We start from the raw sequence: 53,975 nt of genomic DNA, 5'->3' as shown, positions 1-53,975 counted from the left end.
CTGACACACTGGCCGCCCCGCGCCGCGCGATCTCGCTCACCCGCCACTTCGCGTCGCTGCCGCATCGCTTCCTGCACGGCCGTTACCTGCTGCCGTGCGACGTTCGCCTGCCCACGCACACGGTCGTGCAGGGCAACCTGATCGTCGAAGGCGCGCTCGTCCTCGGCGAGGGCTGCGTGCTGCGCGGCAGCGTCAAGGCGCATCGCGTCGAACTCGAACGTCATGCGTTGCTGCACGGCGCGGTATTCGCGCGCGACGACGTGTTGCTCGCCCACGCGAGCTGCATCGACGGCGTCGTGTCGGCCGGCGGCCTGCTGCGCCTGACGGGGGCGCGCATCGGCGTCGCCGGTCACCCGGTCAGTGCGTGCGCGCGCGACGTCTCGATCATCAATCATGCGTGCGTGCATGGCGATCTCGTGGCGTGGCGCAGCGGCTGGTTCCACACATCCCGTTAAGGAGCGCCTCATGTCCGATCGCCCCAGCCATCGCGGCCCGCGCGTGCCGGTTGCCACTCTCGCGATGCTGTGCGGCGTCGCCTTCGGCGCGCCCGCGGCGCTGGCGGAGCAGCCGGACGATGCCGCCGCCACGCCGGCCGTGCAGCCTCCGGAGCCCGCGACCGTCATCACGCCACGGATGCGCGACGAGTCGATGTTCGTGCGCGTGGACGCCGAAGGCCTGCCGGACGGCGTGCCGCTCGCCGAATTCACGCCCGAGGATACGAACCGGCCGCCGCTGCCCGATGCAGTCGTCACGCATGTGCAGGCGCCGCAGGAATCGCACACCGAATTGACGCTCGGCTATTCGAACGCACACCTGACGCACGGCTACGGCGACTGGTACGGCGTGCATCTGCGCGGCGTCTACCAGGATGGCGGCCGCACCGTGCTCGGCGAACTGGCGCAACTGCACCGCTTCGGCGAGAACACGCAGCTCGGCGCGCTGACCTACGTGCAGGACCTCGGCCCCGACTGGTTCGGCGGGATCGGTTTTTCCGGCACCACATCGGGCACGATCCTGCCGAGTGCGCGCGTCGACGTGTCGATCAACCGCAAGCTATTGTCCGATCGTTCGCTGGTCGTGTCGCTCGGCGCCGGCTACGCATGGAACCGCAGCGGCCACCGTGATCAGCTGTATCACGCGGGCGTGATCTGGTATGCGTTGCCGAAGTGGATTTTCGAGGCGGGCGCGAACTATACGGTCGATTCACCCGGATCGGTGAAGGCGCCGGCGTACTACGGCGCCGTCACCTACGGCGAGGTCGGCAAGAGCGTGATCGTGCTGCGCGGCGGCGTCGGCCGCGAGGCGTATCAGGTCACCGGGTCCGGCACGCAGATCGCGGATTTCCGCAGCCACGAGATCACCGCGAAATGGCGCTACTGGTTCACGCGCAAGTGGGGTACGCAGCTCGAATTCGACTATTACCACAACCCTTACTACTCACGAATCGGCGGCGAGCTCAGCGTCTTCTATCGCTGGTAGCCGGGCGGGCGCCATGCAGACGCATCCCGTCCGTCCTCCCGTCGATCGTTCGCTGCGCACCCACGCGCATCCGCAGCGCTGGCTGTCGTCGATCGCGCTGCTGACGCCCGCGCTGTATGCGTCGCTGTGGTTCGGCTTGCCGCTGGCGTGGCGCTACTGGCGCGCGGTCATGGCGTGGGGCGCGCACCAGCTCGATCCGGCGCTTCACGTGATCGTGATCGGTTACCCGCCCGACGCACCGCGCGTGCCGCTGCTGTCGATCGACGTCGCGGCCCGCATGCCGGGCGGCATGCTGCTGGCCGCCACCACCGCGCTCTGCGCGACCGGCTTCGCCGCATCGTTCATCCGGCGGGCGAACTGGTTGCCTGTTGCATATCTGTTACGTATCGCGAGCTTCACCCAGTTGCTGATCTGCGCGTACTTCTGGCTCGCGCCCGGCACGTTTCCGTATGTCCCGCAATTGCACCTGCGCGACATGTTCGTGCTGCACGGCGCGGCGATCGCAGTGATCCCGCTGGTGATGGCCGCGCTGTACTACCCGCTCGATTTCTCGCTGCTGCAAAAAGCCGTCGCGTCGCTGCTGGTGCTCGGCTACTTCGTGTTCGCGCTGCCGTTCGTGATGCTGCTGCACGCGACGATCATCCATCACGGCTCGCTGCTGTTCTTGCCGTTCTGCTATTTCCTGCTCGGCGGGCCGCTGCTGATCGGCCTGCTGGTCACGCTCTATACCTACTGCGCAAGCTGGCCCGGCGCACTGACGCGCGATCGCGATTCCGTCTGCTGATAGCGCGTTCAAACGCGCCGTATCAGCGATGAAACGAATCCGCCGCGTTTCCGGCCCTGCCGCCCGGCCCGCATCGCAGGAAGCCAGCAGGACCGGGCCTCCTGCGCCAATGGCACGTTGTTCGCTTCTTTCAATACGTCGCATCGAGTCCTCTCATCGGCGAAGGCAGCGCGGCGCCCCGGCGCCCTGGCGCGATCCGTCCGCCGTCGACATGCACCGCTCGATACCCGACGAACCGGACAGCCGCACACACCTACGGGGCTGGATTGGTCGACCTGGCGGCATGCGCGTTCCGGCTGCCGCACGCCCCCATTCCTTGAGCGAGGAGCACACCATGTTGGCAAAGTCAGGCAAGTTCTTGCGGATCCTGTTCGCGCTGTTCGCGCTCGCGTTCGCATTCAGTCCGGGCGGCGTTCAGGCGGCCACCAACCAGCTTCTCCTGTTGGTGCCCGATACGCTGACGCTGCCCGATTCGCGCGTGTCCGCATGGCTCGACAGTGCGCAGGAAGAAGGGCTGCAGATCACGGTGATGACCGACAGCCAGTTCATGGCGGCCGGCGCGTCGCTGTCGCAGTATCCGGGCCTGATCCTGCCCGACCAGGTGCATACGACAGCCGCCGATGCGCTCGTGACGGCGATCCAGAACTACGCACTGAACGGCGGCAAGGTGATGCTCGTCTACGATTTCGGCGTGCTGAATTCGGCCGGCTTCTACGTCAGCCCGAAATCGCGCTTCAGCAGCATGGTCGGTGTGGACTATGTGCTGTATGACCAATACGGCGGCAACATGATCGGCCTCGGCAACGTGACCGGCATGAGCAGCTGGCTGCGCACGCTCCAGGTGCCTCCCGGCAAGTCGATGGCATGGACCACGGCTTCGTCGAGCACCACGACCACGACCGCGACCGCACTCGCTTCGACGAGCACCTCGGGCACGTCGACGAACGCGTCGTCAGGCAGCGCGCAGTTCCTGGCCGCCAGCCCGTCGAACCCGGGCGGCCTCGCCAATTACAACCACGACGCATGGTTCAAGTACACGACGCCGCCCACGGGCAGCGGCGTGCTGAACCAGACAACTCCGAAGCTGACCGGCACCGTGACCGGCAAGCTGAAGAAGACCACGACGTATTCCGCCAATTCGCTCCTGAGCACGTCGACCGGCAAGACGGCCAACACGCTCGCGTCGACGCTGGCCACCACCAGCGACACGCTCGAAGGCATCTCCGGCTACGTGTACGGCTTCCTCACCTATCCGAGCTTCGTCACGCAGGGGACGTACACCGGCACGACGATCCTGACCTCGCCGACCTTCGGGCTGGTGTCCGGCTACAACACGTACGGCAACGGCGGCGTGCTGTTCGTCAACCTGCCGCTCGCCTACCTCGACGGCCAGACCGACGGCATGCTGATTCACGGCTACCTGCATTATTTCGGCACGCAGATGCTGAACCTGCCGTCACTGTCGCCGCTGCCGAAGGCGATGGCCGGGCTCGTGTTCAACTGGCACTTCTGCGCGGGCGACCAGATCCAGCCGGCGCTGCAACTGAAGAACCTCGGCGTATGGAACAACGGGCCGTTCTCGCTCGTGATCACGGCCGGGCCGGATGAAGCAACCTTCGGCGACGGCAACGGCATCAATCTCGCGAACAACCCGACCGCGCAGAGCCTCCTGAGGTATTTCGTGTCCAAGGGCCATCGCGTCGGCAGCCACGGCGGCTGGATTCACGATTACTGGGGAGCGAATGCGAGCGAAACGAACGCGAGCACGTTCACGCAGTACCTCGTGATGAACCATCAGGCCGTCCAGGCCACGACCGGCCAGCCGGACGTCGAGTACGCGGCGCCGGAAGGCAACACGCCGACCTGGTCGGTCAACTGGCTCGAAAGCAACGGCTTCAACGGCTACTACTTCACCGGCCACACCGGCTCGGCACCGACCCGCGCATACCGCAACGGCGCGTTGCTGAACCCCGGCCTGTGGGCGTACCCCGTGATGCCGTTCGGCAAGTACGCGACGTTCGAGGAGTTCCAGCAATACGCGGTGCCGACGGCCGACGTCAACAACTGGTACGCATCCCTGATGAACTTCGTCGTCGCGAACCGCACGAGCCGGCTGATCTATGCGCATCCGCTGGGCGCGTCGTCCTACACGTCGACGTTGTCCGCGATCTTCTCGCAAGCCAATACGCTGAAACTGACGGGTCAGTTCAAGTGGTACACGATGAGTGACATCACGACCTTCGATCGTGCACGCCTGAACGTCACGTGGTCGGCCACCGACACGGGCAGCGGCTGGACGTTCGCCGCCAGCCATCCGACCAGCCTCGCGAACATGACGTGGCTGCTGCCGAAGAAGGGCTTCGCGCTGCCGATCATCACGCAAGGCTTCGGCAGCGTCGTCATCACCGACTCGACGTACTGGCTCGTGACCGCGAACAGCGGCACCAGTCTCAAGTTCACCAGCGCCAAGGTACACTGAGCCGCGACATCGACACACCCGCCGGCGCGCGGCGCGGCCAACGCCGCGCGCGGCGGGATTTGCGCAGGACCATCGCGCAGGAGCCCCCCATCATGAACAGGCCCGCGCTTTTCCCGGCCGCACGCGCACGCGTGGCGGCCACCGCCCGGCTATGCCGCCTGTGGTGCGTCGCCTGCTGTGTCGCCGCGTGCGGCGTCGCGCTGCAGGCGAGTGCCGCCGAACTCCAGCTCAACGGACTCTACCAACGCCCCGACGGCGCGATCACCGTGCGCCTGAACGGCGCCGGCATCGATCCTTATTTCGCGGCGAAGGCGCTGCTCGGCGCCGCAGACGCCGGGCTCGACGCCCATCAGGCCGCGCTCGCCTGGATCGCGTGGCTGCTGCCGCGCCAGCGCCCGGACGGCGGGTTCGATCGCTACTGCGTGAAGAGCGGCCAGTACAGCTCATGCGCCGAAGCCGACGCCGACGATGCGATGATGGCGACCTGGATCGAACTGCTCGCCCGCTTCGCGCCGCCCGAGGGCCTGCCCGCCGCATGGGAACTCAGCCTCGATCGCGCGGCCGCGCATCTGGACGCGCTGCTCGGCAAGCCCGCGGGCGTCTATCAGATCTCGTCGACGCTGCACGTCGCGCTGCTGATGGACAACGTCGAGGTCCACAGCGCGTTCCAGGCGCTCGCCGCGTATTACGTCCGGCATGGCGACGCCACGCGCGCCGGCCCGTGGGGCCAGCGCGCCGACCGGCTCGCGTCCGCGATCCTGAAGGTGTTCTGGCGCGGCACGCAGTCCGGCTTTCGCGCGAGCACGCAGCGCATCAGCGACACGACGTTCTATCCGGCGAAAGTCGCGCAGGTCTTTCCGCTTCTTTCCGGTATTCAGGTTCCCCAGCAATCGAACGAGACGATCTACGCGCAGTGGATGCAGAAGTACGGCAAGACCTGGCTGCAACTCGCCAGCTCCGATTATCCGTGGGGCTTGATCGCACTGGTCGCATTCAAGATGAACGACATGAACACGGTCGCGTGCTGGCATGCACGATCGGGGCCGTACCGGCACGGCGCGCACTGGAACGTACTGGAGGAGGCGCTTTACCTGGCATTCGAAAGCCGGATGGCCGACCCGGTCGCACCCGCTCGATGCGGCTTCACGACGGCGGCGACAACGGAGACCGCGTCACGCTGATCCACGCGTGCGCACGGTCCGGGGAAATCTACAGGGAAGGAGACGTGTCATGTGTGGCATCGTCGGCGCGGTCGCGCAACGGGATATCGTCCCGATTCTGATCGAAGGTTTGCGCCGCCTCGAATATCGCGGCTACGATTCATGCGGGGTGGCGACCGTCGTCGACGGCCAGGCACGCCGCGAGCGCAGCATGTCGCGCGTCGCCGATCTCGACGCCCACGTGCGCAGCGCCGGCCTCGCCGGCAGCACCGGCATCGCGCACACGCGCTGGGCAACCCACGGCGCGCCCGCGACGTGCAACGCGCATCCGATCTTCTCGCGCGACGAAATCGCGCTGGTGCACAACGGCATCATCGAGAACCATGAAACGTTGCGCAAGCAACTGTCCGACGAGCACTACGAATTCGACGGCCAGACCGACACCGAGGTGGTCGCGCATCTGATCCACAGCAAGTATCGCGGCGACCTGCTCGCCGCCGTGCGCGATGCGACCTCGCAACTGCACGGCGCCTACGCGATCGCGGTGTTCAGCAAGCACGAGCCGCAGCGGCTGATCGGCGCGCGGGCCGGCTCGCCGCTCGTCGTCGGCGTGAAGGACGGCGAATGCTTTCTCGCGTCCGATGCGCTCGCGCTCGCCGGCATCACCGACCGCTTCATCTTTCTCGAGGAAGGCGACATCGTCGAACTGACGCCGGGCGGCGTGCGGGTACTCGATCGCACCGGCGCGCCGATCGAACGCGCGATACAAACCATTTCGTCCGTGCAGGGCGTGGTCGAGCTCGGCCCCTACCGGCACTTCATGCAGAAAGAAATTTTCGAGCAGCCGCAGGCCGTGGCCGCGACGATCCCCGATGCCGGGCTGTTCGATCCCGCCGTATTCGGCCCGGACGCCGCGCGCGCGTTCGAGCAGATCGACAACGTGCTGATCCTCGCGTGCGGCACGAGCCACTACTCCGGCCTGACCGCACGCCGCTGGCTCGAGACGATCGCACGCATCCCCGCGCAGGTCGAGATTGCGAGCGAATACCGTTACAGCGATGCGCTCGCGATGCCCAATACGCTGGTGGTCAGCGTGTCGCAATCCGGCGAGACCGCCGACACGCTCGCCGCCCTCAAGTACGCGCAGGCGCTCGGCCACATCGACACGCTGGCGATCTGCAACGTGCCGACCAGCGCGATGATGCGCCAGACCGGCCTGCGCTTCCTGACGCGGGCCGGCCCGGAAATCGGCGTCGCGTCGACCAAGGCGTTCACGACGCAGCTCGTCGCGCTGTTCATTCTCGCGGTGACGCTCGGGCGACTGCGCGGCTACGTCGACGATGCGCAACTCGCGCGCTATACGACGCAGTTGCGGCGCCTGCCCGGCGCGCTCGAAGACGTGCTGGGGCTGGAGTCGCAGATCGCGCGCTGGGCGGCGGAATTCTCGCAGCATGAAAACGCGCTGTTTCTCGGGCGCGGGCTGCACTACCCGATCGCGCTCGAAGGCGCGTTGAAGCTGAAGGAGATTTCGTATATCCACGCGGAAGCGTACCCGGCGGGCGAGCTGAAACACGGGCCGCTCGCGCTCGTCACGCACACGATGCCCGTTGCGACGATCGCGCCGAACGATGCGCTGCTCGAAAAGCTCAAGTCGAACATGCAGGAAGTGCGGGCGCGCGGCGGACAGCTTTACGTGTTCGCGGATGCCGATACGCGGATCGACAACGGCGAAGGCGTGTCGGTATTGCGGATGCCGGATTATTACGGGTTGCTGTCGCCGATTCTGCACGTCGTGCCGTTGCAGTTGCTCGCGTATCACGCGGCGTGCTTGCGCGGCGCGGATATCGACAAGCCGAGGAATCTCGCGAAATCGGTGACGGTGGAGTGATGCGCTCGCGTAATCCGGGGTGGCCCCGGGAAGATCGCCCAGTGATCAAACTGGCCCGCCCTACACGATTCGAACGTGTGACCTACGGCTTAGAAGGCCGTTGCTCTATCCAACTGAGCTAAGGGCGGTCGGGGGAGAAAAGACATGGCCTGACACGGACCGCATTCGGCATCGGGGTTTTGAGCAACAACAACTCAAAGCCCCGAAACAAAACGGGCCCGACACGAAGCCGAGCCCGAAATTATACCCGATCATCGCGCCAGATCACGCGAGATCGGCGCCGCCGCATCAAACCGGCTGCGGATGCAGCATGAACCAGCCGAGACAGAACACGCCGGCGATCACGCAATACACGCCGAACGACGCGAGCCGGCCGCGCCCTTCGAAATAGCGCATCAGGAACCGCACGCTCAGGTACGCGGCGATCGCCGTCAGCACGCCGCCGAGCAGTGCGTCCGCGAGCTGGTCGCGCGCATGGAACAGCTTCGGCAGTTCGAGCACGCCCGCGGCAAAGATGATCGGCGTGCCGAGCAGAAACGAGAATTCCGCCGCCTTTTCCGCCGTCAGCCCGGCCACATTGCCGGCAATCATCGTCAGCCCGCTGCGCGAGAAGCCCGGAATCAGCGCGCCGATCTGCGCGAGCCCCACGAAGAACGCCTGCTTGAACGTCATTTTCTCGGGCGCCTGATGCGCGCGGCTGCGCTGGATGCGATCGCCGAGCCACAGCAACACGCCGTTGACGATCAGCGCGATCGCGACGATCCGCAGATCGTGAAACACGCGCTCGATGCGCTTCTCGAGCAGCAGCCCGACGATGCCGGTCGGGATCGTGCCGATGATCAGCGCCCACATCAGGTGGCCGTCGTCGTTCTTGCGGCCGCCGAGCTGCGCGAAGAAACCGCCGATCAGCGCGATCCAGCGCGCGCGGAAATACCACAGCAGCGCCAGCGCGGTGCCGAGGTGGAGTGCGACGAGGAACGGCAGCAGTTGCGGCGCGTGCTTGTCGATGTGCATGCCGAACAGCGCCGGCACGAGCAGCGTATGGCCAAGGCTGCTGACGGGGAAGAGTTCGGTGACGCCCTGCAGGACGCTCAGGAATACCAGAAACCAGAGGCTCACGCGTCGGTCCTTTTAGTGAAGATTAAGCGGGAAGGAAGGCGGACGACGCGATGCGCGTCCTGGAAAACGCGCCCCGATTATGCCGAGCCCGGATTACTGCGCCAAGGCATTTGGCAGGATATTGCGGCGCTGCACACAAACGCTTGCAATTTGTAAGCGCCCAGAAAGCAAAAAGCCCGCCATTTGCATGGCGGGCCTGTCGACTTCGGCAGAAATTGCCGTCAGCGGCCGAGCTGATAGAAAAATAATACCGTGCTGCCGGTAAACATGCCGAACAGTGCGATTCCCATTGCCATTGCCAGATCCATGGCCCCCTCCACGAAGTGTCATGACCCGGCAACATCACCGGTTTAGAGGCATTATCGCGACCGTCGACAATGTTAAAAACTCGCAATTTCCCGAGAAGGGTTTTCCCCGACCGACTGCGGCCCGATAATGGAACGCCCGTTGCTCCCGTCACCCGCCCAACCCGATTCGCCATGCCGATCTTCCAGCAACACGACATTCACGAACTTCACGCCGGCCCGTCGCTCGTCCGGGTCGCCCCGCAATTCGGCGGCCGCCTGCTGTCCTGGCACGTCGATGGCGAACCGGTGATCTTCTGGCCGGAAACCGCCGACTGGAGCAACCTCGCCCGCGTGCGCGGCGGCAATCCGCTGCTGTTCCCGTTCCTCGGCCGCCACCGCGTCGACGGCGAGATCGGCCGCTGGCGCGACGCCGCCGGCGTGGTCCGCGACTTGCCGATGCACGGCTTCGCGCGCGATCTGCCGTTCGACGCGCAGCCGTCGGCCGACGGCGCCGCGCTGTCGATGACGCTCGACGCGAACGACGCGCTGCGCGCGAGCTACCCGTTCGATTTCCGGTTCGACACCACGTACCGGCTGGCCGACGCGCATACGCTCGACGTCGCGCTGACGACGACCAATCGCGGCGACACGCCGCTGCCCTACTACGCCGGCCACCATTTCTACTTCGCGCTGCCGCACGGCGAGCGGGCCGACACCCTCCTCGAGTTGCCGCCGACCCGCCGTTGCCAGCAGCGCGCGGACGGCTCGATCAGCCCGCTCGAACCAGGTGAAGCCCGCTACCGCCTCGACGATCCGGACATCCTCGACCGCTTCCACTGCCTCGACGGTACGCCGCCCACGCCAGTGCGCATCGTGATGCCGGGCCGCCGCCGCACGATCGAGATCGCGCTGGACGTGCCAGGCTCGATCCCGTGGTACGCGGTCACCACCTGGACCGAAAAGCCGGATTCGGACTTCTATTGCGTCGAGCCGTGGCTCGGCCTGCCCGATGCGATCCACAACGGCCTCGGGCTGCGCATGCTCGCGCCGGGTGCGACCGAAACGGCCACGCTGCGAATCCGCGTGACCCCGCTGGCCGGCTGATTCGACCCGCACCGATGCGGGCGCGACAGCAGCGCCAGCGCCCGAAACTGCGGTGCGCGGGTCGAACCCGTTAAAATCGGACGTTTTGTGTTGCCTGCCGCGTCACGCGCGGCAGGGTCTTGCGAGGTTCAATGTTCGGAACAACAACGAAGCGACTCTTCGCAGCCGCCTGCGCCGCGCTGCTCGTCGCGTGCGGCTCCGCGCCCGTCGGCCCCGGGTTCTATCGCGTCGAGCGTGGCGACACGCTCTACAAGATCGCGCGCGACAACCGCACGTCGGTACAGAGCATCGTGCGCTGGAACCAGATGACGAACCCCGATGCGATCGAAGTCGGCCAGGTGCTGCGCGTCGCGCCGCCGCCCGGCACGACCACCGCATCGACGCCGTCGACCACCGGCACCGGCAGCGCCGGCCGTGCGCGCCCGGCGCCTTCCGCACCGGTCGAATCGGCCGTGAAGCCGGCCACGAGCATTGCGCTGATCTGGCCGGCGGCCGGCAACGTCGTGCGCACGTTCGACGGCTCGAAATCGAAAGGCATCGACATCGCGAATTCGCCGGGCACGCCGGTGGTCGCGGCCGCGCCGGGTGTCGTGGTCTATGCCGGTAACGGGCTGCGCGGCTACGGCAACCTGATCATCCTGAAGCACAACGCCGATTACCTGACGGCCTACGCGCACAATCGCGCGCTGCTGGTGAAGGAAGGCCAGTCGGTCACGCAAGGGCAATCGATCGCCGAGATGGGCAACAGCGACAGCGATCGTGTCGCACTGCATTTCGAGCTGCGCTACGGCGGCCGCTCGATCGATCCGTCACGCTACCTGCCGGCGCGCTGAGCGCACGACAGACGACACGCGATGCCGGCGCGCATCGCGTGTCGTCGCGGCGAAAACGGAACACATCAAGTCAGCGCTTGCGCAGACGTCCGGTGAAACGGCCGGACAACGGATCGACGTGACGAGCAAACGCCACCAGCACCCCGATTCCGATCAGGCTGAACCCCGCAGCTATCAGAAGCAAATCCATGGTCACACCACTGTTTTGTCTTGATCTTATGCGTCATTGTGGAATCGTGCACTGAGCCTTGCCTATTGGACGAGTCCGAACATTCCCTATCAGCAAACACCATTGTGGATTCGTCTGCGTGAAATCCTGATGTAAGCCGTTCACCCGACGCCACGCTCGACACCAGGAGAGCACGCGATGCTGCCCGCCGCCGACCGCTACGATCACCTCCTCTCCCGCTTCCGCTGGGACATTCCGGCGCGCTACAACATCGGCGTGGACGTGTGCGACAAATGGGCCGACGGCAGCGGACGCGTCGCGCTGATCCACGAAACGGCGCAAGGCGACGTTTCCCGCCTCACGTTCGACGACCTGAAGCATGCTTCTAACCGGCTCGCGAACAGCTTTGCGCGTGCCGGCCTGCGGCGCGGCGACCGGATCGGCATCTTTCTCGCGCAAGGCCCCGAAACGGCCATCGCACACCTGGCCGCGTACAAGTTCGGCGCGATCGCGGTACCGCTCTTCACGCTGTTCGGCGTCGATGCGCTCGAGTACCGGCTCGCGAACAGCGAGGCGGCCGCGCTCGTCACCGACTCGGCCGGTTACGCGAAGATCGCGCCGCTGCGCGCGCAACTGCCGGCGCTGCATACCGTCTACTGCATCGGCGACGATGCGCCCGACGTGCCCGGCGTGCTGCGCTACGATGCGGCGCTCGCCGCCGAGGCGCCGGATTTCGTGCCGGTGGATACGGCCGCAGACGATCCGGCGCTGATCATCTACACGTCCGGCACGACGGGCAAACCGAAGGGCGCGCTGCACGCGCATCGCGTGCTGCTCGGCCATCTGCCGGGCGTCGAGATGTCGCAGCAGTGCTTCCCGCGCGACGCGCGCCTGTTCTGGACGCCCGCCGACTGGGCATGGATCGGCGGGTTGCTCGACGTGCTGCTGCCGTCATGGCATCACGGCGTGCCGGTGCTCGCGCACCGCTTCGAGAAATTCGACGGCGACGCGGCGTTCGCGCTGATGGCGCGGCACGGCGTCACCCACGCCTTTCTGCCGCCCACCGCGCTGAAGCTGATGCGCGCCGTCGTGGCGCCGCGCGAACGCCACACGCTGGCGCTGAAATCGGTCGCGAGCGGCGGCGAATCGCTCGGCACCGAACTGACGGCATGGGGCCGCGATGCGCTCGGCGTAACGATCAACGAGTTCTACGGGCAAACCGAATGCAACATGGTGCTGTCGTCGTGCGCGGCGCTGTTCGATGCGCGGCCCGGCGCGATCGGCAAGGCGGTGCCCGGTCATGCGGTCGCGATCGTCGATGCGCACGGCACGCCGCTGCCGCCCGGCGTCGAAGGCCGCATCGCGGTGCGCCGCCCCGACCCGGTGATGTTTCTCGAATACTGGCGCAACGCCGACGCGACGCGCGACAAGTTCGCGGGCGACTACCTGCTCACCGGCGATACGGGCACGATCGACGCCGACGGCTTCGTGCGCTTCGTCGGCCGCGACGACGACGTGATCACGAGCGCCGGTTACCGGATCGGCCCCGGCCCGATCGAGGACTGCCTGCTCACGCATCCGGCGGTGCGGATGGCCGCCGTCGTCGGCGTGCCCGACGCGACGCGCACCGAGATCGTCAAGGCGTTCGTCGTGCTGAACCCCGGCCACGTCGGCGACGCCGCGCTCGTCGGCGCGCTGCAGGCACATGTGCGCACGCGGCTCGCCGCCCACGAGTACCCGCGCGCGATCGCGTTCGTCGACGCCCTGCCGATGACCGCGACCGGCAAGATCGTCCGGCGCGCGCTGCGCGACGCGTGAGCGCCCCGCTGCCGCTCGGCCCGCCCGGCCGGATGGTTTATAGTGGCGCCACGCAGTCTTTCCAAGAAACCGATGTCCTCTGATCAACACGCCGCGGGCGCGTCGCACAGCCCGCTCTACGCCAAACTCCTCGGCGAAACCGCCAAGATCGACTGGTGCGATCTCGAACGCTTCTTCGCGCAGGGCAAGCTGCTGTCGATCGCGCGCGACCTCGATCTCGTCAGCGTCGCGGAAGCGGTTGCCAGCGACGATGCCGAACAGGTTACGCGCTGGCTGTCGTCCGGCCTCGTCGCGCGCATGCCGGCCGAAACCGCCGCCGACTACGCGGCGCGCAATCCGGAGCTGTGGGCGGTCGTCGTCTCGCCGTGGGTCTGCGTGCAGGAACGCGCCTGACGCATCCGTCATGTCCGGATCCGCCTTACCGCTCGGGGCCGGCAGCACGTCGGCCGCCGTCACGCATCGGCGCGTCCTCGCGCTCGCGTTCCCGATCGTCCTTGCGAACCTGACCCAGCCGATCCTCGGCGCCGTCGACACGGCCGTCGCCGGCCACCTCGACGGGACGCAATATCTCGGCGGCGTCGCGCTCGGCGGGCTGTTCTTCAATTTCGTGTTCTGGGGCTTCGGCTTCCTGCGGATGGGGACGACCGGCCTCGTCGCGCAGGCGCATGGCGCCGGCGACGCCGCCGGAATCCGCCTGAACCTGCTGCGCGCGCTGATCGTCGCGTTCGCGCTCGGCGCCGCGGTGCTGGCGCTGCAGGTGCCGCTGCTGTCGTTCGCGCTGTCCGCGCTCGGCGGCAGCGATGCCGTCCGCGCGACGGCGCTCGCATACAGCCACGCACGGATCTGGAGCGCACCGTTCGCGCTCGCGAACTACGTGGTGCTCGGCTACCTGCTGGGCGTACAGCGCGTCCGGCTCGCACTCGTCGCGCAGGTGTTCATCAACGCGGTGAACATCGGTGCCGTGCTGCTCTACGTGTACGGCTTCGGCTGGGGCATCGCCGGCATCGGTGCCGCCACCGCCACCGCGGACGCGTGCGGCTTCGCGCTCGGTGCGTGGATGCTGTGGCGGCTGCGGCCGCGCGGCCTTGCACCGCTCGCGGTACGCGCGCTTGCCGACCGCGTCGCGCTCAAGCGGCTGATCGTGCTCAATCGCGACATCTTCCTGCGCACGCTGTGCCTGCTCGGCGCGTTCGGCTGGTTCGCGCATCTCGGCGCGAAACAAGGCGACGCGACGCTCGCCGCGAATGCGCTACTGCTGAATTTCCAGACCTTCATGGCGTATGGCCTCGATGGCTTCGCGCATGCGGCCGAGGCGCTCGTCGGCGCGGCGGCCGGTGCGCGCGATCGCCGCGCCTTCCGGCAAGCCGTGCGCGTCACGCTGTTCTGGTCGGCACTCGGCGCGCTGCTGTTCGCGCTCGTTTACTGGGCGGCGGGCGGCTGGATCGTTGCGCGCCTGACCGACCAGGCCGAGATCCGCGCCGTCGCGCTGCGCTACCTGCCGTGGGCCGCGATCTCGCCGATCGTGTCGGTCTGGGGTTTCCTGCTCGACGGCGTGTTCATCGGCGCCACGCAGACGCAATCGCTGATGCGCGCGATGGTCGTGTCGTTGTCGATTTTCGTCGCGGCCACGCTCGCCACTGTCGGCACGTTCGGCAATCACGGCCTCTGGTTCGCGCTGCTGCTGTTCATGGCGGCGCGCGGCGCGACGCTCGCGCGTTACCTGCCGGCGCTGTTGCGGCGCGTTGGCGCCGAACCGCAGGCCGCGCCCGCGGCCCGCGCGTGACTACGGGCCCGGCCGACCGTTACTGCTACTGCACGGGTTTCGGCGGCGGCGCGTCGAGCATCGACGGCGGCGTCATGTCGGTCGGCACGCCGTGATAGTCGGCCGGATCTTCCGGCGGGTGACCGCGGCGGGCCTGACGAGGATCGCTGCTGCAGGCGGCAAGAAGGGATGCGGCCAGCACGGCCAGCACGAAACGGGTCATCAGGTAGGGCTCCGGAAAACGGCGCGCCCATCGCACGCCGGGACCGCGCCGAGTCTAGCGGAAATCCGGTTTCGGGGTTGCGCCGCGCATGTCCTACTATGTACGCATGGCGCTGTGCCGTTGAAAGGAGGCTGCCATGTCGTCTGAGGAAATTGCGGGCCTGATCGGCCTGTTCATCGGTCTGATGGTGCTGGTCGCGCTGTCGTACTTCGAGTCGCGCGAATACAAGCGCAGCCACGAAGGCGAAGGGATGATCCACCACTGGATGGCGGAACACCACCTGCTCGACTGGCGGCGCAAGCACTGAGCGCGCCGCTGTCGTCCGGCCCTCCCACGGGCCGTCCCAGCCGTGCCGCCCTGCGGCACGGTGGTCGTTGCGTGTCTCTGAAATTATCGGGGCCCGATACGCAGACACGGACCGGATACACGAACGCCGTCGTGCGGCAGCTACCGCGCGACGGCGTTTGCTTGCGTGCGCCCCGCCTCGGAGGTGCGGCGCGATTCGGATCGCTCAGCCCAGGAAGTGGCGGGCGTAGCGCGCGTTGATGTCCGACAGACGGAACAGCGTCAGGAAATCCGCGCAGTTGAAGTCGGGATCCCAGGCCGGGGCGCCGCAAATCTTCGCGCCGAGACGCAGGTAACCCTTGATCAGCGGCGGCGGTGCGACGACGGTGCCCGTCTGCAGTTCATCGACCGGCAGGGCCGTGTGCGGGAATGCGCGATACTCGGGCGCCGTCAGCGAGCTCGCCGACAGCGACTGGTACAGGTTCGCCGCGTAGTGGCCGCCGTCGGCCATCGACACGCTCGCGCAGCCGAGCATCGTCTCGTAGCCGTTCTGCATCATGTACGCGCCCAGACCGCCCCACAGCGCCATGATGACGGCGCCGCTGCGGTAGTCGCTGTGCACGCACGAGCGGCCGACCTCGACCATCTTGCCGCGCAGGTGCGTGAGGCGCGACAGGTCGAATTCGCCTTCGGCGTACAGGCGGCCGACACGCGCCGCCTGGTGCGGCGGCAGCACGCGGTACGTACCGACGACTTTCAGCGTGTCGAGATCGCGGACCAGCAGGTGGTCGCAATACACGTCGAACGGATCGACATCGAGACCGGACGGGCCGCTGACCTGCGCGCCCATCTCTTCGGCGAACACGCTGTAGCGCAGGCGCTGGGCTTCGCGCAATTCGTCTTCCGTACGCGCCCATGCGGCGCGCAGGCGATACTCCGATGTGACGGTTTCACTGGCGCGCGGCAGGTGGCGTCGCGACGTGTCGAGGGGCAGCGAGGCAAAAGGGAGCGTAGGCGTCGGCAGTTCTCGCATTAGGCTTTCCTGGTCGTAAGGAATAGGACGACATGCCCGCCAATGTAGTAACCGGCCGTGACCGTTATGTGGCACGACCGTGTCCTTTCAATGACGTGTCGCCGAATTGACTTTAGCAGAAAGCTTGCGAAACCGTACGATCAATCCCTTCAAACCAATTCAGGCGGGCTTTACACCAGTTCCGGCGTCAAAACCGCCCGCAATACGGCCTGCCGGCTGCCGTCGCGCGTGCGGCTCGCCAGCCACACGATTCCGCCCTTCTTGATGCTCCAGTTGTCGTCGCCGCCGGCGACCAGCTGCGCGGCCACGCTGCCGAGCGTCGGCTGATGGCCGACGATCACGACCGTCGGTGCGATACCGTCCGGCCAACCGGCCGCCGCCAGCACGTCGTCGACACTGCCGCCTGGCGCGAGGGCGTCGACGGTCCGGTACTGGTCGGTCAGCGCCTCGACGGTCTGCACGGTGCGCGCCGCCGGGCTCGCGAGAATCACGGTATTCGTCTCGAGCCGGCCGCGCAGCCATTTGGCCATCGCCTGCGCATCCTTGCGGCCGCGCACGGTCAATTGGCGCGCGAGATCGCTCGTCGCGTAGTCTTCGGCTTCGGCGTGGCGCCACAGGATCAGGTTCATCATGATGTTCTCCTTGCTTCGGCGAGCGCCCGCGCGCGCATGCGTGGGGGGCGGCCGATCATCCTGTGAATTGTCGCAAATCGCGGACCGCTCGCCGCCGCGGCATTTACCCGCATATCGTGATTGACCGATGCGGCCGTTCGACGTTATTATCTTTGGCTCGTCGGAGCGTAGCGCAGCCTGGTAGCGCATCTGATTTGGGATCAGAGGGTCGTAGGTTCGAATCCTATCGCTCCGACCAAGGAATCAAGGGGTTACGGTTGAACACCGTAGCCCCTTTTTCCGTTTACGGGTGTTTTTTACCGGCCCTTGAATCGTCCGCCGTTTTCCGGGCTCGCCGCGATGCGGGCCAAGCCCGGCTCAACCGCCGCGTCGACGCACCCACGCCTCCACCACGAGGCCCGCGCACGGAACTTGCTGGAACACGCGATAATACGTGTGAAACAACCCGCAACCGCGCATGAAAAACAACGTTCTCAAGCCAGCTCTCTGCGCGTCGCTGCTCGTACTCGCGACCACCGCCGGCGCCGCGTCGGCGAAAACGCTCGACGACGCGCTCGACTGTCATTCGACCGGCCACAAGTTCGTCGCGCCGCTGCTCGCCGCCGGCGACATCCAGTCCGAGCCGATGCACGTCGAATCGAATTCGGTCAACGCGTTCCGCACGAACCGCTCGCTGACGGCCTACGGCTTCGGCGTCTACGTCGTGCTCGGTTACCAGGCGAACGATCCGATCTTCCGGCCGGGCGACGGCACGCCGATCGGCGACTGGGCCTACGGCGTCGTCGTGCGCGGCACGAAGAGCGCGGTCGAGGAAGCCGTACGCAAGGCCGGCAGCGATGCAACCGTCAAGCAGGCGTTCCCGTTCCTGACCGCGATCGTCTGCTCGTCGGATTGAGCCGACCGTCGGCACCCGCGTTGCGCGACCCCCGACGATCGTCCTGCGCCGCGCCTGACGGGTGCCTCCCCGCTATCCACCCGGCGCCCGGAGCACCTCCCGGGCCCGCTATCGCCCGTCACGCGCCGGTATAAACCACGCGATACGGGATACCGACCTTCTCCCACTCCGCCGCCTCCTGGCTGAGGCTGTAGTCGGTCAACGGGTTCTGCTCGACCCAGGCACTCGGCAGACGCACCTCGTACCCGCCCTTCTTCATCTGCGAAACGGAAATGTCTGGCAGCCCCGCATCGGTCCGGCGCCGGCACAGCAGCGCCGCGAGCCGCAGGCAGAACAGCAGCGGCCATTCGACCTCCCGCGCCTGCGAGAGCTTGCCGAGCTTGCCCGCATGGCCGAGCACGAGCGCGGCAAGCCGCGCCTGGTCGGTACGCGAAAAACCCGGCATGTCCGCGTTGCTCGCGATATAGGCCGAATGCTTGTGATACGCGCTGTGCGAGATCGACAGGCCGATCTCGTGCAATGCGGCCGCCCAGCCGAGGAACATCCGCCCTTCCTCGCGCGCTTCCTCGTCGTCTTCCTCGAGCTCGTCGTAGAAACGCGCGGCGAGCGCCCCGATCCGCTCGGCCTGTGCGCGATCGACGCCGTAGCGGCGCGTGAAACCCTCGACGGTCACCGCGCGCATGTCCTCGTGCTGGGTCCGGCCGAGCAGGTCGTACAGCACGCCGAGGCGCAGCGCGCCGTCGGTCGTGTCGACGTAGTCGACGCCCAGCTCCTCGAACACCGCCAGCATGATCGCCAGGCCGCCGGCGAGTACCGGCACGCGGTCGGGTTTCAGCGCGATCAGCTTCAGCCGGTTGACGTTCTCCGACTTGATCAGCGCGCGCTTCAGCCGCTCCAGGCCGCCGCGCGAAATGCCGTGCGTGATGCCCGGATCGTTGAAGCCGTTCGCCTCGACGAGCTCGGCGAGCGCGCGTGCGGTGCCGGACGAGCCGATCGCCTGGTCCCAGCCAGCCTTCTTGTATTCGCTCGAAATGATCTGGATCTCGCGCTTGGCCGCGAGTTCGGCCTGCCGCATCGTGTATTCGTCGACGTTGCCGGCCGGAAAGAAGGTGCGGCTATGGCTCACGCAACCGATATAGAGGCTCTCCATCACGATCGGCGTGTAGTGCGAGCCGATGATGAATTCGGTCGAGCCGCCGCCGATGTCGACGACGAGCCGCTTGCCGGCGCTCGCCGGCACCGAGTGCGCGGCGCCCGCATAGATCAGGCGCGCCTCTTCGCGGCCCGCGATCACTTCGATCGGGAACCCGAGCGCCGCCTCGGCCTCGCCGAGGAATTCGGCGGCGTTCTTCGCGACGCGCAGCGTGTTGGTCGCCACCGCGCGCACATGATCGGGATGGAAATCGCGCAGGCGCTCGCCGAACCGCTTGAGCGCCTCCCAGCCACGCTCCTGCGACGCGCGATCGAGCATCTTGTCGCTCGACAGGCCCGCGGCGAGCCGAACCGGCTCGCGCAGCGCGTCGACGGGATAGATCTGGCTGCCCGCCGGCGTTTCCTCGACGCGCCCGACGATCAGCCGGAAGCTGTTCGAGCCGAGATCCACGGCAGCCAGCAAGTGGGGAGTTGTAACCATCAGAAGGGGGCTCCGTGCGCGTTCTTCCGCAGCAGCCGTTCCTCCGGCAACCGCGGGCGATCAATCAAAGGCGACATTTTAAGCGTGGAACGCTTGCCGTTGCCACGCTTCACGGGCATGCACACTGCTCGATTCCATATAGCCGAAACATTTATGCGACGAAAGGGTTACGGCGTAGAATTTCCCGATATAAAACCATTATTGTCATCAGCACGTCATCGTACCGTGAGAGTTTCCGAGCGTCCTTTCGAATCATCGCCTGAATTACCTCCTACTCTGCCGATGTCCGTCCGTTACCCGCTTCTCAACCGTGAACTCGGCATCCTCGGTTTCAACGAGCGCGTGCTGGCCCAGGCGGCCGATCCGCAAGTCCCGTTGCTCGAGCGCCTGCGCTTCATCTGCATCACCAGCAGCAACCTCGACGAATTCTTCGAAGTCCGGATGGCCGGCCTGCAGGAGCAGATCCGCGACAACCCCGGCGCGCTGACGCCCGACGGCATGTCGCTGCAGCACGCTTACGATCTCGTCGTCGAACGCGCGCAGCGGCTCGTGCATCGACAGTACACGATGCTGCACGAAACCGTGCTGCCGGCGCTCGAACAGGAAGGCATCTACTTCCACGCGAGCGACTCGTGGAACGACGAGCAACTCGAATGGGCGCGACGCTACTTCCTCGACGAACTGCTGCCGGTGCTGACGCCGATCGGCCTCGATCCGGCCCACCCGTTCCCGCGCGTGCTGAACAAGAGCCTGAACTTCGTCGTCGAGCTCGAAGGCCGCGACGCGTTCGGCCGCCAGGCCGTGATGGGCATCGTGCAGGCGCCGCGAGCACTGCCGCGCGTCGTGCGCATGCCGCATGCGCTGTCGGGTTTCGAGCACGGCTTCGTGCTGCTGAGCTCGTTCATGCAGCGCTTCGTCGGCGAACTCTTCCCGCAACTCGTCGTGAAAAGCTGCAACCAGTTCCGCATCACGCGCAACAGCGAGCTGTTCGTCGACGAAGACGAAATCACGAACCTGCGTGTCGCGCTGCAGGGCGAACTGCCCGCGCGCCACCTCGGCAACGCGGTGCGCCTCGAAGTGTCGGCCGACACGCCGCTGCACATCGTGCGGCGCCTGCTCGAGGAAAGCGAACTCGGCGACAAGGACTGCTACCGCGTGGCCGGGTCCGTGAACCTCGTGCGCCTGATGCAGATTCCCGACCTCGTCGACCGCCCGGACCTGAAGTTCACGCCGTTCACCGCATCGACCCCCGCGGTAATCGCCAACGCGCCGACGATGTTCGACGCGATCGACGCCGGCGACATCCTGCTGCACCACCCGTACGAGAGCTTCCAGCCCGTGCTCGAACTGCTGCAGCAGGCCGCGAGAGACCCGAGCGTCGTCGCGATCAAGCAGACGATCTATCGCACCGGCACCGACTCGCCGCTGATGGACGCGCTGATGGAAGCCGCGCGCAACGGCAAGGAAGTGACCGTCGTCGTCGAGCTGCTCGCGCGCTTCGACGAGGAAACCAACATCAACTGGGCGTCGCAGCTCGAAGCCGTCGGCGCGCATGTCGTGTACGGCGTGGTCGGCCACAAGTGCCACGCGAAGATGATGCTGATCGTGCGACGCGTCGTCCAGGCCGGCAAGGCGTCGCTGCGCCGCTACGCGCATCTCGGCACCGGCAACTACCATCCGCGCACCGCACGCCTCTACACCGACTTCGGGCTGATGACGGCCGACCAGAAGATCTGCGAGGACGTGCATCACGTGTTCCAGCAACTGACCGGGATCGGCGGCGAACTGACGCTGCACGAGCTGTGGCAGTCGCCGTTCACGCTGCATCCGCGCATCATCGAGTCGATCCGCGCGGAGATCGACAATGCGCAGGCCGGCAAGCGCGCGCGCATCGTCGCGAAAATGAACGCGCTGCTGGAACCGTCGGTGATCGCCGCGCTGTACGAAGCGTCGCAGGCCGGCGTCAAGGTCGACCTGATCGTGCGCGGCGTCTGCGCGCTGAAGCCCGGTGTGCCGGGGCTGTCGGAAAACATCACGGTGCGCTCGATCGTCGGCCGCTTCCTCGAACACCACCGCATCTACTATTTCCATGCGGGCGGCGCCGAGGACGTCTATCTGTCGAGCGCCGACTGGATGGACCGCAACCTGTTCCGCCGCGTCGAAGTCGCGTTCCCGATCCGCGAGCGCAAGCTCAAGCGGCGCGTGATCGCCGAAGGGCTGTCGGTGTGCCTCGGCGACAACCAGTCGGCATGGCAGATGCACAGCGACGGCCACTATCGCCGGCGCCGCACCGGCAAGACGATCCGCAACGCCCAGCTCGGGTTGCTCGCGAAGTTCTGTTCGTGAACCGTCGGCGCGATGCAGATCGCGCCGACGCATCGCCATGAAAAAAAGCAGCCCGCGGGCTGCTTTTTCAACGCCGGAACGCTACGCGATCATGCTTCGTAAGCAGCCGGCCGGATCGCGATGACGCGCGAGCCCGGGAACCGCGCGGTGAACGTACTGCCGCGTCCTTCCTCGCTCTGCACGTACAGATGCGCATCGTGCCGCTGCAGCACGTGCTTGACGATCGCGAGCCCGAGGCCCGTGCCGCCGGTATCGCGCGAACGGCTGCGGTCGACCCGGTAGAAGCGCTCGGTGAGCCGCGGCAGGTCGGCGGCCGGAATCCCGAAGCCGCTGTCCGTGACGGAAAACACGCCCTGCGCGCCCTCGCGCCGCCACGACACGACGATCTTGCCGCCGTCCGGCGTATAGCGGATCGCGTTCGTGACGAGATTCGCGAACGCGCTGAACAACTCCGTCTGAGCCCCCGTGACGCCGAGCGTCTCGTCGATCGAGAACGCGATGTCGTGATGCCCGTTCGACAGCGTCTGCGCATCCTCCTTCAGATGATCGAACACCGCCCGCATGTCGATCGCGTGATCGACTGGCGGCTTGCTCTCGCCTTCCAGCTTCGCGAGCACCAGCAGGTCGGTCACGATGTGCCGCATGCGCGACGCCTGCTGCTCCATCATGTCGAGATAGCGCGCGCGGTCCTCCTCGTTCAGCGGCAGCTCACGCATCGTCTCCAGGAAACCCGACAGCACCGTGAGCGGCGTCTTCAGCTCGTGCGACACGTTCGCGACGAAGTCACGCCGCATCGCGTCGGTGCGTTCGAGCTCGGTGATGTCCTGCGTGAGCAGCAGCTTGCGGTTCTCGCCGTACGGAAACACCTGCACGGCCAGCACGTTCTGCCGCGAGTCGCCCATGCCGCGCATCAGCAGCGTCTCGTCGTAATGCTGCGCATTGAGGTAGCGGACGAAATCGGGATGGCGCACCAGGTTCGTGATGTGCTGGCGCAGGTCGCGCTTCGCATCGAGGCCGAAATGGACTTCGGCGATCGCGTTGCACCACTCGATCTGGTCATGGTCGTCGAGCATCGCGACACCGTTCGGCGAGGCCTGGATCGCCTGGATGAAACGCGAGTGCTGCTGTTCGACCTGCCGCACCTGCGCATGCCACTGCTTCGCGAGCTTGTGCAGCCGATAGTAGATCTCGCCCCAGATGCCCGGCGCGCTCGGCACCTCGCCGTAGACGGGCGCATCGAGCAGGCGCCACAGACGCTGCGTATGGAAGGTGCTGAAAAAGCCCTGCGCGACCAGCATCACGACCACGAACACGAGGCCCGCGGTCGGGCCGGCGAAGACGCCGACCAATACGCCGATCAGCACGAGCAGCACGAGCGACACCAGAAAGCGCGCCCAGATGATGTTCATGATTCAGCGTCCGAAAGAAGGAACGGCACGCCGCGGCACGCGGCATGCCCGAATACGTTACGCGTGCTTGGCGAGGCGGTAGCCGCTGCCGCGCACGGTTTCGATCATCGCATCGCAGCCGGCCGGTTTCAAGGCCGCGCGCAATCGTTTGATGTGCACGTCGACGGTACGCTCCTCGACGAACACGTGGTCGCCCCACACCTGGTCGAGCAGCTGCGTGCGGCTGTGCACGCGCTCCGGATGCGTCATGAAGAAATGCAGCAGGCGGAACTCGGTCGGGCCGAGATCGAGCTTGATCTCGCTGCCGTCGCCGTGCGCGGCGACGCGATGCGTGGCCGGGTCGAGGCGCAGTCCGTTGATCGACACGACGTCCTCGGTCAGCTGCGGCGCGCGGCGGCGCAGCACGGCCTTGATGCGCGCCATCAGTTCCTTCGGCGAGAACGGCTTCGTCACGTAGTCGTCCGCGCCGATTTCGAGGCCGAGCACCTTGTCCTGCTCGTCGCCGCGGGCGGTGAGCATGATGATCGGGATGTGCTTGGTCCGTTCGTTGTTGCGCAGGTCGCGCGCGAACGCGATGCCGGACTTGCCCGGCAGCATCCAGTCGAGCAGCACGAGATCGGGCAGCACGTCGCTGATCAGGTTCTGCGCCTGTTCGGCGTTGTAAGCGCGGATCGGGCAGTGACCGGCGTGCTGGAGATTCACCGAGATCAGTTCGGAAATCGCGGGCTCATCTTCAACGACGAGAATGTTGCTGGGCATCGGCACCTCTGTTCTTCCTATGGAGTCGATTAACTGTTGGCTTCGCGATCGAGCGTGTCGCGCGGCTGGTGCCGCACGTCGGTGCCCTTCACGATGTAGATGATGAATTCGGCGATGTTCTTCGCGTGGTCGCCGATCCGTTCGATCGCCTTCGCGATGAACAGGTAGTCGAGGCCGACCGAGATCGTGCGCGGATCTTCCTGCATGTACGACACGAGCTTGCGCACGAACGCGCGAAATTCCATGTCGATTTCCTTGTCGTCCTTGACGATCTGCGCGGCGGCCACCGTATCGAGGCGCGCGAACGCGTCGAGCGCGCGGCGCAGGATCGTCACGGCCATCTCGCCCGACACCTTGATCTCGGCGATGTTGACCGCACGCGCGGCCGGCTCGTCGACCAGGCGGCGCACGCGCTTGGCGATCTTCTCTGCCTCGTCGCCGGCGCGCTCGAGGTTCGTAATCGTTTTCGAAATCGACATCAAAAGACGCAGGTCACGTGCGGCAGGCTGTCTCCGCGCGATGATGTTGCCGCATTCCTGGTCGATGTCCACTTCCATCGCGTTCAGCGTTTCCTCGGCCGCGATCACCTTCTCGGCCGTATCGCGATCGAATTCGTTCAGCGCGCGCATCGCGCCGACGATCTGCGACTCCACGAGTCCGCCCATTTCCAGCACTTTCGACGACACGGCATTCAGGTCCGCGTCGAACTGGCTCGACAGATGTTTATCCGACATGGTTGTTGTTCTCCGTCATCAGCCGAAGCGGCCGGTGATGTAGTCTTCCGTTTCCTTGCGCACCGGCTTGATGAAGATCTTTTCGGTCTCGCCGAACTCGATCAGCTCGCCCAGGTACATGTAGGCCGTGTAATCCGAGCAGCGTGCGGCCTGCTGCATGTTGTGCGTGACGATCACGACCGTGTAGTCGCTCTTCAGCTCCGCGATCAGCTCTTCGATGCGGCCCGTCGAGATCGGGTCGAGCGCCGAGCACGGCTCGTCGAGCAGCAGCACTTCCGGACGGATCGCGATGCCGCGCGCGATGCACAGACGCTGCTGCTGGCCGCCCGACAGCCCGTAGCCGCTCTGGCCCAGCTTGTCCTTCACTTCGTTCCACAGCGCGGCCTTCGTGAGCGCCCACTCGACGCGGTCGTCCATTTCCGAACGCGTGAGCTTTTCGAACATCTTCACGCCGAACGCGATGTTGTCGTAGATCGACATCGGGAACGGGGTCGGCTTCTGGAACACCATGCCGATCCGCGCGCGCAGCAGCGAGATGTCGCGCTTCGTCGTCAGCAGGTTCTCGCCGTCCATCAGGATTTCGCCTTCGGCGCGCTGCTCCGGATAGAGCGCGAACATCTTGTTGAACGTGCGCAGCAGCGTCGACTTGCCGCAGCCCGACGGGCCGATGAACGCCGTCACCTTCCCTTCGGGAATGCGCAGGTTGATGTTCTTCAGCGCGTGGAACTTGTTGTAGAAGAAGTTGAGGTTGTTGACCTCGATCTTCGCGTTCAGCGGCGCGAGCGGACGGCCGTGCGCCGCGTCTTGCGTGCCGGCGGGCGCAGCGGTGCGCTCGACGGGATTCAGGTGGCTTTCTGCCATATTCATCGGATTGCTCCGCCGTTACTTTTTCGAGAAGATCGAGCGCGCCAGGACGTTCAGTCCGAGCACCCCGAGCGTAATCAGGAACACGCCCGCCCACGCGAGCGACTGCCATTCCGCGAACGGGCTCATCGCGAACTTGTAGATCGTGACCGGCAGGTTCGCCATCGGCTGGCTCATGTCCCACGAGAAGAACTGGTTCGACAGCGCGGTGAACAGCAGCGGCGCCGTTTCGCCGGCGATCCGCGCGACCGCGAGCAGTACGCCCGTCACGATCCCGCCAACCGATGCGCGCAGCGTGATCTTCAGCACCATGCGCCACTTCGGCGTGCCGAGCGCGACGGCCGCTTCGCGCAGCGCATTCGGCACGAGCTTCAGCATGTTCTCGGTCGTGCGGATCACGATCGGGATCTGCAGCAGCGCCAGTGCGATCACGCCGGCCCAGCCCGAGAAGCGCCCCGACTTCGCGACGACGATCGCGTACACGAACAGGCCGATGACGATCGACGGCGCGGACAGCAGGATGTCGTTGATGAAGCGGATCGTGCTGGCCAGCAGGTTCTTCTGCCCGTATTCGGCGAGATAGACGCCCGCGAGGATACCGATCGGCGTGCCGACCAGCGTGCCGAAGCCGCACAGCAGCAGGCTGCCGACGATCGCGTTCGCGAGGCCGCCGCCTTCGGTGTTCGGCGCCGGCGTCGATTCGGTGAACAGTTGCAGCGACAGGCCGCCGACGCCGAGATGCACCGTCGTGTAGAGAATCCACACGAGCCACAGCAGGCCGAACGCCATCGCGCCGAGCGACGCGGTGAGCGCGATCGCGTTGACGGCCTTGCGCTTGCGCTGCAGGCGGTTGCGCATCGCGTCGAGCGCGGCGCCGTCCGGCCCCGGGAAATTCATGATGGGCTCGCTCATTTCTTGCCCTCTCCCTTCTCGAGACGAAGCAGCAGCAGTTTGGAGATGGACAGCACGATGAACGTGATCACGAACAGGATCAGGCCGAGTTCCATCAGCGCCGACGTATGCAGGCCCGGCTGCGCTTCCGCGAATTCGTTCGCGAGCGCCGACGTGATGCTGTTGCCCGGCGCGAACAGCGACACGCTGTCGAGCAGGTTGGTGTTGCCGATCACGAAGGTCACGGCCATCGTTTCGCCGAGCGCGCGGCCGAGGCCGAGCATCACGCCGCCGATCACGCCGGTCTTCGTGTAGGGCAGCACGACCTTCCACATCACTTCCCAGGTCGTGCAGCCGATCCCGTATGCCGATTCCTTCAGCAGCACCGGCGTGACCTCGAACACGTCGCGCATCACCGATGCGATGTACGGGATGATCATGATCGCGAGGATCACGCCGGCCGCGAGGATGCCGATGCCGATCGGCGCGCCGGACGTCAGCGGGCCGAGCACCCACACGTCCTTGAGCAGGCGGCCGAGCGGCTTCTGGAAGTATTCGGCGAAGATCGGCGCGAACACGAGCAGACCCCACATGCCGTACACGATCGACGGAATCGCGGCGAGCAGCTCGATCGCGATGCCGAGCGGACGGCGCAGCCACACGGGCGCCAGCTCGGTGAGGAACAGTGCGATGCCGAAACTGACCGGCACTGCGATGACGAGTGCGATCAGCGACGTCACGATCGTGCCGTAGATCGGCACGAGTGCGCCGTAGATGTCCGAGTTGGGGTCCCACTCGGATTGCCACAGGAAGCCGACGCCGAACTTCTGGATGGTCGGCAACGACGCAATGATCAGGGAAACGATGATCCCGCCCAGCAGCAGCAGGGTCACGATCGCGGCCAGCCGCGCAAGGCCGCCGAACAGGACATCCCCGAGACGGCTCGGCGCGCGCTGCTGCGCGCTGTCGGGCGACCGGGAGGACGTGTATGAAATATCAGACATGGGTGCCTGCTTTTGATCGCCGGGCGCCGTAACGCCCGGCTTTACCGCACACACTGCCCGACCGGCACGGCCGGGCAGCGAACCGCTGGATGGCTTACTCGGCGGCGACCGGCTTGCCCGAAGCGTCCGTCACCTTCGTCTTCCACTGCTTGCGGATTTCCGTCTCGACCGTCGCCGGCAGCGAGATGTAGTCGAGGCTGTCGGCAGCCTTCTCGCCGTTCTTGAACGCCCAGCTGAAGAACTTCAGCGTTTCCGCGCCCTGCTCCGGCTTGTCCTGCTTCGCGTGCAGCAGCACGAACGTCGCGCCGACGACCGGCCACGCTTCCTTGCCCGGCTGGTTCGTCAGGATCTGGTAGAACGACTTCGACCAGTTCGCGCCTGCCGCTGCGGCCTTGAACGTTTCCGTCTTCGGCTCGACCACCGTGCCCGTCGAATTCTTCAGCGCAGTGTAGGTCATGTTGTTCTTCTTCGCGTACGCCCACTCGACGTAGCCGATCGCGCCCGGCAGGCGCTGCACGAAGGCCGCGACGCCGTCGTTGCCCTTGCCGCCCGTGCCCGTCGGCCAGTTGACCGTCGTGCCTTCGCCGATCTTCGACTTCCACTCGTCGTTGACCTTCGACAGGTAATTCGTCCAGATGAAGCTCGTGCCCGAGCCGTCAGCGCGGCGGACCACGGCGATGTCCGTATCCGGCAGCTTGAGCTTCGGGTTCAGCGCGGCGATCGCCGGGTCGTTCCACTTCTTGATCTTGCCGAGGTAGATGTCGCCGAGCACCGGGCCCGACAGCGTCAGTTCGCCGGCCTTCACGCCCGGCACGTTGACGACCGGCACCACGCCGCCGACCACCGTCGGGAACTGGAACAGGCCTTCCTTCGCGAGTTCTTCATCCTTCAGCGGAGCGTCCGAACCGGCAAAATCGACCGTCTTCGCGACGATCTGCTTCAGGCCGCCCGACGAGCCGATGCCCTGGTAGTTGACCTTCGAACCGCCGGACTGCTGGTAGTCCGCAGCCCATTTCGTATAGATCGGCATCGCGAACGTGCTACCTGCGCCCGTGATGTCGGCAGCGTGGGCGGCGACGGCGAAAAGCGCGCCAGCCAGGCCGGCAATCGCGGTTTGCATCAATTTCATGAGACCTCCAGTGTGTGAGCGGATGACTACGGCACCGCGAAGGTTAGGGGCTGCTCATGACGGTAATGTGACAATCGATGAAACTGGCGTGACAGTAACATGACTGGTTGAAAGGGAATATCGGGCGGCGCGTCGGGACGACGGAGCGGCGGTGGCGGCAAGAATTGCCTGGCGCGGAGGGATGGGGACGACGCCTGTCTTCGAGGGCGTGCTGACGCATCGTAGCGCAGCGTCAGCCGGGCGGGAAGCCTGTTTCGCGGTCGCTGAAATCGTGGGGTCGGATACCTGATGAGATCGGAATAATGCGTTTGCCGAAGTGCGTTACTTATAGGTATGGCAAACCTTTGCGTCTGACAAAAACGACGGCGCCCGAAGGCGCCGCATGCGAATTCGCCGGAAGCCGGCGCGCGGGCGGCCGGACCGCCGCGCGCGCCTGCCGCTGGTCAGGTCGTTGCCGCCCGCACCGCGTCGGCGATCGTCTCCGCATGGCGCACCGCATCGGCCGCCTGCTGCGCTTCGACCATCACGCGCAGCACGGGCTCCGTGCCCGATGCGCGGATCAGCACGCGCCCGCTGCCGGCGAGCGCGGCTTCGGCGGCATCGATCGCGGCGCGAATCGACGCGCTGCCCTTCCAGTCGGCACCCGGCTTCATCCGCACGTTGATCAGCTTCTGCGGGAACAGCGTGACGCCGTCGAGCACCTGCGCGAGCGTGCGGCCGCTGCGCTTGAGCGCCGCCAGCACGAGCAGCGCCGACACGATGCCGTCGCCGGTCGAATGCCGGTCGAGCGACAGGATGTGGCCCGACCCTTCCGCGCCGAGTTGCCAGCCGTGCTCGCGCAACTGCTCGAGCACGTAGCGGTCGCCGACCGCCGCACGGACGAACTTCACGCCCTCGCGCTGCAGCGCGACTTCGACCGCGAGGTTCGTCATCAGCGTGCCGACCGCGCCGTCGACCTTGCCGTCGGTCGCGATCCGGTCCTTCACGAGCACGTAGAGCAGTTCGTCGCCGTTGTACAGGCGGCCGGTCGCGTCGACGACCTGCAGGCGGTCGGCGTCGCCGTCGAGCGCGATGCCGAGATCGGCATGGTTCGCCCGCACCGCGCGCACCAACGCGTCCGGCGCAGTCGCGCCGACGCCGTCGTTGATGTTGAAGCCGTTCGGCGCGACGCCGATCGGGATGACGTCCGCGCCGAGTTCGTGGAACACGTGCGGTGCAATTTGATACGCGGCGCCATGCGCGCAATCGATCACGAGCTTCAGGCCGCGCAGGTCGAACGCGGCCGGAAACGTGCTCTTGCAGAACTCGATGTAGCGGCCGGCCGCGTCGTCAAGGCGACGCGCCTTGCCGAGCCCGTCGGACGGCGCGCATTCGAGCGGCTTGTCGAGCCACGCTTCGATCGCGGCTTCGGTGTCGTCGGGCAGCTTGTTGCCGTCAGCCGAGAAAAACTTGATCCCGTTGTCGTGATAAGGGTTGTGTGACGCGCTGATCACCACACCGGCCGACAGGCGCAGCGCACGCGTCAGGTACGCGACGCCGGGCGTCGGCATCGGGCCGGCCAGCATCACGTCGACGCCGGCCGCCGAGAAGCCGGCCTCGAGCGCGGCTTCGAGCATGTAGCCCGACACGCGCGTGTCCTTGCCGATCAGCACCGTCGGACGCGAGCCTGCCGCGACGTCGGCCGAGCCGGCCAGTACCTTGCCGGCCGCGTAGCCGAGGCGCAATACGAAGTCCGGCGTGATGGGCGCTTCGCCCACCGTGCCGCGAATGCCGTCCGTGCCGAAATATCGACGTCCCATGAGTCCTTCCTCCTTCGTCTTTCTGACTTGCTTATCGTTGCCGTGCGGCTGCGCGCACGGTATTCCATACTTTCAGCGCATCGACCGTCGCCGCGACGTCGTGCACGCGCACGATCGCGGCGCCCCGCTCGACCGCGCACACCGCGGCCGCCACGCTCGCCGCGACGCGTTCCATCGGCGGCTTGCCGCCGATCACCGCACCGAGCATCGACTTGCGTGACATGCCCGCGAGAATCGGATAAGCGCGCCCGTCGGGGCGCGCGGGCGCCGTGTCCGGCAACGCGGCCAGCAGCGCATAGTTGTCGTCGACGACCGCCTTGCCGAACCCGAAGCCGGGGTCGACGCAGATGCGCTCCGCCGCCACCCCCGCGTTGCGCAGCGCCTCGGCGCGCGCAGCGAGAAAATCGCGCACGTCGGTCACGACGTCGCCGTAGTCGGGCTCGCCGACCTGCATCGTCTGCGGCTCGCCGAGCATGTGCATCGCGCACAGGCCGCTGTTGCCGTCGCGCACCGCATCGATCGCGCCCGGCTGGCGGAACCCCCATATGTCGTTGATCAGATCCGCGCCGGCGGCCAGCGCCGCGCGCATCACGGCCGGCTTGTAGGTATCGATCGACAGCGGCACGTTCAGCGGCCGCAGCGCCTCGACGAGCGGAATCACGCGCGCGAGCTCCTCGTCGAGCGGCACCGGCGGCGCGCCAGGGCGCGTCGATTCGCCGCCGATGTCGAGCAGATCCGCGCCGTCGGCGATCATCCGCTCGGCCTGGCGCAGCGCATCGTCGCGCGCGAGGAAGCGGCCGCCGTCGGAGAACGAATCGGGCGTGGCGTTGAGGATGCCCATCACGAGCGGGCGTTCGAACGTCAGTTCGAAGCGGCCGCACTGGAGCGGCGCGGGAATGAACGGGGACACAGCGGAATCGGACACGAGCAACGGGCGTGGATGAATGCAAAACGGGCCGGTGTGAAGCCACACCAGCCCGTGAACGGCGTTAAAGCGGAGATTATGCCGCCGGCGTAGCCGGCGCCGGCGCGCTGCCGGGCTTGACCTCGGCGCTGCCGCCGCCCGACGAATCGCCGCCGACAGCCGGCGAGCTCTTCGGCGAGCGCGGCGGACGGCCTTCCATGATGTCGTTGATCTGATCGGCGTCGATCGTCTCCCACTCCATCAGTGCGGCCGTCATCGCCTCGACCTTGTCGCGGTTGTCTTCGAGCAGGCGGCGCGCGAGGTTGTACTGTTCGTCCAGCACGCGGCGGATTTCCGAGTCGACCTTCTGCTGCGTCGCTTCCGAGATCGTGCGCGTGAAGCCGCGGCCGAACGGCGACGCATCGTTCTCGTCGTCGACGTAGACCATCGGCCCGAGTGCGTCGGTCATGCCGAAACGGGCCACCATCGCACGCGCGGTTTGCGTGGCCTTGTTGAAGTCGTCCGATGCGCCGGTGCTGACCAGGTTCATGAACAGCTCTTCGGCCACCCGGCCACCGAACAGGATCGCGAGGCGGTCCAGCAGGTAATCCTTCGAATACGTCTCGTTGTCATGCTCCGGCAGCTGCCACGTGACGCCCAGCGCGCGACCGCGCGGGATGATCGTGACCTTGTGCACCGGGTCGGCCTTCGGCAACAGCTTCGCGATCACCGCGTGGCCCGACTCGTGATAAGCGGTGGCGCGCTTCGCTTCCTCGCGGATCACGGCCGACTTGCGCTCCGGACCCATGAAGATCTTGTCCTTCGCGTCCTCGAAATCCTGCATCTCGACGATACGCTTGCCGCGACGGGCGGCGAACAGCGCAGCCTCGTTCACGAGGTTCGCGAGATCGGCGCCCGAAAAGCCTGGCGTGCCGCGTGCGATGACCGCCGCGTCGACGTCGTTCGCGATCGGCACCTTGCGCAGGTGCACGCGCATGATCTGCTCGCGGCCGCGGATGTCCGGCAGGCCGACATAGACCTGACGGTCGAAACGGCCCGGACGCAGCAGCGCCTTGTCGAGCACGTCGGAACGGTTGGTCGCGGCGATCACGATGACGCCCGAATTCGCCTCGAAGCCGTCCATCTCGACGAGCATCTGGTTCAGCGTCTGTTCGCGCTCGTCGTTGCCGCCGCCCATGCCGGCGCCGCGATGACGGCCGACCGCGTCGATTTCGTCGATGAACACGATGCACGGTGCATGCTTCTTCGCCTGCTCGAACATGTCGCGCACACGGGCCGCGCCGACGCCGACGAACATTTCGACGAAGTCCGAACCCGAGATGCTGAAGAACGGCACCTTCGCTTCACCCGCGATCGCGCGGGCGAGCAGCGTCTTGCCGGTACCCGGAGGGCCGACCAGCAGCACGCCGCGCGGAATGCGGCCGCCCAGCTTCTGGAATTTCTGCGGATCGCGCAGGAAGTCGACGAGCTCGGACACTTCTTCCTTCGCTTCGTCGCAGCCCGCGACGTCGGAGAAATTCACCGCGTTGTTGTTCTCGTCGATCAGCCGCGCACGCGATTTCCCGAACGAGAATGCGCCGCCTTTGCCGCCTCCCTGCATCTGCCTCATCATGTAGAACCAGAACACGATGATCAGGATCGTCGGCCCGAGATAGTACAGCGCGGACATCAGCGCGTTCGGCTCGTCGTCGGCCTTGCCGCTGACCTGCACGCCGTACTTCATCAGATCGCCGACCATCCAGATGTCGCCGGGCGACACGATCTGGTATTTCTGGCCATCAGCCGGAGTGACGGTGAGGTTGCGCCCCTGAACGATGACGTTCTTGACCTTGCCGTTCTTGGCGTCGTCCATGAACTGCGAATAGGACACGCCTTCCTGGACGCGGGGCTTGTCGAACTGCTTGAACACCGTAAACAGCACCAGTGCGATCACCAGCCACACCGCTGCCTTCGAAAACATATTGTTGTTCAAAGCACCACTCCTTCACTCGTAGACGAGCGCCTACATTTTCCTTGCGGCGCCCCTCGGTCATTCTAATCCAGTCCGACCACCCCCGCCATAAGCATTGACAACCGCCGCGATAGCGCTTCGCTTGTCTGGCAAGGGCCGGAGCCCGTTTGCGGCACCGCACTCCGCATCAGCGCGGATGCTTCAGCTGCCGACCCAAAATGAACGTTTCGGACGATTTGTCGCGGGATGCCTTGGGCTTGCGCGGCGCGACAACCTTAAACTGCTGTTTGAACTTCTCGACGATCTGGCTGTAGCCGCTGCCGTGAAAGCACTTCACGAGCAGCGCACCGTCCGGCTTCAGATGGTTCTGCGCGAATTCGAGCGCCAGATCGCAGAGATGCTCGATGCGCGCCGCGTCCGCCGAGGCCACGCCGGAGAGGTTGGGGGCCATGTCGGAAATAACAAGGTCCACCGCGCGGCCTTCGAGCACTTCTTCGAGCTGGTGGAGGACGTCGTCCTCGCGGAAGTCGCCCTGCAGGAAGTGGACGTCGGCGATCGGCTCCATCGGCAGGATGTCGAGCGCAACGATCGTGCCGTCGATGCCGCCTTCGCGCTCCGCGTCACGCTTCTTGCCCTGCGCGAGCTTGTTGCGGGCATACTGGCTCCAGCTGCCCGGCGTGGCGCCGAGATCGACGATCACCTGGCCGGGACGGATCAGCTTGTCCTGCTCGTCGATTTCCTTCAGCTTGTACGCGGCGCGCGCGCGATAGCCCTCCCGCTGCGCCATTTTGACGTACGGGTCGTTGATGTGGTCGTGCAGCCAGTGCTGGTTGAAGCGGTTTTTTGCCATTCGAGAGAGAGATTGCTGCCAATTGCTTCGTGAAGCCGCGCTTTTAGCGGATAATACGCGTCTTCTTCGCGCGGCTGCGGCCCCTTTTCAGGCCCAAGCCGCGATTTTACGTGGTTTCGGCGCACGGCTGACGCGGGAACGTCCCGCGATCGCTTTTCAGTCAGCGCGCCCTTATTTAGATTTCGACATTTCCATGCCCGCCCTTTCGCTTTCTCCCGCCGAGCGCTCCGCGCTGCGCTCCCAGGCCCATGCGCTCAAGCCCGTCGTGCTGATCGGCGCCGAAGGGCTGACCGACGCCGTGCTGAAGGAAATCAAGGTGCACCTCGACGCGCACCAGCTGATCAAGATCCGCGTGTTCGGCGACGAGCGCGACGAACGGATCGCGATCTACGACGAGATCTGCGACCGCTTGAACGCGGCCCCGATTCAGCATATCGGCAAGCTGCTGGTGATCTGGAGGCCCGAAGCCGCAGCGGCCCCGGCCCGCGGCCGTCGTGCCGGTGCGCTGCCCAGCGCGGCCGAAGCCGCCGATGACAAGAAAGGCCGCGCCCCGCGCACCGTCAAGGTCGTCAAGGTGTCGCCGAACGCAAGCCCCGTGCGCCGTCCGAGGCCGGTGAAGGTCACGGTGCGCGGCAACGAACGCGTGACGGCAGGCGGCACCGTGAAGCGTGCGAAAAAGCGCCAGGCCAGCACCAAGCGGCCGTTCCAGGACAAGTAATCCGCCGGTGCGGCACGGATTCCCGTGCCGCCCTGCCCCAGCGCGGCGCTCAGGCGTCGCGCGCCGGCAGACGCCAGATCAGCATCAGCCCCAGCACGCTTTCGACGAGATAGAACACGCTCGAGACGCCGTGCAGCATCCCGAAGCGGCTCGCATACGGCGAATTCGCGATATCGGTGCCCGCATCCATCGCGGCCACGCGCAGCGCGTTCATGAACGGCTGCAGCGCAAAATACCCGACCAGCACGCATACGACCATCGCGGCGACGATCCAGCGCACACGGCGATACTCGCTGCTGCCGCGCCGCACCTGCTGATTCGACAACGCGAGCAGCAGCACGCCGCACACGACGCCGAGGATCGCCTCGATACGGAACAGCTGGGCGGCGACCGAACCGGCCGTCATCCGTTCCAGCGTCTTGAACAATACGGGCGCGACCGCATACCCGATCGTCAGCAGGCTGCCGACCCATACGGCCGACAGCAGACGGAACACGCGATGCGGCATCACGTCGCCCCGCTTCAGATGTAGCTGACCGAGATGATTTCGTACTCGCGCACGCCGCTCGGTGCCTGCACGGCCGCGACGTCGCCTTCGGACTTGCCGATCAGCGCGCGTGCGATCGGCGAGCTGACCGAGATCAGGCCGTGATCGATATCGGCTTCGTCGTCGCCGACGATCTGGTACTTGACGGTGTCGCCCGACTCGAGATCCTCGAGTTCGACCGTCGCGGCGAACACCACGCGGCCATCGGCGTCGAGCACCGTGGGATCGATGATTTGCGCGGCGGACAGCTTGGATTCGAGTTCCGCGATGCGGCCCTCGATAAAGCCCTGCTTTTCCTTCGCTGCGTCGTATTCGGCGTTTTCGGACAGATCGCCCTGTGCGCGGGCCTCCGCGATCGCGTTGATCACGGCCGGCCGCTCGACGGACTTGAGGCGCTGCAATTCATCGCGCAGTTGCTCTGCGCCACGCTTTGTCAACGGAATGGTGCTCATAAACGGCTCAATCGCTAAAAACGGCTATAAAAAAAATCACCGCGATTAAGCGCGCTTCCGATGCACTGGAAACACCGCCTAATCGCGGCACGTGTTGCTTCGACAGGTAACTGACCGCTTAGTTTAGGCGAGCGTGAAGACCTTGTAAATCATAGACTTCCAGATCCTTCAGGTAGCGCAAGCCTTCAACGGCCGCGCGCGCGCCCGACATCGTCGTGTAGTACGTGACCTTGTGCGCCTGCGCGCTCATGCGGATCGAACGCGAATCGGCGATCGCCTGGCGCGTCTCGTCGACCGTCGTGAACACGAGTGCGATCTCGCCGTTCTTGATCATGTCGACGATGTGCGGACGGCCGTCCTTCACCTTGTTCACGACCTTCACCGGCACGCCGGCCGCTTCGATCGCGGCAGCCGTGCCCTTGGTCGCGACGATCGGGTAGCCGAGGTCGTGCAGCATGCGCGCGACTTCGACGGCCTTCGGCTTGTCCGCGTCCATCACGGTCAGCAGCACCGTGCCCGACTCCGGCAGACGCGAACCGGCCGCGAGCTGCGACTTGAACAGCGCTTCGCCGAACGTCTGGCCGACGCCCATCACTTCGCCGGTCGAGCGCATTTCAGGCCCGAGGACCGGATCGACGGTCGGGAACTTGATGAACGGGAACACCGCTTCCTTCACGCTGAAGTACGGCGGCTCGACTTCCTTCGTCACGCCCTGCTGCGCGAGCTTCTGGCCGACCATCGCGCGCGCCGCAATCTTCGCGAGCGGCAGGCTGGTCGCCTTCGACACGTACGGCACCGTGCGCGACGCGCGCGGGTTCACTTCCAGCACGTAGATGATGTCCTGCTTCGAGCCGTCCGCCTGCGGTACCTGCTGGATCGCGAACTGCACGTTCATCAGGCCGACCACGTTCAGCGCCTTCGCCATCGCGCCCGTCTGGCGCTTCAGCTCGGCCACGGTTTCCTTCGACAGCGAGTACGGCGGCAGCGAACATGCCGAATCGCCCGAGTGGACGCCCGCCTGCTCGATGTGCTCCATCACGCCGCCGATGAACACGGCTTCGCCGTCGCAGATGCAGTCGACGTCGCACTCGATCGCATCGTTCAGGAAGCGGTCGAGCAGCACCGGCGAATCGTTCGACACCTTCACGGCCTCGCGCATGTAGCGCTCGAGGTCGCGCGGCTCGTGGACGATTTCCATCGCGCGGCCGCCGAGCACGTACGACGGACGCACGACCAGCGGGTAGCCGATTTCGTCGGCCAGCGCGAGCGCTTCGTCTTCGGCGCGCGCGGTGCGGTTCGGCGGCTGGCGCAGGCCGAGGTCCTGCAGCAGCTTCTGGAAGCGTTCGCGGTCTTCGGCCGCGTCGATCATGTCCGGGGACGTGCCGACGATCGGCACGCCGTGCGCCTCGAGGTCGAGCGCAAGCTTCAGCGGCGTCTGGCCGCCGTACTGGACGATCACGCCGACCGGCTTTTCCTTGTCGACGATCTCGAGCACGTCCTCGAGCGTCAGCGGCTCGAAGTACAGGCGGTCGGACGTGTCGTAGTCGGTCGACACCGTTTCCGGGTTGCAGTTGACCATGATCGTTTCATAGCCGTCCTCGCGCATCGCGAGCGCCGCGTGCACGCAGCAGTAGTCGAACTCGATGCCCTGGCCGATCCGGTTCGGGCCGCCGCCCAGCACCATGATCTTCTTGTTCGTGGTCGGCTGCGCCTCGCACTCTTCCTCGTAGGTCGAGTACATGTAGGCGGTTTTCGTCGCGAACTCGGCCGCGCACGTGTCGACGCGCTTGTAGACCGGGCGCACGTTCAGTTCGACGCGACGCTTGCGGACGTCTTCCGGCGTCGCGCCGAGCAGCTTCGCGAGGCGGCGGTCGGAGAAGCCGCTCTGCTTCAGGTAGCGCAGCTCGTCGAACGTCAGCGACGCGAGCGTGCGGCCCGACAGCGCCTTTTCCTTCAGGATGATCTGCTCGATCTGCTCGAGGAACCACGGATCGATCGCGGTTTCCGCGAAGATTTCCTCGGCCGTCATGCCGATGCGGAACGCATCGCCGACGTACCAGATGCGGTCCGGGCCCGGCTCGTGGATCTCGATCGCGATCTCGTCGCGGTTGGTCGACTTCTCGTCGAGGCCGTCGACACCGACTTCGAGGCCGCGCAGCGCCTTCTGGAACGATTCCTGGAACGTGCGGCCGATCGCCATCACTTCGCCGACCGACTTCATCTGCGTGGTCAGGCGCGAATCGGCTTCGCGGAACTTCTCGAACGCGAAACGCGGAATCTTCGTGACGACGTAGTCGATCGTCGGCTCGAACGACGCCGGCGTCTGGCCGCCGGTGATTTCGTTCTTCAGCTCGTCGAGCGTGTAGCCGACCGCCAGCTTCGCCGCGACCTTCGCGATCGGGAAGCCGGTCGCCTTCGATGCGAGCGCCGACGAACGCGACACGCGCGGGTTCATCTCGATGACGACCATGCGGCCGTCCCGCGGGTTGATCGAGAACTGCACGTTCGAACCGCCCGTGTCGACGCCGATCTCGCGCAGCACCGCGAGCGATGCGTTACGCAGGATCTGGTATTCCTTGTCGGTGAGCGTCTGTGCAGGCGCTACCGTGATCGAGTCGCCGGTATGCACGCCCATCGGGTCGAGGTTTTCGATCGAGCAGACGATGATGCAGTTGTCGGCGCGGTCGCGCACGACTTCCATCTCGTATTCCTTCCAGCCGAGCAGCGACTCTTCGATCAGCAGCTCGCGCGTGGGCGACAGGTCGAGACCGCGCTTGCAGATCTCTTCGAACTCTTCGCGGTTGTACGCGATGCCGCCGCCCGAGCCGCCGAGCGTGAACGACGGGCGGATCACGACCGGGTAGCCGCTGCCGCCCGTCTCCGCCATGATCTCGGCGTGCACCTTGGTCGCCTCTTCCATCGAGTGCGCGATGCCCGACTTCGCGGAACCGAGACCGATCTTGGTCATCGCTTCCTTGAACTTCTGGCGGTCTTCCGCCTTGTCGATCGCTTCCGGCGACGCGCCGATCAGCTCGACGCCGAACTTCTCGAGCACGCCGTGGTGGTGCAGGTCGAGCGCGCAGTTCAGCGCGGTCTGGCCGCCCATCGTCGGCAGGATCGCGTCCGGGCGCTCCTTCTCGATGATGCGTGCGACGACTTCCCACGTGATCGGCTCGATGTAGGTCACGTCGGCCGTGTTCGGGTCGGTCATGATCGTCGCCGGGTTGCTGTTGACGAGAACGACCTTGTAGCCCTCCTCACGCAACGCCTTGCAAGCCTGCGCGCCCGAATAGTCGAACTCGCACGCCTGGCCGATGATGATCGGGCCGGCGCCGATGATGAGGATGCTCTTGATGTCTGTGCGTTTTGGCATGGCTTGTGAATTCAATAAGTAATCGTTGTCGTGGGTCGGCCGGCGGCGCTCAGCTCATGGTCGCCAGCGCCAGCTTCACCGAGAAACCGATGAACAGGCCGCCCACGCTGCTCGCCGCGCCTGCCGCGAGCTTGCGGCGGCGGCGGAAGTGCTCGGCGAGCCGCGCCCCCGCGAAGATCAGCGTGCTCAGGTACAGGAAGCTCGCGCATTGCGCGATCGCCCCGAGCACGACGAACGACAGCGCGGGATGCGGGAATGCCGGGTCGACGAACTGGATGAAGAACGAGATGAAGAACAGGATCGCCTTCGGATTCAGCAGGCTCACGATCAGTGCTTTCCGGAATGGCCGCTCGCCGTCGACCGCCTGCGGCGCCTCGACCGGCGCATCGCCGCGCGCGCGCAGCTTGCTCCACGCGCCGCGCAGCATCCCGGTGCCGATGTACAGCAGGTAGGCGGCGCCGCCGTACTTGACGACGGAGAACAGCAGCGGGTTCGCCTTCAGCAGCGACGCGACGCCCGCGGCGGACAGCACCATCAGCACGGTATCGCCGACGAACACGCCGCAGGCCGCGCGATAGCCGGCCTTCACGCCGCGCTGCGCGGCAAGCGACAGCACGTACATCGAGTTCGGCCCCGGCAGCAGGATGATGAAGATCACGCCGAACACGTAGGTCCAGATATCCGTGATGCCGAGTGCGTGGCCGAACATGATGTGAATCTCCCGTTCTTCGGTTGCGTCAGTGACTCAGGCGTTGCGCTGCTTCGCCGCGTCCATCAGCGCGGTGAAACGGTCGAACAGATAGCCGATGTCGTGCGGGCCGGGCGACGCTTCCGGGTGGCCCTGGAAGCAGAACGCCGGCTTGTCGGTCAACTCGAAGCCCTGCAGCGTGCCGTCGAACAGCGACACGTGCGTCACGCGCGCGTTGGCCGGCAGCGAATCGGCGTCGACCGCGAAGCCGTGGTTCTGCGACGTGATCACGACCCGGCCGTCGCCGAGATCCTTCACCGGATGGTTCGCGCCGTGGTGGCCCGTCTTCATCTTGAGCGTCTTTGCGCCGACCGCGAGACCCATGATCTGGTGGCCGAGGCAGATGCCGAAGGTCGGCACGCCGCGCTCGATGAATGCCTTGGTGGCCGCGATCGCGTAATCGCACGGCTCGGGGTCGCCGGGGCCGTTCGACAGGAAGATGCCGTCCGGATTCAGCGCGAGCGCATCTTCCGCGCTCGCCTGGGCCGGCAGCACCGTCACGTGGCAGCCGCGCTCCGCGAGCATGCGCAGGATGTTGTACTTGACGCCGAAGTCGTACGCGACGACGCGGTACTTCGGCGCTTCCTGCATGCCGTAGCCGCCTTCGAGACGCCATTCCGTCTGCTTCCACTCGAACGGCTTGGTGGTCGACACGACCTTCGCGAGATCCATGCCGGCGAGGCCCTCGAACGAGCGCGCGAGCTCGATCGCCTTCGCTTCGTCATCGGAGCCCGTCAGGATGCAGCCGCTCTGCGCGCCCTTGTCGCGCAGGATGCGGGTCAGCTTGCGGGTGTCGATGCCGGCGATCGCGACGACGCCTTCGTCGCGCAGGTAGTCGCCGAGCGTGCGGTCCATGCGGAAGTTCGATGCGAGCGTCGGCAGATCGCGGATGATCAGGCCGGCGGCATGGACTTTCGTGGCTTCGACGTCTTCGGCGTTGACGCCGACGTTGCCGATATGCGGATAGGTGAGCGTGACGATCTGGCGCGAGTAGCTCGGATCAGTCAGGATTTCCTGATAGCCGGTGATCGCGGTATTGAACACGACTTCGCCGATCGTATGGCCTTCGGCCCCGATCGAATAACCACGAAAGACCGTGCCGTCGGCGAGTGCAAGCAAGGCGGGAGAAAAAGACGGCAACACGGGAGGCTCCTTGGGGAACACCCTGCTGCCGACCTGTTTACCCTGCCGCGCGAGCGCCGCGCTGCGTGGGCGCGCGTGGTCGCTAGCTGGACGCGGCCTGCGTTGTCGAGACGCGAACCCGGCGCGTGGCGCACGAGGCTTCGCGGCATCGCCCGGCAGGCGGCGTGCGGCGGATGAACGGGATGAATGAGGTAGGCGCTAGGGTGCGAGGTTGATCAGCACAAACTTTCAAATTATAGCCTGAAAATGGCCCTATCTTCAATTGATATGGCCGTCCGATCATGCGCGCGCCGCGAACGGCGGACGCAGCGCACCGTGCTGCGGCCCTGTTTTCGCGGCCGCCCCATCCATCAGCGTACCGCCGGATCAGTGCGCTTGGCCAGCGCCGCGCGTGGGCCGGACGTACCAGACCGCGCTCGCGAGCTGCAGCGCGAGCAGCACGCCCCAGGCGGTGAAGTGCGCGGCGGCCGGATAACGGCCGTCGACCGCCGGCCAGTGCGACAGCACGGCGCCGACGCCGATCTGGAACGCGAAGATCAGCAGGAAGATCACGAGCGTGAGCGTCGTGTTCGCGCGACCGATCAGATGGGCGGGAAAGTGGCCGGCCATCACCGCGTAGGTCAGGATGCCCACGCCGCCGAACATCCCGTACGCAGCCCACAGCACGGCGGGCGGCAACGGCACGCGCGCGACGATCGCGAGCTGCGTCGCGACGAACAGCGCCATGCCGATGCCGCACGTCGCGTAGACCGACACGCCGCGCCGCTCGAGCACGCGTGCCGCCGCGCCGAAGCCGACGCAGCCGGCCATCATCGCGAAGCCGAGCACCGACACGAGGCGCGCGGCATGCGGCGCGTCGAATCCGCCGACGTCGCGCAGATACGGGCCAACCCACAGCGACTGCATCGCATAGAACACGCCCTGCGTGACGACGGAGAACGATGCGATCTTCCAGAACGCGCGGCTCGTCAGGATGTGCCACGTGCCCTTGAACTGGCTGACGAGGCCGCCCTGGTGACGCGCCTGCTGCGCGTCGGGCGCCCCGAAGCCGATCGACACAGCGACGGCCACGGTCAGCACCGCGAGGCCGAAACAGATCGCGCGCCAGCTCGCCCAGCCGAGCAGCCAGGTCAGCGGCGAGCCAACCATTACGCCGCCGAGGCCGCCCACGGCCATCACGAGACCGTTGACGAGCGGCAGCCGGCCAACCGGGAAATGCTGCGCGAGCGCCTTGAACGCCGCACCGAGACAGACCGATACGCCGACGCCGATCAGCAGCCGGCCGACCATCATCGTGCCGATGCCATGCGCCGCACCGAACACGGCCGCGCCGGCCGCCGCGAACAGCAGCATGCCGGCCGTCACGCGGCGCGGGCCGAAGTGGTCGAGCATCACGCCGGCCGGGATCTGCGCGCCCGCGAAGCCGAGGAAATAGAGGCTGGTGAGCAGGCCGAGATCGGCGGCCGACAGCCCGAGCTCATGCGTGACGAACGGCGCGAAGCCCAGATTGACGCCGCGAAAGACGTACGACACGAAATACCCGACCGAAAACAGCGCGAGCACCCTCACCTGCACCGACGACATCGCTTCTCCTTGTCATGTGAAGACGCGTGACGCCGCGCCGCGCACAAAAGAAAACGCCGTCACCTCGGTGACGGCGTTTCGTCGAATTCGTCGGATGATAGCGCAATCGTGCGGGCCTCACCGGCCGCCACGTTGCGCGCGGCAGCCGCGCTTACTTCTTCTTGCCCTTGTGCGCGGCGGCCTTGGCCGGCGCGGCTTTCGCGGGCGCGGCCTTCGCCGCCGGCCGGGCCGACGACTTGGCGGCGCCGCGCTTGCCGCCGTGCGACTTGCCGCCCACCGCCAGGCTCGCGCGCTCGATGTGCGCACCGCCCGTCGACGTCGCAATCCGCTCCGGACCGGGTTCCGCCGGCACCGAACGGCCGACCGGCACGTGCAGCACCAGCGCCTGACCCGGCATCGCGAGATCGCGGTGCGTACGGTTCCACGCCTTCAACTGGCCGACCGACACGCCATAGCGGCCGGCGATCGCCGCCATCGACTGCTTGCGACGCACGCGGATCAGCATCTTGCGCGTATCGGGGACGTCCGGCTCCATCGCGAGCGCGCCGTTTTCGGCGACGTCGGCGCTGATGTCCTCGTCGTCGTCATTGCCGCGCGGCACGACGATCGTCGAGCCCGGCTTCAGGCGCATGCCGGCCGGAATCTTGTTGACCGACATCAGCGTATCGGCGTCGACGCCGATCTTCTCGGCGATCGCGGCCGGGCGCGCACGCTCGCTGACCGTGTAGGTGGTCCACGACGACAGCTGGCCGTTGTACGCTTTCAGGCTCTTCTCGAACGCGGATGCGTTGTCGAACGGCAGCAGGATCTGCGGCTCGGTCGCGCCGAGGATCACGGGCTTCGAGAACGACGGGTTCAGCGAGCGGAACTCGTCGAGCGGCAGGTTCGCGAGCTTCGCGGCCACCGCCACGTCGATGTCGCGCGACGTCGTGACCGTCACGAAATACGGGTGGTTCGGGATATCCGGCAGCGCTAGGCCATACTGCTGCGGGCTCGCGATGATGTTCTTCACCGCCTGCAGCTTCGGCACGTAGTTGCGCGTCTCGTTCGGCATCCGCAGGTTCTGGTAGTCGGTCGGCAAGCCGGCCGCCTGATTGCGCGCGATCGCGCGCTGCACGTTGCCTTCGCCCCAGTTGTACGCGGCCAGCGCCAGATACCAGTCGCCGAACATGTCGTGCAGGCGGGACAGGTAGTCGAGCGCGGCGCTCGTCGACGCGAGCACGTCGCGGCGCTCGTCCTGCCACATGTTGCGCTTCAGGTTGTACGTGCGGCCGGTGCCGGGCATGAACTGCCACATGCCGGCCGCCTTCGCGACCGACAGCGCCTGCGGGTTGTACGCGGACTCGATGAACGGCAGCAGCGCGAGCTCGGTCGGCATGTGACGCGCCTCGAGCTCCTCGACGATGTGATACAGGTACTTCTGCGAGCGCTCGGTCATGCGCTGCACGTAATCGGGACGCTGCGTATACCAGGTCGTCTGCATGTCGACGAGATCGCTCTGCAGGTCGGGCATCTGGAAGCCGCGGCGAATGCGCGCCCAGAGATCGGAGTCTGCAGTGGTCAGGTCGCCGACGGATTGCTTGTCGACGTCGACAGTTTCTTTGGCGGTGGCTGATTTACGGAGGTAGTTGGACGTCGCCTGCGAATCGGCGGCGTTGTTGGCGACAGGGGGCTGGCTCGCACAAGCGGCGAGTAGCAGCACCACCATCGCACTCAATATAAGTCGCATGAAAATCTCGGCTTCCGACGGCTGGAAATTGCAGGCGATACTACGGAAGTGCGTGCTTCACGTCAATAAAAACACCGAAAACTCAGCGAAATCCTACATTTGGAGCAATTTTTACAGACACCGCTTGAGCTTTGGAGTCCTCCGGAAAACGTCACCGGAACCGGTTTTTCCATTCGCGCATCAGCGTGAACGCCGCCAGACGATCCGTCACCGTTTCGTGCAGCTCGGCCTCGAGCGTCGCGTGGATCGCCGCGCTGTCGGCCCGCATGAACGGGTTAACGGCACGCTCGTGCGCGATCGTAGTGGGCAGCGTCGGCACGCCGCGCGCACGCAGCGCCTGTGCGTCGTCGCGCCACGCGGCGAGTGCCGCATTGCCCGGCTCGCACGCGAGCGCGAAGCGGATGTTCGACAGCGTGTATTCGTGTGCGCAATGCACGCGGGTGTCGCCCGGCAGCGCGGCGAGCGCGTCGAGCGACGCGAGCATCTGCGCGGGCGTGCCTTCGAACAGGCGGCCGCACCCGCACGAGAACAGCGTGTCGCCGCAGAACACGTGCGGCACCGCGTTGCCCTGCCCGGCCGCGCCTTGACCGGCCGCCTGAAAGTAAGCAATGTGGCCGCGTGTATGGCCCGGCACGTCGAGCACGTCGAATGCGACCGCGGGCGCGTCGAGCGTCACGCGATCGCCGCCCGACAGCGGCCGCGTGACCACGCCGATCGCTTCGGCCGCGGGGCCGTAAACGGTGAGCGGAACATCGGCCGGTTGGCTATGCTGCAGCGCCTCGACACCGCCGACGTGGTCGGCATGGTGGTGCGTGAGTAAAATAGCGGTCAACCGCCAGCCTCGTTCGGCAAGAACCCGGCGTACGGGCGCGGCTTCACCCGGGTCGACGGCGATCGCATCGCGGCCGTCCGAGACGAGCCAGATATAGTTGTCTTCGAATGCCGGAACCGGCACGTATTCCAGCTCGTTCATAGGCGCGCAATCATCGTTATGTCTGACCGTCAAATTATAGACTGGCCCGCCTGGACCGACTCGCCGCCCGGCCGTTACGTGCTGGGCTGGGAGCAGGCGCAGCTCGACCGGATCGTATCCGACGTCTTCGGCTTCCACGCGCTGCAGCTCGGCCTGCCGCAGCTCGACGCACTGCGCGAGAACCGCATGCCGTATCGCGGCCTCGTGCTCGACCCGGCGAGCGGCGCGAGCGCGCCGTATCAGTATCCGTGGGCGCGCGAAGCACACACGGCGGCCCACGCGCCCGCCGATCGCAGCACGACGTGGTGCGACCTGCTCGACCTGCCGTTCGAGTCGCAGAGCGTCGATCTGATCGTGATGCCGCACACGCTCGAATTCACGTCCGACCCGCACCGCCTGCTGCGCGAGGCCGAGCGCGTGCTGATGCCGGAAGGCCAGCTCGTGATCACCGGCTTCAACTCGCTGAGCCTGTGGGGCATGCGGCAGTCGTTCGGGCGCATGGCGAACCGCCCGTTCGTGCCGGCCACGCGCGACCAGATCGCGTTCATCCGGCTCAAGGACTGGATCAAGCTGCTCGGTTTCGACCTCGAACGCGGCCGCTTCGGCTGCTACCGGCCGCCGCTCGCCACCGACCAGTGGCTGGCCCGCTACGGCTTCATGGAGGCCGCCGGCGACCGCTGGTGGCCGATCTTCGGCGCCGTCTACATGGTGACGGCCGTCAAGCGCGTGCGCGGCATGCGCCTCGTCGGCCCGATCAAGATGAAGAAGCCCGTGCTCGCACCGGGCCTGACGCCGGCGGCCTCCCCGACCACTCACCAAGAACGTTCATGACAACCGACACCATCGACATCTATACCGACGGCGCCTGCAAGGGCAACCCCGGCCCCGGCGGCTGGGGCGCCCTACTGCGCTACGGCAGTCAAGAAAAGGAACTGTTCGGCGGCGAGCCGAACACGACCAACAACCGCATGGAGCTGATGGGCGTGATCGCCGCGCTCGAAGCGCTGAAGCGGCCGTGCCGGGTGATCGTGCATACCGACTCGCAATATGTGCAGAAAGGCATCAGCGAGTGGATCCACGGGTGGAAGAAGAAAGGCTGGGTCACCGCGGCGAAGACGCCCGTGAAGAATGCCGACCTGTGGAAGCGGCTCGACGCGCTCGTCGCTCAGCACGAAATCGAGTGGCGCTGGGTCAAGGGCCACGCGGGCCATCCCGAAAACGAGCGCGCGGACGCGCTCGCGAACCGCGGCGTCGAATCGCTGGCCGCCTGAACCCCGGCCGCCCTCTCTTGTTTTCATTGCTTTTCCCGATATGCGCCAGATCATTCTCGATACCGAAACCACCGGCCTGAACGCCCGCACGGGCGACCGCCTCATCGAAATCGGCTGCGTCGAGCTGCTGAACCGGCGGCTCACCGGCAACAACCTGCACTTCTACGTGAACCCCGAGCGCGACAGCGATCCGGGCGCACTGGCGGTGCACGGCCTCACGACCGAATTCTTGAGCGACAAACCGAAATTCGCGGAAGTCGCCCACCAGATCCTCGACTTCGTGAAGGACGCGGAGCTGATCATCCACAACGCGCCGTTCGACCTGGGCTTCCTCGACGCCGAATTCGCGCGGCTCGGCCTGCCGCCGTTCACCGAGCATTGCGGCGGCGTGATCGACACGCTGGTGCAGGCCAAGCAGATGTTCCCCGGCAAGCGCAACTCGCTCGACGCGCTGTGCGACCGTTTCGGCATCAGCAACGCGCACCGCACGCTGCACGGCGCACTGCTCGACTCGGAGCTGCTCGCCGAGGTCTATCTCGCGATGACGCGCGGCCAGGACAGCCTCGTGATCGACATGCTCGACGACGCGAGCGCCGACGGCGGCGCGGCGAACGGCAAACGCGTGTCGCTCGCCGCGCTCGACCTGGCCGTGGTGACCGCGAGCGAAGACGAGCTTGCCGCGCACCAGGCTCAGCTCGACGAGCTCGACAAGTCGGTCAAGGGCACCTGCGTGTGGCGCCAGCCCGCCGACACGGATACCGCCGAAGCAGCCTGAGGCACGCGGCACGCGCCGCGGCCGCGCCGCTCAGGCGCGCGGCTGCAGCGCGATGACGGCCATTCCGCCGAGCGCGAGCACCGCGCCGGCCACGTCCCAGCGGGTCAGCGCGACACCGTCGACCACCCGCAGCCAGATCAACGCCACCGCGATATAGACGCCGCCGTACGCGGCATACGTGCGCCCCGCCGCGCTCGGGTGCAGCGTCAGCAGCCACGCGAACAACGCGAGCGACAACGCCGCGGGCACCAGCAGCCAGGCCGGGCGCCCGGCCTTCAGCACGAGCCACGGCAGGTAGCAGCCGACGATTTCGGCCAGCGCAGTAGCGGCGAACAGCGCCGCGATCCTCATCAGTTCGGTCATCCGGTTCCTCGCGAATTCAGCCCCGTCGCGGCGGCCGGCACGGCCGCGCCGCGCGCCGCCGATCATACCCGAGCAGGCTCCCCGGGATGCCCCGCCAGACGGGCGATTCCGGGCAATTTGCACGATCGTCCGTCATCGTGCTATCATGTCGCCTGTTTCAACATTCAATCTCTGTCTTTTCGATTTTGAGAGAAGTCCGTCCGCACGTTGCGGCCCGGTGCCTCGATCGAAATTGCATCCACAGGAAAGCCCGCCCGACAGGCCCGCTTTTCTCGTTTCGCTGCCCCTCCGGGGCGTTGCCGGCACGCCGGACCCATCGTCCGCACCGGCATCCGCCGCCTGCATCACGCGGCCCATTCTTCATGAGCGCACTGTCGCGACGGCCCATCGGGCCCGCGTCGAAGCAGCCCCTTGGCCCTTTGCTGCCCCCTGTGCAGTAAGTGCTTAATGGTCTGCCCCGACGCGCAGCACACGACACCGCGCTCGCCGGCAAACCGTGTCGGACGGCCCGCCCGTTCCGGCGCTGTCAAAGGAGTGCATGACCTTGACCGCAACACACGTCAGCCCGACCGCTGTCTCTTCCCCCGCTTCGTCGTCCGGCGAAGCCCCGCTCGCCGCGGACGACATCACCGTCGTCGACCAGAGCCTGCTCAAGCGCGCCGTCAGCGCAATGGCCATCGGCAATGCGATGGAATGGTTCGACTTCGGCGTCTACAGCTATATCGCCGTCACGCTCGGCAAGGTGTTCTTCCCGTCCAGCAGCCCGTCCGCGCAGCTGCTGGCCACCTTCGGCACGTTCGCGGCCGCGTTCCTCGTGCGCCCGCTCGGCGGCATGGTGTTCGGCCCGCTCGGCGATCGCATCGGCCGCCAGCGCGTGCTCGCCGCCACGATGATCATGATGGCCGTCGGCACCTTCGCGATCGGCCTGATCCCGAGCTATGCGTCGATCGGCATCATGGCCCCGATCCTGCTGCTCGTCGCCCGCCTCGTGCAGGGCTTTTCGACCGGCGGCGAGTACGGCGGCGCGGCCACCTTCATTGCCGAGTTCTCGACCGACAAGCGCCGCGGCTTCATGGGCAGCTTCCTCGAATTCGGCACGCTGATCGGCTATGTGCTGGGCGCGGGCGTCGTCGCACTGCTCACCGCGTCGCTGTCGCAGGAAGCGCTGCTGTCGTGGGGCTGGCGCGTGCCGTTCCTGATCGCCGGGCCGCTCGGCCTGATCGGTCTGTACATCCGGATGAAGCTCGAGGAAACGCCGGCGTTCAAGCGCCAGGCCGAAGAGCGCGAAGCGCAGGACAAGGCCGTGCCGAAGGCGCGCTTTCGCGAGACGCTGCTGCGCAACTGGCGTGCGCTGCTGCTGTGCGTCGGCCTCGTGCTGATCTTCAACGTGACCGACTACATGGTGCTGTCTTACCTGCCGAGCTTCATGTCGTCGACGCTGCACTTCGACGAATCGCACAGCCTCGTGCTGGTGCTGATCGTGATGGTGCTGATGATGCCGATGACGCTGTACGCCGGCCGCCTGTCGGACAAGGTCGGCCGCAAGCCGGTGATGCTCGCCGGCTGCGTCGGCCTGCTGGTGCTGTCGATCCCGTCGCTGATGCTGATCCACACGGGCACCACGGCGTCGGTGTTCGGCGGCCTGCTGATCCTCGGCGTGCTGCTGTCGTGCTTCACCGGCGTGATGCCGTCGGCGCTGCCCGCGCTGTTCCCGACCGAGATCCGCTACGGCGCGCTCGCGATCGGCTTCAACGTGTCGGTGTCGCTGTTCGGCGGCACGACGCCGCTGGTGACCGCGTGGCTCGTCGACGTGACGCACAACCTGATGATGCCCGCGTACTACATGATGGGCGCCGCGCTGATCGGCATCGTGTCGGTCGTCGCGCTCGCCGAAACCGCGCGCCAGCCGCTGAAGGGCTCGCCGCCGGCCGTCGCGACGCGCCGCGAAGCGCACCAGCTGGCGCGCCAGTTGCGCGAGGACGACGACGAATCGGAGGTCTACGGCGTCGCGACGCCCGCCCGCGCGTAAGCGTCGCGCAATGAAAAAGCCCCGGCCGAAGCCGGGGCCCGATCGAACCCGATCTGCCCGACCGGCTTGCGCCGGCCGGGCTTTTTTCATTCAGTCGGCACGAACGCCTTCATGCCTGCGCTTCGCAGTGACGGCAGAAGATCAGCGCGCGCGACCGCGACACGGCTGCCTGCGCACCGCGCGCCGCGACGATCATCCCGACCTGGCCGAGATTGAAATCGCGCTCGACCATCAGCTGCGTGAGCCCGGCAAGCGCCAACACGACGGACGGGTGGTACAGGCTCGATTCGATCAGGGCTTTCATCATCGGCTCCATCTGGCAATGCGTGATTTGATGGAGTGGATTCTAGGGATCGGTCGCCTCCGGATAAACAGCGCGAATGCGAAGTCACTTGTCAGCCGCCGAGAACAATCGGCAGCGGCTTGCCGGACAAGGGCGAGCGGCGGCCGACAGCGGTGCGCGACAGTCCGGCGCCCCGCTTCGAAACCTAGACGAGCGGCGTTTCGACGAAAGCCGGCAACGCTTCGGCCCGCGCGGAATGCGCGGCGAGCGCCGGATAACGGGCCGGATCGATCCGCGCCAGCACCGGGTAATCGGCCGCCATGAACTGCGTGAAGCGCCACGCCACCGCGACCGTCACGTCCGACTGCAGCAATCGCGCGCCGCCGAACCAGCCGTTGGCGGCCGCGACCAGCGGCTCCAGCGCGCCGTATGCGCCTTCGAGCTGGCTCAGCACGCGATCGACCCACGGTTCGTGCTGCTTGTCCGACGGGCGCAGTGCCTGCTCGTAGACGACCTGCACGGATTTCTCGGCGGCGGCCAGCGCGAACCCGATCGGCACCAGCGCGCGCAGCCGGGCCTCGACGGCGTCGGGCAGCAGGCGCCGCTCAGGTGCTGCCAGGTGGTCGAGATAGTCGACGATCAGCGACGAATCGAGCAGCGTCGCGCCGCCGTCGGTCACGAGCGTCGGCGCCTTGACGACCGGGTTGAGCGTCCTGAACCGCTCGATATGACGAAACACCGAGATCGACTCGTGTTCGAACGGCAGGTCGAGCAGCTTCGCCGAAATGGCGACGCGGCGCACGAACGGGGAATCCAGCATGCCGATCAGCTTCATCGCGAACGCTCCGCTTCGAGGGAATGGGACTGACGACTGTAGCAGCGGCGCGCGGCAGCGCCTAGCGTGCCCCTGCGCTTGACGCGCATCAGCCGGCCGTACATCGGGCTCCCGCTGCCCGGCCGCTATGACCATAATGGAGGTTCACGCTCCTTCCGCCCCAGGGTCCGCCATGTGGTATGCCGTCGTCGAGCAGCAGCGGGAATGGATGCGCGCATGGCGCGCGGCGACGCGATACGCGTTCGACGCATGGCCCACGGCGTCGCTGCCGCACGCCGCGTCATCGTGCTACGACGACCTGTTCGAACCGCTGCTCGGGCCGCAGGCCGCGCCGCCGGGCTTCGATCTGGCGTGGCCCGCCGTCAGCGAGCAGATCGTCGCGCACACGCCGTTTTGCGACTTGCGGCGCTTCGCGCACGCCGATGCGCACCGCACGGTGCTGCTGTGCGCGCCGCTCGTCGGGCATGCGGCCGTGATGATGCGGGAAACCGCCGAAACGCTGCTCGCCGATGGCGACGTCTGCGTGACCGACTGGCGCAATGCGCGCGACGTGCCGCTTGCGGCAGGCCGTTTCGGGCTCGACGAATACGTCGCGATGCTCGACGGCTTCGTCGGCACCCTCCAGCACGACGAGCGGCCGCTGCACGTCGTCGCCGTTTGCCAGGCGACCGTACCGGCGCTCGGCGCCCTGGCGCTGCGCGCCGCGCGCGGCCTCGCGCCGCCCGCGAGTATCACGCTGATCGGCGGCCCGATCGATGCCCGCCTGAACCCGAGCGCGCTCGGCACCGCGGCCGCGGCCCATTCGCTCGACTGGTGCCGGCGTCACTTGATCGACATCGTGCCGCCCGGCTTCGCCGGGCATGGCCGCCACGTGTTCCCGACCTATCTGCAACAGGGCGAGATCGCGCTCCTGTATCCGCAACGCTTCCTGACGCTGATCGAGACCTACGCGTTGGCAGCTTCCCGCTTCGACATGACCGGGCTCGCCGACGCCCGGCGGGCACTGCGCGAATACACGGCGCTGCTCGACATGCCGGCCGACTATTTCCTCGACACGGTCGACGTCGTGTTTCAGCGCATGCTGCTCGCGACCGGCGCGTGGCATGTGGACGGCCGGCGCGTCGAACCGGCCGCGCTGCGCGATGTCGCGCTGCTGACCGTCGAAGGCGCCTGCGACAGGGTCACGGGCGCCGGGCAGACGCATGCGGCGCTCGATCTGTGCAGCGGCCTCTCGGCCGACGAGCGCCATCGCATCGACGTCGACGATTGCGATCACTACGGGCTGTTTACGGGGCCACGCTGGCACGGCAACGTCCATCCGGCGCTGCAGCGCGTGTTCGCGCTCGCGGAAGCCGGCCGACCACGCCCGCGCCGAAACCGGCAAACCTGACGCCGCATCACGGGCGCGCGGCGTCGAGCAGCGCGCGCACCTCGTCGTCGCTCGTCTGCTCGAAGCGCGCGTAGAACTGGCTGATCCCGAAGAACCGCGCCGGCTGCGACACCGTGACGAATGCATCGGCCAGGCCGTCGAACGCATGCGCGGCGCCCGCCGGCGCGACCGGCACGGCCGCGACGATGCGCGCCGGGTGACGCTCGCGCAGCGCCTGCAGCGCGACGCGCATCGATGCGCCGGTCGCGACGCCGTCGTCGACCACGATCGCGATGCGCCCTGCCACCGCCAGCGGCGGCACCGCGCCGCGATACAGCGCCTCGCGACGATGCAGTTCGGCCGTCTCGCGCGCGATCACGTCGGCGAGTTGCGCATCGGATACGTCCATGTCGCGGATCACCGAACGTTGCAAATGCGTCCCGCCGCCCGTCGCGATCGCGCCCATCGCGAGCTCGGGGTCGAACGGAACGCCGAGCTTGCGCACGACCAGCACGTCGAGCGGCGCGCGCAGCGCACGGGCGACCGGATACGCGACGGGCACCCCGCCGCGCGGCAACGCGAGCACGACGACATCGCTTCGCCCCGCGTATTCGCGCAACGCATCGGCCAGCTGGCGACCGGCATCGGCGCGATCGGCAAAACTGCTTTCGATCACGATCGACTCCCTGCCATTGCGCCAATGCGCGAAAGCCGCGCCGGCGCCTGTCAACGAGGATGGTTCATCGGTCGCGCCGATGCAACCAGGGTCACACCGGCGCGCGATGCGCCGCAGGAAGGGGTCAGAGGCCGCCGGCCTGCCGGTATAGCCGCCAGAACGATTGCGCGTAGGACTGCGCGAGTTCGGGCGCGCGCCGGAATACGTTGACCGTGTCGGCCTGCTCGGCCGCGCCGTCGGACAGCGTCGTCAGCGCGACGCTGTCGTCGACGATCACGAAACGCGACGCGGGGCCGCCATGCCGCGAATCGATCGCGACATCGATACCCGCGGATTTCAGATAGCCGGCGCCGCTGTACCTGCCCGCACGCGGCGGACGCACCAGCACCACGCGCACCTCGATTCCCCGCGCGCGGGCCGCGCGCAGCGCGCTCGCGACAGCCGGCGGCACCTGCGTATAGCCGGCCAGCAGCACGCGGCGCTGCGCCTGTTCGATCAGGTCGACGGTCGCGTCGGCCGCCGCGTTGTCATACGAAAAGTACGTGCCGACCGATGCGGCGTCGGACAGAATCTGGCTGGCGTGAACGCTCGTCGCGCAGCAGAACGCGGCGAGGAAGAAGGCGACTGGTCTCATGGCGGGCGCCATTGTAGCGACGCCAATTCGCGTGGCAAGGGGCGGCTGCGACGCTGCTGCGCCGGCGCAACACACAGTGCCGAACCGGTGCCCGGACGCTGTGTTTCGAGCCGGGTTTCAGCCCGTCGATCAGCTGGGCGCGACGCGTGCGAGCCAGCTCGTCACGCCGTCGACGGAACGGAAATCCGCGAGGCTGCGCGCCGGCAACGCGGGATACGCGCCGCCGGCC

At 66.6% G+C, this 53,975-nt stretch carries 48 protein-coding genes, 2 tRNA genes and 2 pseudogenes; 21 read left to right on the top strand and 31 right to left on the bottom strand.

What is annotated here, in order from left to right:
• The 6 genes and pseudogenes from H3O04_RS09000 to glmS form a co-directional block, all read left to right on the top strand.
• Positions 1-455: pseudogene (locus H3O04_RS09000) on the top strand (polymer-forming cytoskeletal protein); the annotation flags it as partial.
• A gap of 10 nt (positions 456-465) precedes the next feature.
• Positions 466-1,479 carry a YaiO family outer membrane beta-barrel protein gene (locus H3O04_RS08995; protein WP_202587517.1) on the top strand — a complete coding sequence of 338 codons (1,014 nt, stop codon included), beginning with the start codon at positions 466-468 and terminating at the stop codon, positions 1,477-1,479.
• Between the two features lie 13 nt (positions 1,480-1,492).
• Positions 1,493-2,263 carry a hypothetical protein gene (locus H3O04_RS08990; protein ID WP_202587516.1) on the top strand — a complete coding sequence of 257 codons (771 nt, stop codon included), beginning with the start codon at positions 1,493-1,495 and terminating at the stop codon, positions 2,261-2,263.
• A 334-nt stretch (positions 2,264-2,597) separates the two neighbouring features.
• Positions 2,598-4,742 (top strand): polysaccharide deacetylase family protein, encoded by a 2,145-nt coding sequence (locus H3O04_RS08985; protein WP_202587515.1) that lies wholly within the window; start codon positions 2,598-2,600, stop codon positions 4,740-4,742.
• A gap of 92 nt (positions 4,743-4,834) precedes the next feature.
• Positions 4,835-5,923 carry a hypothetical protein gene (locus tag H3O04_RS08980; protein WP_202587514.1) on the top strand — a complete coding sequence of 363 codons (1,089 nt, stop codon included), beginning with the start codon at positions 4,835-4,837 and terminating at the stop codon, positions 5,921-5,923.
• A 49-nt stretch (positions 5,924-5,972) separates the two neighbouring features.
• Entirely contained in the window at positions 5,973-7,790 is a 1,818-nt protein-coding gene (gene glmS, locus H3O04_RS08975; protein WP_124467901.1) for a glutamine--fructose-6-phosphate transaminase (isomerizing), read from the top strand.
• 51 nt (positions 7,791-7,841) lie between these two features.
• On the opposite strand, the gene H3O04_RS08970 is transcribed toward glmS, so the two are convergent.
• Both H3O04_RS08970 and H3O04_RS08965 read right to left on the bottom strand, forming a co-directional pair.
• A tRNA-Arg gene (locus H3O04_RS08970) sits at positions 7,842-7,918 on the bottom strand.
• 160 nt (positions 7,919-8,078) lie between these two features.
• Positions 8,079-8,909 carry an undecaprenyl-diphosphate phosphatase gene (locus H3O04_RS08965; RefSeq protein ID WP_011545102.1) on the bottom strand — a complete coding sequence of 277 codons (831 nt, stop codon included), beginning with the start codon at positions 8,907-8,909 and terminating at the stop codon, positions 8,079-8,081.
• A 479-nt stretch (positions 8,910-9,388) separates the two neighbouring features.
• On the opposite strand from H3O04_RS08965, the gene H3O04_RS08960 reads away from it, so the two are divergent.
• The 5 genes from H3O04_RS08960 to H3O04_RS08940 all read left to right on the top strand — a co-directional run bounded on the left by H3O04_RS08960 (position 9,389) and on the right by H3O04_RS08940 (position 14,903).
• The gene (locus H3O04_RS08960; protein ID WP_202587513.1) at positions 9,389-10,300 is read left to right on the top strand and encodes an aldose epimerase family protein; all 912 of its coding nucleotides are present in this window, start codon (positions 9,389-9,391) and stop codon (positions 10,298-10,300) included.
• A 131-nt stretch (positions 10,301-10,431) separates the two neighbouring features.
• Complete coding sequence (locus H3O04_RS08955; protein ID WP_006476318.1) at positions 10,432-11,133, top strand: peptidoglycan DD-metalloendopeptidase family protein; 702 nt, start codon at positions 10,432-10,434, stop codon at positions 11,131-11,133.
• 367 nt (positions 11,134-11,500) lie between these two features.
• Positions 11,501-13,120, top strand: a complete 1,620-nt coding sequence (locus H3O04_RS08950; RefSeq protein WP_023475520.1) for an acyl-CoA synthetase — start codon at positions 11,501-11,503, stop codon at positions 13,118-13,120.
• Positions 13,121-13,192: 72 nt separating this feature from the next.
• Positions 13,193-13,513: a DUF2288 domain-containing protein gene (locus H3O04_RS08945; protein WP_012328256.1), complete on the top strand. Its 321-nt coding sequence runs from the start codon at positions 13,193-13,195 to the stop codon at positions 13,511-13,513.
• A 10-nt stretch (positions 13,514-13,523) separates the two neighbouring features.
• On the top strand, positions 13,524-14,903 hold the full coding sequence (locus H3O04_RS08940) for an MATE family efflux transporter (RefSeq protein WP_202587512.1): 1,380 nt from the start codon (positions 13,524-13,526) through the stop codon (positions 14,901-14,903).
• Positions 14,904-14,928: 25 nt separating this feature from the next.
• On the opposite strand, the gene H3O04_RS08935 is transcribed toward H3O04_RS08940, so the two are convergent.
• Complete coding sequence (locus H3O04_RS08935; RefSeq protein WP_175682797.1) at positions 14,929-15,105, bottom strand: hypothetical protein; 177 nt, start codon at positions 15,103-15,105, stop codon at positions 14,929-14,931.
• Between the two features lie 136 nt (positions 15,106-15,241).
• On the opposite strand from H3O04_RS08935, the gene H3O04_RS08930 reads away from it, so the two are divergent.
• Positions 15,242-15,412: a hypothetical protein gene (locus H3O04_RS08930; protein ID WP_006476323.1), complete on the top strand. Its 171-nt coding sequence runs from the start codon at positions 15,242-15,244 to the stop codon at positions 15,410-15,412.
• Between the two features lie 204 nt (positions 15,413-15,616).
• Here the strand turns inward: H3O04_RS08930 and H3O04_RS08925 are convergent, their stop codons facing one another.
• Both H3O04_RS08925 and sixA read right to left on the bottom strand, forming a co-directional pair.
• Complete coding sequence (locus H3O04_RS08925; protein ID WP_011694249.1) at positions 15,617-16,423, bottom strand: GNAT family N-acetyltransferase; 807 nt, start codon at positions 16,421-16,423, stop codon at positions 15,617-15,619.
• A 170-nt stretch (positions 16,424-16,593) separates the two neighbouring features.
• Positions 16,594-17,055: a phosphohistidine phosphatase SixA gene (gene sixA, locus H3O04_RS08915; protein ID WP_011545096.1), complete on the bottom strand. Its 462-nt coding sequence runs from the start codon at positions 17,053-17,055 to the stop codon at positions 16,594-16,596.
• A 161-nt stretch (positions 17,056-17,216) separates the two neighbouring features.
• Between sixA and H3O04_RS08910 the strand changes: the two genes are divergently transcribed.
• Positions 17,217-17,293 (top strand) — tRNA-Pro (locus tag H3O04_RS08910).
• A 219-nt stretch (positions 17,294-17,512) separates the two neighbouring features.
• Positions 17,513-17,950 carry a hypothetical protein gene (locus H3O04_RS08905; RefSeq protein ID WP_006476329.1) on the top strand — a complete coding sequence of 146 codons (438 nt, stop codon included), beginning with the start codon at positions 17,513-17,515 and terminating at the stop codon, positions 17,948-17,950.
• Between the two features lie 118 nt (positions 17,951-18,068).
• Here H3O04_RS08905 and ppx read toward each other — a convergent pair whose 3' ends face one another.
• On the bottom strand, positions 18,069-19,583 hold the full coding sequence (ppx, locus tag H3O04_RS08900) for an exopolyphosphatase (RefSeq protein WP_011545094.1): 1,515 nt from the start codon (positions 19,581-19,583) through the stop codon (positions 18,069-18,071).
• Between the two features lie 282 nt (positions 19,584-19,865).
• Here ppx and ppk1 point away from each other — a divergent pair, with 282 nt between their 5' ends.
• Positions 19,866-21,929, top strand: coding sequence for a polyphosphate kinase 1 (gene ppk1, locus H3O04_RS08895; RefSeq protein WP_202587511.1), 2,064 nt, complete (start codon positions 19,866-19,868; stop codon positions 21,927-21,929).
• Between the two features lie 89 nt (positions 21,930-22,018).
• On the opposite strand, the gene phoR is transcribed toward ppk1, so the two are convergent.
• From phoR to H3O04_RS08840, 11 genes are all read right to left on the bottom strand, one after another.
• Positions 22,019-23,338: a phosphate regulon sensor histidine kinase PhoR gene (gene phoR / locus H3O04_RS08890; RefSeq protein WP_006476332.1), complete on the bottom strand. Its 1,320-nt coding sequence runs from the start codon at positions 23,336-23,338 to the stop codon at positions 22,019-22,021.
• Positions 23,339-23,395: 57 nt separating this feature from the next.
• Positions 23,396-24,097 (bottom strand): phosphate regulon transcriptional regulator PhoB, encoded by a 702-nt coding sequence (gene phoB, locus H3O04_RS08885; RefSeq protein WP_006750313.1) that lies wholly within the window; start codon positions 24,095-24,097, stop codon positions 23,396-23,398.
• Between the two features lie 29 nt (positions 24,098-24,126).
• Positions 24,127-24,831 (bottom strand): phosphate signaling complex protein PhoU, encoded by a 705-nt coding sequence (gene phoU, locus H3O04_RS08880; RefSeq protein WP_006476334.1) that lies wholly within the window; start codon positions 24,829-24,831, stop codon positions 24,127-24,129.
• Between the two features lie 18 nt (positions 24,832-24,849).
• Positions 24,850-25,698, bottom strand: a complete 849-nt coding sequence (pstB, locus tag H3O04_RS08875; protein WP_006490515.1) for a phosphate ABC transporter ATP-binding protein PstB — start codon at positions 25,696-25,698, stop codon at positions 24,850-24,852.
• A 15-nt stretch (positions 25,699-25,713) separates the two neighbouring features.
• The gene (pstA, locus tag H3O04_RS08870; protein ID WP_011545091.1) at positions 25,714-26,607 is read right to left on the bottom strand and encodes a phosphate ABC transporter permease PstA; all 894 of its coding nucleotides are present in this window, start codon (positions 26,605-26,607) and stop codon (positions 25,714-25,716) included.
• On the bottom strand, positions 26,604-27,590 hold the full coding sequence (gene pstC / locus H3O04_RS08865) for a phosphate ABC transporter permease PstC (RefSeq protein WP_023475515.1): 987 nt from the start codon (positions 27,588-27,590) through the stop codon (positions 26,604-26,606). The genes pstA and pstC overlap by 4 nt, the downstream gene beginning before the upstream one ends.
• Positions 27,591-27,684: 94 nt before the next feature.
• Positions 27,685-28,719, bottom strand: a complete 1,035-nt coding sequence (gene pstS, locus H3O04_RS08860; protein WP_023475514.1) for a phosphate ABC transporter substrate-binding protein PstS — start codon at positions 28,717-28,719, stop codon at positions 27,685-27,687.
• 443 nt (positions 28,720-29,162) lie between these two features.
• Complete coding sequence (glmM, locus tag H3O04_RS08855; protein ID WP_011545088.1) at positions 29,163-30,518, bottom strand: phosphoglucosamine mutase; 1,356 nt, start codon at positions 30,516-30,518, stop codon at positions 29,163-29,165.
• A 31-nt stretch (positions 30,519-30,549) separates the two neighbouring features.
• Positions 30,550-31,443: a dihydropteroate synthase gene (gene folP / locus H3O04_RS08850; protein WP_034196692.1), complete on the bottom strand. Its 894-nt coding sequence runs from the start codon at positions 31,441-31,443 to the stop codon at positions 30,550-30,552.
• Between the two features lie 76 nt (positions 31,444-31,519).
• Positions 31,520-33,415 carry an ATP-dependent zinc metalloprotease FtsH gene (gene ftsH, locus H3O04_RS08845; protein ID WP_011694248.1) on the bottom strand — a complete coding sequence of 632 codons (1,896 nt, stop codon included), beginning with the start codon at positions 33,413-33,415 and terminating at the stop codon, positions 31,520-31,522.
• 166 nt (positions 33,416-33,581) lie between these two features.
• Entirely contained in the window at positions 33,582-34,244 is a 663-nt protein-coding gene (locus tag H3O04_RS08840) for an RlmE family RNA methyltransferase (protein WP_006476343.1), read from the bottom strand.
• Positions 34,245-34,437: 193 nt separating this feature from the next.
• Between H3O04_RS08840 and H3O04_RS08835 the strand changes: the two genes are divergently transcribed.
• On the top strand, positions 34,438-34,962 hold the full coding sequence (locus tag H3O04_RS08835; RefSeq protein WP_012328238.1) for a YhbY family RNA-binding protein: 525 nt from the start codon (positions 34,438-34,440) through the stop codon (positions 34,960-34,962).
• 49 nt (positions 34,963-35,011) lie between these two features.
• Here the strand turns inward: H3O04_RS08835 and H3O04_RS08830 are convergent, their stop codons facing one another.
• The 8 genes from H3O04_RS08830 to gloB form a co-directional block, all read right to left on the bottom strand.
• Positions 35,012-35,470: a DUF4149 domain-containing protein gene (locus H3O04_RS08830; RefSeq protein WP_006497614.1), complete on the bottom strand. Its 459-nt coding sequence runs from the start codon at positions 35,468-35,470 to the stop codon at positions 35,012-35,014.
• A 14-nt stretch (positions 35,471-35,484) separates the two neighbouring features.
• Positions 35,485-35,961, bottom strand: a complete 477-nt coding sequence (gene greA, locus H3O04_RS08825) for a transcription elongation factor GreA (protein ID WP_006476345.1) — start codon at positions 35,959-35,961, stop codon at positions 35,485-35,487.
• Positions 35,962-36,079: 118 nt separating this feature from the next.
• Positions 36,080-39,334 (bottom strand): carbamoyl-phosphate synthase large subunit, encoded by a 3,255-nt coding sequence (gene carB, locus H3O04_RS08820; protein ID WP_023475511.1) that lies wholly within the window; start codon positions 39,332-39,334, stop codon positions 36,080-36,082.
• Positions 39,335-39,383: 49 nt separating this feature from the next.
• On the bottom strand, positions 39,384-40,043 hold the full coding sequence (leuE, locus tag H3O04_RS08815; RefSeq protein WP_011545084.1) for a leucine efflux protein LeuE: 660 nt from the start codon (positions 40,041-40,043) through the stop codon (positions 39,384-39,386).
• Between the two features lie 36 nt (positions 40,044-40,079).
• Positions 40,080-41,225, bottom strand: coding sequence for a glutamine-hydrolyzing carbamoyl-phosphate synthase small subunit (carA, locus tag H3O04_RS08810; RefSeq protein ID WP_023475510.1), 1,146 nt, complete (start codon positions 41,223-41,225; stop codon positions 40,080-40,082).
• A 366-nt stretch (positions 41,226-41,591) separates the two neighbouring features.
• On the bottom strand, positions 41,592-42,809 hold the full coding sequence (locus tag H3O04_RS08805) for an MFS transporter (RefSeq protein WP_054927580.1): 1,218 nt from the start codon (positions 42,807-42,809) through the stop codon (positions 41,592-41,594).
• Positions 42,810-42,960: 151 nt separating this feature from the next.
• A complete protein-coding gene (locus H3O04_RS08800; RefSeq protein ID WP_011694247.1) occupies positions 42,961-44,538 on the bottom strand; it encodes a transglycosylase SLT domain-containing protein in 1,578 nt (525 codons plus the stop codon).
• A gap of 151 nt (positions 44,539-44,689) precedes the next feature.
• A complete protein-coding gene (gene gloB / locus H3O04_RS08795) occupies positions 44,690-45,511 on the bottom strand; it encodes a hydroxyacylglutathione hydrolase (protein ID WP_011545080.1) in 822 nt (273 codons plus the stop codon).
• An 18-nt stretch (positions 45,512-45,529) separates the two neighbouring features.
• Between gloB and H3O04_RS08790 the strand changes: the two genes are divergently transcribed.
• The 3 genes from H3O04_RS08790 to dnaQ are packed head-to-tail and all read left to right on the top strand — an operon-like array spanning position 45,530 to position 47,557.
• Positions 45,530-46,342: a class I SAM-dependent methyltransferase gene (locus H3O04_RS08790; RefSeq protein WP_011545079.1), complete on the top strand. Its 813-nt coding sequence runs from the start codon at positions 45,530-45,532 to the stop codon at positions 46,340-46,342.
• Positions 46,339-46,782: a ribonuclease HI gene (rnhA, locus tag H3O04_RS08785; protein WP_006476352.1), complete on the top strand. Its 444-nt coding sequence runs from the start codon at positions 46,339-46,341 to the stop codon at positions 46,780-46,782. The genes H3O04_RS08790 and rnhA overlap by 4 nt, the downstream gene beginning before the upstream one ends.
• 40 nt (positions 46,783-46,822) lie before the next feature.
• Complete coding sequence (gene dnaQ, locus H3O04_RS08780) at positions 46,823-47,557, top strand: DNA polymerase III subunit epsilon (RefSeq protein WP_077177967.1); 735 nt, start codon at positions 46,823-46,825, stop codon at positions 47,555-47,557.
• A gap of 30 nt (positions 47,558-47,587) precedes the next feature.
• Here the strand turns inward: dnaQ and H3O04_RS08775 are convergent, their stop codons facing one another.
• Complete coding sequence (locus H3O04_RS08775; RefSeq protein WP_011545077.1) at positions 47,588-47,920, bottom strand: YnfA family protein; 333 nt, start codon at positions 47,918-47,920, stop codon at positions 47,588-47,590.
• Positions 47,921-48,458: 538 nt separating this feature from the next.
• Between H3O04_RS08775 and proP the strand changes: the two genes are divergently transcribed.
• The gene (gene proP, locus H3O04_RS08770) at positions 48,459-49,949 is read left to right on the top strand and encodes a glycine betaine/L-proline transporter ProP (protein WP_011694245.1); all 1,491 of its coding nucleotides are present in this window, start codon (positions 48,459-48,461) and stop codon (positions 49,947-49,949) included.
• Positions 49,950-50,058: 109 nt separating this feature from the next.
• Here proP and H3O04_RS08765 read toward each other — a convergent pair whose 3' ends face one another.
• Positions 50,059-50,265 carry a hypothetical protein gene (locus H3O04_RS08765; protein WP_006476356.1) on the bottom strand — a complete coding sequence of 69 codons (207 nt, stop codon included), beginning with the start codon at positions 50,263-50,265 and terminating at the stop codon, positions 50,059-50,061.
• A 172-nt stretch (positions 50,266-50,437) separates the two neighbouring features.
• The gene (locus H3O04_RS08760; protein ID WP_202587510.1) at positions 50,438-51,067 is read right to left on the bottom strand and encodes a glutathione S-transferase family protein; all 630 of its coding nucleotides are present in this window, start codon (positions 51,065-51,067) and stop codon (positions 50,438-50,440) included.
• Between the two features lie 172 nt (positions 51,068-51,239).
• On the opposite strand from H3O04_RS08760, the gene H3O04_RS08755 reads away from it, so the two are divergent.
• Positions 51,240-52,457 carry a polyhydroxyalkanoate depolymerase gene (locus H3O04_RS08755; protein ID WP_202587509.1) on the top strand — a complete coding sequence of 406 codons (1,218 nt, stop codon included), beginning with the start codon at positions 51,240-51,242 and terminating at the stop codon, positions 52,455-52,457.
• Positions 52,458-52,464: 7 nt separating this feature from the next.
• Here the strand turns inward: H3O04_RS08755 and H3O04_RS08750 are convergent, their stop codons facing one another.
• From H3O04_RS08750 to H3O04_RS08740, 3 genes and pseudogenes are all read right to left on the bottom strand, one after another.
• Positions 52,465-53,112, bottom strand: coding sequence for a phosphoribosyltransferase (locus tag H3O04_RS08750; protein ID WP_202587508.1), 648 nt, complete (start codon positions 53,110-53,112; stop codon positions 52,465-52,467).
• Between the two features lie 124 nt (positions 53,113-53,236).
• Entirely contained in the window at positions 53,237-53,758 is a 522-nt protein-coding gene (locus tag H3O04_RS08745) for a phospholipase D-like domain-containing protein (RefSeq protein WP_202587507.1), read from the bottom strand.
• A gap of 117 nt (positions 53,759-53,875) precedes the next feature.
• Positions 53,876-53,975 (bottom strand): annotated as a pseudogene (locus H3O04_RS08740) (malonate decarboxylase subunit epsilon); the annotation flags it as partial.

Source organism: Burkholderia sp. KCJ3K979 (assembly GCF_016759955.1).
Classification (GTDB): Bacteria; Pseudomonadota; Gammaproteobacteria; order Burkholderiales; family Burkholderiaceae; genus Burkholderia; species Burkholderia orbicola.
This window is presented reverse-complemented; position numbering and strand designations above follow the sequence as displayed.

Coding starts and splice junctions, on each gene's coding strand:
- H3O04_RS08995 (WP_202587517.1), top strand. CDS start 466: ATGTCCGATCGCCCCAGCCATCGCGGCCCGCGCGTGCCGGTTGCCACT.
- H3O04_RS08990 (WP_202587516.1), top strand. CDS start 1,493: ATGCAGACGCATCCCGTCCGTCCTCCCGTCGATCGTTCGCTGCGCACC.
- H3O04_RS08985 (WP_202587515.1), top strand. CDS start 2,598: ATGTTGGCAAAGTCAGGCAAGTTCTTGCGGATCCTGTTCGCGCTGTTC.
- H3O04_RS08980 (WP_202587514.1), top strand. CDS start 4,835: ATGAACAGGCCCGCGCTTTTCCCGGCCGCACGCGCACGCGTGGCGGCC.
- glmS (WP_124467901.1), top strand. CDS start 5,973: ATGTGTGGCATCGTCGGCGCGGTCGCGCAACGGGATATCGTCCCGATT.
- H3O04_RS08960 (WP_202587513.1), top strand. CDS start 9,389: ATGCCGATCTTCCAGCAACACGACATTCACGAACTTCACGCCGGCCCG.
- H3O04_RS08955 (WP_006476318.1), top strand. CDS start 10,432: ATGTTCGGAACAACAACGAAGCGACTCTTCGCAGCCGCCTGCGCCGCG.
- H3O04_RS08950 (WP_023475520.1), top strand. CDS start 11,501: ATGCTGCCCGCCGCCGACCGCTACGATCACCTCCTCTCCCGCTTCCGC.
- H3O04_RS08945 (WP_012328256.1), top strand. CDS start 13,193: ATGTCCTCTGATCAACACGCCGCGGGCGCGTCGCACAGCCCGCTCTAC.
- H3O04_RS08940 (WP_202587512.1), top strand. CDS start 13,524: ATGTCCGGATCCGCCTTACCGCTCGGGGCCGGCAGCACGTCGGCCGCC.
- H3O04_RS08935 (WP_175682797.1), bottom strand. CDS start 15,105: ATGACCCGTTTCGTGCTGGCCGTGCTGGCCGCATCCCTTCTTGCCGCC.
- H3O04_RS08930 (WP_006476323.1), top strand. CDS start 15,242: ATGTCGTCTGAGGAAATTGCGGGCCTGATCGGCCTGTTCATCGGTCTG.
- H3O04_RS08925 (WP_011694249.1), bottom strand. CDS start 16,423: ATGCGAGAACTGCCGACGCCTACGCTCCCTTTTGCCTCGCTGCCCCTC.
- sixA (WP_011545096.1), bottom strand. CDS start 17,055: ATGATGAACCTGATCCTGTGGCGCCACGCCGAAGCCGAAGACTACGCG.
- H3O04_RS08905 (WP_006476329.1), top strand. CDS start 17,513: ATGAAAAACAACGTTCTCAAGCCAGCTCTCTGCGCGTCGCTGCTCGTA.
- ppx (WP_011545094.1), bottom strand. CDS start 19,583: ATGGTTACAACTCCCCACTTGCTGGCTGCCGTGGATCTCGGCTCGAAC.
- ppk1 (WP_202587511.1), top strand. CDS start 19,866: ATGTCCGTCCGTTACCCGCTTCTCAACCGTGAACTCGGCATCCTCGGT.
- phoR (WP_006476332.1), bottom strand. CDS start 23,338: ATGAACATCATCTGGGCGCGCTTTCTGGTGTCGCTCGTGCTGCTCGTG.
- phoB (WP_006750313.1), bottom strand. CDS start 24,097: ATGCCCAGCAACATTCTCGTCGTTGAAGATGAGCCCGCGATTTCCGAA.
- phoU (WP_006476334.1), bottom strand. CDS start 24,831: ATGTCGGATAAACATCTGTCGAGCCAGTTCGACGCGGACCTGAATGCC.
- pstB (WP_006490515.1), bottom strand. CDS start 25,698: ATGAATATGGCAGAAAGCCACCTGAATCCCGTCGAGCGCACCGCTGCG.
- pstA (WP_011545091.1), bottom strand. CDS start 26,607: ATGAGCGAGCCCATCATGAATTTCCCGGGGCCGGACGGCGCCGCGCTC.
- pstC (WP_023475515.1), bottom strand. CDS start 27,590: ATGTCTGATATTTCATACACGTCCTCCCGGTCGCCCGACAGCGCGCAG.
- pstS (WP_023475514.1), bottom strand. CDS start 28,719: ATGAAATTGATGCAAACCGCGATTGCCGGCCTGGCTGGCGCGCTTTTC.
- glmM (WP_011545088.1), bottom strand. CDS start 30,518: ATGGGACGTCGATATTTCGGCACGGACGGCATTCGCGGCACGGTGGGC.
- H3O04_RS08840 (WP_006476343.1), bottom strand. CDS start 34,244: ATGGCAAAAAACCGCTTCAACCAGCACTGGCTGCACGACCACATCAAC.
- H3O04_RS08835 (WP_012328238.1), top strand. CDS start 34,438: ATGCCCGCCCTTTCGCTTTCTCCCGCCGAGCGCTCCGCGCTGCGCTCC.
- H3O04_RS08830 (WP_006497614.1), bottom strand. CDS start 35,470: ATGCCGCATCGCGTGTTCCGTCTGCTGTCGGCCGTATGGGTCGGCAGC.
- greA (WP_006476345.1), bottom strand. CDS start 35,961: ATGAGCACCATTCCGTTGACAAAGCGTGGCGCAGAGCAACTGCGCGAT.
- carB (WP_023475511.1), bottom strand. CDS start 39,334: ATGCCAAAACGCACAGACATCAAGAGCATCCTCATCATCGGCGCCGGC.
- leuE (WP_011545084.1), bottom strand. CDS start 40,043: ATGTTCGGCCACGCACTCGGCATCACGGATATCTGGACCTACGTGTTC.
- H3O04_RS08805 (WP_054927580.1), bottom strand. CDS start 42,809: ATGTCGTCGGTGCAGGTGAGGGTGCTCGCGCTGTTTTCGGTCGGGTAT.
- H3O04_RS08800 (WP_011694247.1), bottom strand. CDS start 44,538: ATGCGACTTATATTGAGTGCGATGGTGGTGCTGCTACTCGCCGCTTGT.
- gloB (WP_011545080.1), bottom strand. CDS start 45,511: ATGAACGAGCTGGAATACGTGCCGGTTCCGGCATTCGAAGACAACTAT.
- H3O04_RS08790 (WP_011545079.1), top strand. CDS start 45,530: ATGTCTGACCGTCAAATTATAGACTGGCCCGCCTGGACCGACTCGCCG.
- rnhA (WP_006476352.1), top strand. CDS start 46,339: ATGACAACCGACACCATCGACATCTATACCGACGGCGCCTGCAAGGGC.
- dnaQ (WP_077177967.1), top strand. CDS start 46,823: ATGCGCCAGATCATTCTCGATACCGAAACCACCGGCCTGAACGCCCGC.
- H3O04_RS08775 (WP_011545077.1), bottom strand. CDS start 47,920: ATGACCGAACTGATGAGGATCGCGGCGCTGTTCGCCGCTACTGCGCTG.
- proP (WP_011694245.1), top strand. CDS start 48,459: ATGACCTTGACCGCAACACACGTCAGCCCGACCGCTGTCTCTTCCCCC.
- H3O04_RS08765 (WP_006476356.1), bottom strand. CDS start 50,265: ATGGAGCCGATGATGAAAGCCCTGATCGAATCGAGCCTGTACCACCCG.
- H3O04_RS08760 (WP_202587510.1), bottom strand. CDS start 51,067: ATGAAGCTGATCGGCATGCTGGATTCCCCGTTCGTGCGCCGCGTCGCC.
- H3O04_RS08755 (WP_202587509.1), top strand. CDS start 51,240: ATGTGGTATGCCGTCGTCGAGCAGCAGCGGGAATGGATGCGCGCATGG.
- H3O04_RS08745 (WP_202587507.1), bottom strand. CDS start 53,758: ATGGCGCCCGCCATGAGACCAGTCGCCTTCTTCCTCGCCGCGTTCTGC.